Origin of the sequence: Rufibacter immobilis (assembly GCF_003721565.1) — a bacterium.
Lineage (GTDB): Bacteria > Bacteroidota > Bacteroidia > Cytophagales > Hymenobacteraceae > Nibribacter > Nibribacter immobilis.
In genome coordinates, this window is the sequence record NZ_RJJE01000017.1 from 1,011,450 (window position 1) to 1,068,186 (window position 56,737).

A 56,737-nucleotide genomic window follows, 5' to 3' on the forward strand; every position below is an offset into this window, starting at 1 on the left:
CACCCGGTTATTTTCAAGCCGCTCAAGAGCCTTACCGGTAAAACACCCGTTGAAAAAATTATCCTTAAAGCGCTGCAACACCAGATTGCCATTTTTGCCTGCCACACCAACCTGGACCACGTGCACAACGGCGTCAACAAGAAACTCTGCGAAAAACTGGGTTTGGTCAACACTAAAATCCTGTCTCCTAAAACGCAGATCCTGACCAAGCTGGAGACGTATGTGCCGGTGGAAGACACAGAGAAAGTACTGGCGGCACTGCACAAGGCGGGGGCCGGACAGATTGGGGAATACTCAGACTGCAGCTTTAGAATTACCGGCACCGGCAGGTTCACCCCTTCGGCGCAGGCCAACCCGCATATTGGGGAGCCTTGCCAGACCGAGGAGACCATTGAGAACAAGATTGAGGTAATTTTCCCGTCATTCAAACAGGCGCAGGTCATGCGGGCGCTGCTACAGGCGCACCCTTATGAAGAGGTGGCGCATTACCTGGTGGCGCTGCAGAACGAAAACCAGGAAGTGGGCGCCGGCATGGTGGGCGATCTGGTACAGGAACTTACCGCCGAGGAATTTGTGCAGCACGTGAAAGAAAGTTTGCAGATCAGCACCTTCCGCCATACCGCCTGGCCGCAGAAACCTATCAAGCGGGTGGCGGTGTGCGGGGGCACCGGCAGTTTTCTCACCCGGCAGGCCAAAGCCGCCGGGGCCCATGTCTTCCTCACCGCCGACCTTAAATACCATGAGTTTTTTGAGGCCACCCCTGCCTTCGCGCTCGTTGACGTAGGACACTATGAAAGCGAAGTTTACACGAAGGATCTTTTTTATGATATACTTACAAAATCTTTTGCTAATTTTGCGGTTGATTTGTCCTATACCCATACAAATCCCGTTAGACACAGCTAAATATACATGGAAAGTACTGTAGCAAGTAAGTTAGATGCACTTCTAAGACTTCAGAGCTTAGATTCTCAATTGGACAAAATTCTACAAATTAGAGGCGATCTTCCCGAAGAGGTTCGTGACCTGGAAGATGAGATTGCCGGCTACCAAGTACGTGTTAGCAAATTTGATGAGGAAATCGCTGAACTGCAGCAGTCTATCGCCAGCCGCAAGCAAGGCATCAAGGACGCCGAGAAGCTCATCAAAAAATACGAAGAGCAACAGGAGAACGTCCGCAACAACCGCGAGTTTGACGCCATCACCAAAGAAATAGAGCTTCAGAAGCTGGAAATCCAGATCAACGAGAAGAAAATCCGCGAGGCCAATTTCCAGATTGAGCAGAAGAACATTGAAATCCAGGAGACCAAAAACCGCCTGGAAGAGCGCCAGAAAGACCTCAACACCAAAAACGGCGAACTGCAGGTAATGGTGAACGAGAGCGAGGAAGATGAGCGCAAGCTGAACGAGGAGAAAGAAGAGGCCGTGAAACACATTGAGGAGCGCCTCCTGTTCGCCTACAACAGAATCCGCAAGAACGTGCGCAACGGCCTGGCCGTGGTAACCGTGAAGCGTGACGCCTGCGGCGGATGCTTCAACACCGTGCCACCGCAACGCCAGTCAGACATCGCCGCGAAAAAGAAAATCACCGTGTGTGAGCACTGCGGACGTATTCTAGCCGATGTGGAGCAAAAAGTAATCGCGTAGAAAAACAGACAAATACGTTTATACAGAGTACGAAAAGGATGGTTGACTGCCATCCTTTTTTTATTGTCCGGCAGCCGCTTCTCCTTAGAGCACACCTGAAGCTAGCATTGCGTTTAGCGGCCCTTTTTCTGAAAACAGCGCCAAAACAACGTCTTTACTACCTGCCAATTAGATCTGTAACACAGAATCATTACCATTTTCATGCGACAGCTTACTTTGCCCTTCTCTGAGCTCCAAGTTCCGGTTTCCCAGTGGAAGCAACAGGCGTTGGCTTGGGCAGCCCAGCACCATGAGGTAGTGGCCTATTATGAGCCAAATGATATTCCTTACCGTCACGGGGCTTTCCAGAACCAGCTGGGCGTTTGCAGAAAGGCTACTACTTCCTCCATCAGTTCCTGGCAAGAACTGGAGCTGGCCCTAAATCAGAAAAGGGAAGCCCCCCTGCTGGGCTTTCTGGGCTATGACCTCAAAAACAGCCTGGAAAAACTGAGCAGCGGGCAACCAGACCACATTGGGTTTCCCGATCTCTACTTTTTCCAGCCCGAGATTTGGCTCCGCTGGGAAGAAGACGCTGTCCTGATCTTTTCTGAGACGGAAGCGCCGGAGACAGTGGCGCAGGCAATACAGGGCATGACGTTTAGCGGCTCTTTTTCAAAAAACAGCGTTAAAACAACCCCGCGGGTTTCTAAGGAGGAATACCTGCAAACCGTGGAATACCTAAGACAGTGCATTCTGGAGGGCGAGGTCTACGAGGTGAATTACTGTCAGGAGTTTTACACCGAACGGACGGAGCTGGAACCGCTTTCGCTCTTCTGGAAACTCAACCGCGCCTCCCCTACTCCATTTGCAGGTTTACTTAAACTGAAGGATCGTTACTTGCTCTGTGCCAGCCCAGAAAGGTTTTTAAAAAGAGAAGAAAATCTCCTTATCACTCAGCCCATTAAAGGAACCATCCGGCGGGGAAGCACTCCCGAGGAAGACCAAAAGCAGCGCCAGGCATTAGCCTCCAGTGAGAAGGAACAGGCCGAGAACATGATGATTGTGGACTTGGTGCGCAATGACCTGAACCGCGTGGCCCAAACCGGCACCGTGCAGGTAGAGGAGCTTTTTGGGTTGTACGGGTTTCAGTTTGTCTGGCAGATGATTTCCACGGTGACCGGCCGGGTACTGAGCCAAACCAGCAACGTAGACATCTTGAAAGCCGCCTTCCCCATGGGTAGCATGACTGGGGCCCCTAAAATAAGGGCATTGCAGCTGATTGAGCAGGTGGAGAAAACCAAACGCGGGCTCTACTCCGGCGCCTTCGGGTATTTCCTCCCTTCCGGCGACTTTGATTTTAACGTGGTCATCCGCAGCCTGCAATATAACGCTGCTACCGGTTATCTCACTTTTGAGGTAGGCAGTGCCATCACCTATGACTCTGATCCGGAGCAGGAATACCAGGAGTGTCTTTTGAAGGCGGCGGCCATCAGAAACGTGCTTGAAAAATGACCTCAATGCTGCAAGTCGGGTATAATCATTATTCTCAATGTGAACGCTTTAAAGGCTTTATCTTCCTTTATCTTTTTAGAGGCTGTTTCTACCTAAGCAAGCTCAAAACATGAAACAGAACTTGATAAAACTCCAACCGTTTAGCAGGTCTTTTTGCACGCGTCAGATTATAAGCTTTGCCATAGAGCATATTCCATAACAATTATAAATCATTGCTTTATCTTAAAGAATATAGCAATACCTTGTAGGATAATCCCAATCTATATAACCCTTTTACATTTTATTAGCTATTTTATGAAGAAAACCTCTACTCTGTTAGGTACCAGCCTCGCTTTGGTCATGTTTTTGGGAAGCTGCGCCTCTTCTTATCGCCCCATTCGGCCGCAAACCGTGCATTATGACTATAATGAGATTTCGTCTACTGGTGCGCTATCTACTTCTTTCGCGTATGATGTCATGACCTTACGCGATAACAAGAAATATGCAAAGAAGGAGTCGAAGAACAACCTCAAGGTAGTGTCCATGAAGGTGGTGAATAATTCCAATACCCCTATTCATGTAGGGCGCGATTGCCGATTGTTCATGGGGGGGCGGGAAATCATCCCGATGGATCCCACCGTGGCCGCCAATAAAATAAAGCAGGGTGTGCCCATTTATCTTCTATACGCACTTCTTTTCTTGAATATTACCCAAGAAAGCACAAATGGATCCTATGTGACCGAAAGCTCCTCTACATCCCTTCCTATCGGTTTGCCTATTGCCGCTGGTAATATGTTAGTCGCGGGAAATGCCAACAAGAGAATGAAAGAGGAAATTATCGGGAATAACATCCTCAACAAAACCATCAACCCCGGCGAAACCGCTTACGGTGTCATCTGCTTGAATGAATCTACCACCGGACGTTTAAAGTTTGAGTTGAACCCAGCTTAATAAATCGCTTTATGCTCCTGTTTGAAAGCGCCTGCAAGCTATTTTGCGGGCGCTTTTGTTTAAAATATCATCTGCCATTCTGTCATAAGCATGCTAAATATGCTTATCTTTGTGTTTTTACTTGCCAGTCATGCACGCACCCATCCTTGATTTAGACTTCATAGACAACCGCACGCCCGAACAAGCCGCTGCGTGTGATACCAAAGTGACCGTTGACACCAACACGGGGCGTCAGCGCAAACTATACATTGAAAGCTATGGCTGTCAGATGAATTTCTCTGACAGTGAGATTGTTTCGTCCATTCTCTTTGACGCAGGCTTTGACACCACCTCAGAGGTTAACAACGCTGATCTGGTGCTGTTGAACACCTGCTCTATTAGGGAGAAGGCCGAGCAGACCGTGCGCCACCGCCTCACCCAACTACAGCACCTCAAAAAGAAAAGACCTGGCCTAGTGGTGGGGGTATTAGGCTGCATGGCCGAGCGTCTGAAGAAAAACCTGCTGGAAGAAGAGAAAATGGTGGACCTGGTGGTAGGCCCGGATGCTTACCGCGACCTTCCCTCCCTCATAAGCAACGTAGACGAAGGCCAGAAAGCGGTGAACGTGCTGCTTTCCCGCGAGGAAACCTACGCCGACATCAACCCCATCAGATTAAACAGCAACGGCGTGAGCGCGTTTGTCTCCATCATGCGCGGCTGCGACAACATGTGCTCTTTCTGCGTTGTGCCGTTTACCCGCGGCCGTGAGCGTAGCCGTGACGCGCACTCCATTGTGCGGGAAACCCAGGAGCTGGTGAACCAAGGCTATAAAGAAGTGACCTTGTTAGGTCAGAACGTGGACTCCTACAAATGGGCCTCTGAAGACGGAATGGAGCGCGTGAACTTTGCGCAACTGCTGGAGATGGTGGCCCTGGTGAGCCCAGACCTGCGGGTACGTTTCTCCACCTCGCACCCCAAAGACATCACAGATGAAGTGCTGTACACCATGAAAAAGTACGACAACATCTGCAAATACATCCACCTGCCGGCCCAAAGCGGAAACTCCCGCGTGCTGGAGCTCATGAACCGTACCTATGATCGGGCCTGGTACATAGACCGCGTAGACGCCATCAGAAGGATATTAGGCAATGACTGCGGCATCTCTACCGATATGATTGCCGGTTTCTGCTCTGAGACCGAGGAAGAACACCAGGACACGCTCTCACTTATAGATTACGTGCAGTATGACTACGCCTACATGTTCTTCTACTCTGAGCGCCCCGGCACCCTGGCCGCCCGCAAACTGCAAGATGACATTCCGCTGGAAACGAAGAAGCGCCGTCTGCAGGAGATCATAGATAAACAGCGCCATTACTCGTTGGAGCGGAATAAACTTGATGTAGGTAAAGTGTCCAGGGTGTTGGTGGAAAGCTTCTCCAAGCGCTCAGACGAAATGCTCAGCGGCCGCAACGACCAGAACAAAGTAGTGATCTTCCCTAAGATGCACTTCAAGAAAGGCGACTACGTGGATGTGCTCATCAACGACTGCTCGGTAGGCACCCTATTTGGCGAGCCGGTTCTTTAATTTGGGAATTTGGAGAGGAGGAAATTTTAAAATGAGTTTCCTTTCTGGTGAAAACCTGCCATTTCCAAATCTTCACATTTTCAAATCTTCAAATCTGAAGTATGCGTGACATAGAGATACAGTCGGTGAAACAGCGGTTTGGCATCATCGGGAACTCTCCTTTGCTCAATTACGCCATTCAGGTGGCGGTACAGGTGGCTCCTACTGACATGACCGTGCTCATTACCGGCGAAAGCGGGAGCGGGAAGGAATCTTTTTCCAAGATCATCCATCACCTGAGCCCCCGCAAACACGGTCAGTTCATTGCCATCAACTGCGGCGCCATTCCCGAAGGGACCATTGACTCAGAGCTGTTCGGGCACGAGAAAGGTTCTTTCACCGGCGCGCAGGAAGCGCGCAAAGGTTATTTTGAGGTCACCAATGGCGGTACCATTTTCCTGGATGAGATTGGCGAGATGCCGCTGGGTACCCAGGCCCGCCTGCTGCGCGTGCTGGAGAACGGCGAGTTCATCAAGGTAGGCTCCTCCAAAGTGCAGAAAACCGATGTGCGCGTGGTGGCGGCTACCAACGTGAATCTGCTGCAGGCCGTGGAGCGCGGACAGTTCCGGGAGGACCTCTATTACCGCCTGAACACGGTTCCTATTTCTGTGCCCCCACTGCGGGAGCGCGGCGAAGACACGCACCTGCTGTTCCGGAAGTTCGCCAGCGATTTCTCTGAGCGGTACCACGTAAAACCCATCACCCTGCAGCCAGATGCGGTACAGGAGCTGCTGCGTTACCGCTTTCCGGGCAACATTCGGCAGCTCAAGAATATTGTGGAGCAGATATCGGTGTTGGAGTATGAACGCGAGATCAATGCCGCCACGCTCCGTAAATACCTGCCCCAGGAACAGCTGAACCAATTGCCGGCGCTTTTCTATCCGGCGGCTGGGGCCGAAAGTGCCAGCGGCATCTCTGAGCGTGATCTGCTGTACAAAGTCTTGTTTGACATGCGCAAAGACATGAACGACCTCAAGCAGGTGGTTTTTGATTTGTTATCGCACCAGCAGGAAGACGCGGAACTTCTGAAGAACAACCGGCATTTGTTTGAGGAGATGCGCCCGTTTGAGCAATCAGCCTACCGCGCCCCGGAACGTCGCTCCGATGGGTATGTGCTCTCTGTTGATGAACCGGAAGAGTACGAGGAAAAGGTGGAGGACATTTCGCACGAAACTGAGGAAGAAAGCCTTTCTTTGGAGCACAAGGAAAAGGAAATGATCCTGAAGGCGTTAAAGAAGCACGGGAACAAGCGGAAGTACGCCGCCAAAGACCTGGGCATCTCTGAACGCACCCTTTACCGCAAATTAAAACAATACGACCTTGAAGACCTGTAAACCCTTTTCTTTCCTTTTTTTGCTCTGCCTCACGTTCCTGTTGGGCGGGTGCTACTCCTTCTCTGGGATCAATTATGATGCCTCCAAATACAACAGCATATCCATCTCCAACTTTAACAATGCCTCCGGACAGGGTCCTGCTAATTTACAGCAATTTATCACTGAGGATTTCAAGGATTACTTCCAGCGGAACACCAACCTGAGAATCTTACCGCAGGCCGGCGATTTCCAGATTGAGGGGCAGATCATGAGCTACACGTTTAGCCCGGCGGCCATCCAGCGCAGTGACATCCCCACGGGCAGCAACATCGGGCTGGACCAGGCGGGCGCCAACCGCTTAACCATTGTCATCCAGATCAACTTCACAGACACTAAGAACCCGGCCAATAACTTTGACCAAAGTTTTTCTGGCTTCGCCGATTTCCCTCCTACCCTGGATATCAACCAGATAAACCAAACGCAGATCAGGCAAATCACAGAACGCATTATTTATAGCGTTTTTACCAAAACGGTTGCGAATTGGTAAGTATCTTTGCAAAACCAAACGGGCACTGAAAACTCATTTTTCAGTGCCTTTATCATCTATATCCATAATTTGTAGTAATTTGTCTTTGCTCTACTAGGGCAAGGAGAAAAGAAGTTCCATGAACAAAGCGGCTTTTCTAAATATTGTGCGGCAGGTAGCCCCCATCCAAGACCAGGAGGTAGACGACCTGGAGAGATTGGTGGTGTCGTTCCCGTACTGCCAGACGGCCCATGTTCTGTTAGCCAAGGCTGCCCATGACCGGGGCAGTATGCTGTCTACCCAAAAATTGAGGAGAGCAGCCGCCCACGTTTCTAACCGCCAGCTGCTCAAACAACTGGTGTATGCTACCCCCATGGTGGAAGAAACCGTGGTGCCGGTATTTGAAGAAGAACAGGATCCTGAAGCGTACGTGGCTCCTGGTTTGGAGCCGTTTTCGGAAAAAGAGGCGCTAAACGCACCTGAACCTGAAACGGGAACAGCAGAAGAACCAGAAACTGAGCCCTTCTTAGCTGAAGAAACATCTGCTCTTGAGGTTCTTCCAGAAGTTCCCGCAGAGGAAGAAGTTCAGGAGGAAGAGGCTTACACTGCTGAAAATCACCCAGAAGCTATTCCCGAAGCGGAAGCCACTGCCATTGCCCCAGAGGTAACCCATTTGCCAGAAGAGCAGCCAGAGACAATTGCCTTAGGCACTATTCCAGAAAGTGCAGCAATAGAAGAAACGGCACCACTGGCCTTGCCAGAACTTGCCGCCACTGTTGCCCAAGATACTCTTGAAGCTCCCGAAGAAGAAGCGGTCATTATAAATGAAGCTGCCGCCGCAGAGGAGGAAGCCCTGGATATTGACATTGATGTCTCGCTTTCTGAAGAGGAAGATACTTTAGATGAGCTGTTGGAGCTGATCCAGATCAGCAGCCTCACCTCTTTCAGTGCTCCCATTCCATCGGTTAACCTTACCCATGAGGAAATTGTCTCTGAGATCATCTCTGGCCATACCCCATTAGAGGAAGAAATGGAGGTCTCGGCAGCGCCAGAAATTATACCCGCTGCACAGGAGAAAGCCGCCCAGGAAGAAGCTGATTTAAGCGCCTACCTGCAGATTGCGGAGCTGGATTCCCTCTATGACACATCTGGCTACGAGTTCCCGACGCTGAAACTCCCGGATTACCAGCAGAGCCATGTGGCGGAGGAGCCAACTGATCCGTATCTGTCTATCTTCACGCAGAACAACCTCGCCTATTGGATGGGCTCCAGCCGCTTGGGCGAGAGCATTCAACTCAAGGATGAGCTTACCTCCGTTACGCCCTTCTATTTCCAGCCTGAATTAATTCTGGAGCACGTGAAGGAGCAGGCCACTCCGGCCCCGGCCCCAGAGCCTACCCCGGCCGCCAAGCTGGATATGCAGTTGGATATTATCAACCAATTCCTCAAGTCGGCGCCTAAGCGCAAGACCATGGCCAATGCCCAATTGAGCAATGAGCCGCAGGAAGATTTATCTGCCAAGAGCTCCAAAATCAAGAAAAATCTGGCTTCTGAAAACCTGGCCCACATCTTTATAAAGCAAGGAAAGGGCAAGAAAGCCATCAAAATTTATGAACAACTTATAGTGAAGTTTCCCGAAAAAAAGAGTTACTTTGCTGAACAAATAGAAAAATTAAGAAACGAATAATCCAATCATGTACATTGCTCTGATCAGCGTTATTATTTTCCTTTGCGTGCTGTTGGTATTGGTGGTATTGTCCCAGAACTCCAAAGGCGGTGGGTTGTCCAGCCAGTTTGGCGGCGGCGGAACCAGCCAATTAATGGGCGTGAAACGTACCGGCGACCTTCTGGAAAAACTCACCTGGGGCTTCGCCATCGGGATCATTGTACTTACGTTGGCTTCCCATACTATTTTCTCTGACGGTGCCGGTGTAGACAACCGTACCATCAATGAGCAACGCGCGGGCCAAGCGGCTCCGGCCCCTGCTCCTGCCGCCCCAGCGCTTCCGCAGCAGAACGCGGCCCCTGGCGCAGCTACTCCGGCTCCGGCCACCGCTCCCGCCGGCGACTCGGCCCAATAATAAAACCGATACTTAAAATACCCTTTATTAGAGTCCGAACCTCACCGGTTCGGACTTTCTTTTTTATACTCCTTTCCGTTTAGGGGCTCTTTTTGAAAAAAGAGCCCCTAAACGGAAAATACAGGTAACCCAGAAACTGACAAAATTATAGTTGCCGCCCCGCACCCTGTCAGGGTTACCTAACAGTTGACAGGCAATTTCTGCCAAAGTGTGCCAACTTTGGCAGACTTCTGTACTTGGCACAGGAATCGCTAGTAGGCTTACCGTCACTGGCAGGTTTGCTGCCGGACATAATCGTTAACTTAATCTAATCTTATAACAAACCTATGGCCTTAGATCTAAAACCATTGGCAGACAGAGTAATTGTGTTACCTGCTGCGGCTGAAGAAAAAACCAAGTCTGGTATCATCATCCCGGATACTGCCAAAGAAAAACCACAACGCGGAGAAGTAGTTGCCGTTGGAGAAGGCAAAATCTCTGATCAAGGTGTTTTAGTAAAGTCACAGTTAAAAGTTGGCGACCAAGTACTGTACGGCAAATACGCCGGTACTGAGATCTCTCTGGATGGCGCTGATTACCTGATCATGCGCGAGGCTGACATCCTGGCGGTTCTTTAATTTTAATCCTATCATCAACCATAATCTACTTTTAAGAAACTATGGCATCTAAAAACATCACTTTCGACGTTGACGCCCGCAACAAGATTAAAAAAGGCGTGGACACCCTGGCAAATGCCGTGAAAGTAACTTTAGGCCCTAAAGGCCGCAACGTAATCATCGACAAAAAATTTGGCGCTCCTAGCATCACCAAAGACGGTGTTACTGTTGCCAAAGAAATTGAACTGAAAGACGCCGTGGAGAACATGGGCGCTCAGTTAGTGAAAGAAGTAGCCTCTAAAACCGCTGACATGGCGGGTGACGGTACTACTACTGCCACTGTATTAGCCCAGGCAATCTACACTGCCGGTTCTAAGAACGTTGCTGCCGGTGCCAACCCAATGGACCTGAAGCGCGGTATTGACAAAGCGGTTTCTAAAGTAGTTGAGAACCTGAAGGCTCAGTCTAAGAAAATTGAGAACTCTTCTGAAATTGCCCAGGTAGGTACTATCTCTGCCAACAACGACACTGAGATTGGCCAAATGATCGCCGATGCCATGGACAAAGTGGGCAAAGACGGTGTGATCACTGTTGAAGAGGCAAAAGGAACTGAGACTGAGGTGAAAACGGTGGAAGGTATGCAGTTTGACCGCGGTTACCTGTCTCCTTACTTCGTGACCAACCCAGAGAAAATGGAAGCGGAGTTTGACAACCCTTACATCCTGATCTACGACAAGAAAGTTTCTACCATGAAAGAATTGCTTCCAGTGTTGGAGCAAGTGGTACAAACTGGCAAGCCGCTGGTGATCATCTCTGAAGACGTAGACGGCGAAGCCCTTGCTACTCTGGTAGTAAACAAACTGCGTGGTTCATTGAAAATCGCGGCGGTGAAAGCCCCAGGTTTCGGTGACCGCAGAAAAGCCATGCTGGAAGACATCGCTATCTTAACAGGTGGTACCGTGATCTCTGAAGAGCGTGGTTACAAATTAGACAACGCTACGCTGGAGTACTTAGGCCAGGCTGAGCGTGTGATCATTGACAAAGACAACACCACTATCGTGAACGGACGTGGTACCAAAGACGGTATCACTGCCCGTGTGAACGAGATCAAAGCTCAGATTGAGAAAACCACTTCTGACTATGACCGTGAGAAACTGCAGGAGCGTCTGGCTAAATTGTCTGGCGGGGTAGCTATCCTTTATATTGGTGCCTCTACCGAGGTAGAAATGAAAGAGAAGAAAGACCGTGTAGATGATGCCTTGCACGCTACAAGAGCGGCCGTTGAGGAAGGTATCGTAGCAGGTGGTGGCGTTGCCCTCATCCGCGCCCTTGATGCCCTTGACAACGTTGAGACCCGCAACGAAGACGAGAAAACCGGTGTGCAGATCATCCGTACTGCCCTGGAAGCTCCTTTGAGAACTATTGTGGCTAACGCTGGTGGTGAAGGATCAGTGATTGTGAACCAAGTACGTGCCGGTCAGGCTGACTTCGGTTACAACGCCCGCGACGACAAGTTTGAGAACATGTTTGCCGCTGGTATCATTGACCCAACCAAAGTAACCCGCCTTGCGCTGGAGAACGCTGCTTCCGTAGCAAGCTTGTTGCTGACTACTGAGTGTGTGATCGCTGACGAGCCAGAAGAAGCTGGTGCTGCCGCTGGTGGCGGAATGCCAGGTGGCATGGGCGGCATGGGTGGCATGATGTAATCTCCCCAGCTCACGCTGAACAAATAATAAAAGCCCCGGCGTTTGCCGGGGCTTTTTCTTTATCTGCATTTCTGTTTAGAGGCTCTTTTTCTAAAAACAGGCGCTAAACGCAATGTCTATTATTCCATTAGACCAAAGTGAACTAGTAGCTAAGGTTCCTCTTCATTACAAAGGTAATTAGCAGACCGGCTTCCTCTTAAGCAAAGAGAAGGGATTTTAGATTGACATTTTTAAGGCAACTGCTATTTTCCTTCCCTTAAGTAAACAGAGTGTTTACAGATTGTTTGGTTCATAGCACATATTGTAGAGGTCTTCCATGGTGCCGTTGAAGACGTTGAGATCTAGATTTCCTTTCACGCCTTCCAGTCTGCCGCGCTCGGTGTGTTGCCAGAAAACCCATTTTTGGTTAGCCAGCAAATGACTCTTCTTAGGGTTGTAATGCGCAATCCAGAGGGGATAATCATCAAAATGACCGGCCAAGTGCTTCTCATAGAAGGCGTAGTTGGTGTAGATGATGGGTTTCAGGTCGTACTCCTCCTCCACCATGTCCAGCCACAGCTGCACCCCTGCGCGTATTTCCTCGTCAGATTGATGGTTAGTGACCTCCACATCCAGAACCGGCGGCAAATCTCCGGCTTCCAGTTTCACTTTGTTCAGGAAATTACGGGCTTGCTCCTCGGCATTACGGGCGGGCAAGAAGAAATGGTAGGCACCCCGCAACAGGTCATGTTTTTTAGCCTGCCGCCAATGCCGGGCAAAGTAGCGGTCTTGGTGTGTGATTCCTTCAGTGGCTTTGATGAAGGTAAACTTGATGTTCTGGGCCTTCACTTTCTTCCAGTCTATCTGGCGCTGGTGGTGCGAGATATCCAAACCGGTCACTTCATACCCTGCGGGGTTAAAGGCAGTAAGGGTGTTGGTTTGCGTGGCCTCCTCTACCGTGTGCCGCAGAAAGGCCAATCTGCCTCCCTCTTTGAAGTATTCAATGGCCAGGCATAACACAAAAAATCCAAGAATACCCAAAGACAGAGGCTTCCACCAGGTACTGGTAGCTTCCTGCTTGCGGGAGACTTTCTTTTGAGGACGTTTGCGAGTGCTGGGGCTAGGCATAAGTAACAGCAAAGATACGAAAACAGCCCCTCAATAAAACAACAAGGACCAGCTGTGAAACAACTGGTCCTTGCGGTAAGGTTATAACAAGGCGAGGATTACCCTCTGCCGTGCATCATGTACATGAGTTTCTTGGCAATGGCAATCAGGATTAAGCCCGCCAGGATCACAAAACCTGCGATAAGCGCGAATACCTGCAAGGCACCCAGTACCTCCACGTAGGCCGCGATAAAGCCCCCGGCAATCTGAGCCACGAACGGCGCCAGGAACCAAACCCCCATGAGCATGGAAGTATAAGCCAAAGGCGAAAGACGCGACACCATAGACAGACCGATAGGTGACAGGCAAAGCTCTCCAATGGTATGGAAGAAATAGGTAGCCAACAGCCAGAAAATACTTGCTTTCACGGCAGTGTCCTGCACATCTCCGCCTCTTTCCAGTACCGCACCCACCATGAACAGGAAGCCAATCCCTAACAGGATCATTCCCAAGCCCATTTTATAAGGAATACCAAGGTCTTTGCCCCGCTTGCTCAGGTACAGCCACACACTGGCTACCAGTGGCGCGAAAATCACGATGAACGCCGGGTTCACCGATTGGAACCAAGCCGTTGGGATCAGGAAGCCAAATACTTCCCGGTCAATGTATTTATCGGTGTACAGAGACAGAGAGCTACCTGCCTGCTCAAAACCAGCCCAGAAGAATACCACAAACAGCGTTACAATAAAGATAACGGCCATTCTATCGGTTTCTTCTTTAGACAAAGGAGCCTTTTGCACGGTGCTGTTTTTGTCAACTTTCCCGTCTGGCTCTACCCCAATGGTTCCTAAATATTTAGGCGCTAATAAATTGAAGGCGAGTTGGCCCAGCAGCATGCCAATACCGGCAGCCAGGAACCCGTATCTGAACCCGTAGGTACTGATCTCGGTTACCCCGTTTACCACCGTTTTAGTCGCGAAGATGTCCTCCGCCAGGATACCGCATACCAGAGGCGCAAAGAACGCCCCCACGTTGATCCCCATGTAGAAAATGGTGAAAGCGGCATCGCGTCTTGGGTCACCTTGCTCATAGAGCTTGCCTACCAGCGCAGAAATGTTGGGCTTGAAAAAGCCGTTCCCAATGATCAAGAGGAGAAGCCCTAGAACCGTCAGGATAGGCATACCAATTACCTGGGTATCGGCGGCGAAGCTGGGCGAGGCGAAGAGCGAGAACTGCCCCAGGGCCATGAGCATCCCGCCAATGAAGATAGACCTGCGCTGGCCAATGTAGCGTTCGGCTAACCAACCTCCTATAATGGGAGTAAAATAAACGAAGCCAGTAAAGAAACCGTAGATCTGGCTTCCAGTGGTTTCGGCAATCCCCAATCCCCCGGCTACGGCGGCTTTTGTGAGGTAAAGGATCAGAAGACCCCGCATACCATAATAGCTAAACCGTTCCCACATCTCTGTGAAGAACAGGAGGTACAGCCCAGGCGGGTGTCCTTTTTTGATGGTTGTTTCCTGCATGGAAGAAATAAGAATTAGATAAGGAGTTGTTTGTTTTAGCTGATTGGTTTTGGACCAATAAAAGGTAAATATATCATAATCGTGTTAGATGGGCAAACTCGCCCCCTCTTCAGGTGCGTTTGAGAAGAATCTTTGCACAAGAACGTAACATACGTTAGTTTTTTATAAATTTGCAAAAAGCTAGAGTTTACAAGCGCATCATTTTGAAATTTTAAAAAATAAAGTTTCCTTTATGAAAGAATTTGGCAAAAAGTCAATGACCATGGATTTATCTAGTGTAGGAATTGCTCAGGCACAGGAGGTTCTCTGGAATCTTAGCCCCGCAGAGTTAGTGGAAGAAGCCCTCAGAAACGGGGAAGGCTATCTCACTGACACCGGTGCCCTGATGTGCGATACCGGCACTTTTACCGGGCGTTCCCCCAAAGACCGCTATGTGGTACGTGACGCCGAGACAGAGAATTCTGTATGGTGGGGCGATGTGAACATTGCCTATGACCCTGCCAAATTTGAGGCTTTGCACCAGAAGATGGTAGCGCACCTGGCCAACTGTAAGCTTTACGTCCGCGATGCCTACGCCGGCGCCCATCCAGATTACCGCCTAAACCTACGTATCATCAACACGCAGGCCTGGCATAACCTATTCTGCCATAACATGTTCCTTCGTTTAACCGAAGAAGAACTTGCACACCATATTCCGGAGTTCACCATCATTAATGCCCCGGAATTTGTAGCCGATCCGGCCGTAGACGGTACCCGCCAGCCTAACTTCGCCATCATCAATTTCTCCCGTAAAATGATTTTAATTGGCGGTACAGGCTATGCAGGTGAGATGAAAAAAGGCATCTTCTCGGTGCTCAACTACCTGTTGCCGCACAAGCACAATACCTTGTCCATGCACTGCTCCGCAAATGTGGGCAAAGACGGCGACACAGCTATTTTCTTCGGGTTGTCAGGAACGGGCAAAACCACCCTTTCCGCTGATCCTAACCGCGGCCTGATTGGAGACGACGAGCATGGCTGGACCGAAGACAGCGTTTTCAACTTTGAAGGCGGCTGCTATGCCAAAGTGATTGACCTCACCCGGGAGAAAGAGCCCCAGATCTGGGATGCCATCCGGTTCGGGGCCATTGTAGAGAACACCCGTTTCCTGCCCGGAACCCGCAGCGTAGACTATACAAACAAATCCGTTACTGAGAATACCCGTACGGCCTATCCTATCCATCATATTGACAATGCGGTAGAACCGTCCAGAGCAGATATTCCTAAAAACATCTTCTTCCTGACCGCCGATGCCTTTGGCGTGTTGCCTCCCATCTCGCGCCTGAACAAGTGCCAGGCCATGTACCACTTTATCTCCGGCTATACCGCCAAAGTAGCCGGTACCGAAGTTGGCGTAACCGAGCCTCAGACGACATTCTCGGCTTGTTTTGGGGCGGCGTTCCTGCCCTTGCACCCCACTACCTATGCGGAGATGCTGGGCCAGAAGATGACCGAGAACAATGTGAATGTGTGGCTGGTAAATACCGGCTGGACCGGCGGAGTTTATGGTGTAGGTTCCCGCATGAAACTCGGTTATACCCGGGCCATGATCACCGCCGCCCTCAACGGTGAATTAAATGAGGTCGCCTTCTCTAAACATCCTGTTTTTGGGGTGGAGATGCCCACCTCCTGCCCTAATGTACCCGCTGACATTCTGAACCCGCGCAACACCTGGGCCGACAAAGAAGCTTATGACCATAAGGCAAATGACCTGGCCAAGGCATTCATCAAGAACTTCAGCAAATACGCAGATTATGCGAACGAAGAAATATTAGCGGGTGCCCCAGAGGTAGCCGTTGAAGCCTAACACTCTTAATTATTTCCTTCAACTGATTAAAGCCTCCCATTTTATGGGAGGCTTTTCTTCTATATTGGCACCATGGCTGTTTTTGCCTTAATTTTGGAAAAACGGCCGCTAAACAGAAAAACGATGCACCTCTTCTTCACCCCTGACCTCCAACCCACAGATTCATGTTACACTTTGTCTGAAGAAGAGTCTAAACACTGCGTGCGGGTGCTGCGGTTGGGCAAAGGTGACACCGTTACCTTAATAGATGGCCGTGGCGGCCTGTTTGAAGCAGAGATTGCAGAAGACAATCCTAAGAAAGCTAAGCTGAGCATCTTACGCTACCAGCCTGAGTACGGGAAACGACCTTATAAGATCCATGTGGCGGTGGCACCCACCAAAAACATGGACCGCATGGAATGGTTTGTGGAGAAGGCCGTGGAGATGGGGATTGACGAGATCACCTTCCTGCAATGCGCCCGCTCCGAACGCAAGAACCTGAACCTGGACCGGCTGGAGAAAATTGCCGTAAGCGCCATGAAACAGTCTCTGAAGGCGTACCTGCCCGTGCTGCACCCCTTCACCCGCTATGCAGATTTTTTGCAGCAGTCACAGACGGGCCAACGGTTCATCGCCCACTTGGTAGAAGGGCAGGAACGGCAATCATTAGCTAAAAGCGTTTCAGGAGAAGATACGTATACCATCCTGATCGGCCCGGAAGGTGATTTTAGTCCAGAGGAAGTAGCGCAGGCCTTGCAGGCGGGCTACAAACCCGTTACCTTAGGCCAAAGCCGCCTGCGCACCGAAACCGCCGCCCTGGCTGCCTGCCATACCATCCATGTGGTATTAGACGTTTAACGGAAAGCACCTATTACTGAACAACCATGCAAAAAAGGCTCCTGCTCTGGTGTTTACTGTTCTTATTGGCCAGCGGCTCCCTGTGGGCCCAGCGTCCCAGTTTCAGGATTGCGCGGCTCAAATACGGCGGCGGCGGAGACTGGTACGCCAATAAAACCTCGTTGCCCAACCTTATCTCCTTCTGCAACCGCGAACTCAAAACGAATATAGCCCCCCGCGAGGAGGAAGTGGAACCTGGCAGCCCGGAGCTGATGGATTATCCCTTCGTGCACATGACAGGCCACGGCAACGTGATTTTCACCGAAGCCGAGGCCCAGAACCTGCGCAAATACCTCATGGGCGGCGGCTTCCTGCATATTGATGACAACTACGGGCTGGACAAATTCGCGCGGCGCGAGATGAAGAAAGTGTTCCCAGAGCTGGACTTTATTGAGTTGCCCTTCAACCACCCGGTTTACCATCAGAAATTTGATTTTCCGCGCGGCTTGCCCAAAATCCACGAGCACGACAATAAGCCTCCCCAGGGCTTTGGGATTATCTATCAGGGCCGGTTGGTATGCTATTACTCCTATGAATGTGATTTGGGCAATGGTTGGGAAGACCAATCGGTGCACAATGACCCGGTAGAGAAGCACCAGGCCGCTTTACGCATGGGAGCAAATCTGATCTCCTATGCGTTAACCAACTTCTAGTCAGTCTGCTTTGTTCATGAGAACTCTCCTGCTGTTAGTGCTGCTCTTTTGGGGAAGCAGCTTGTACGCCCAGAGCTTCACTCCTCCCATGTTCCCTGCCTCAGGTAAAAGTCTCTCCGCTTTTGTGCCGCCCAATTGGTTTGTCAAAGACAGCGCCCAGGGAGACTTAAACGGAGACAAAATCCCAGATGTAGCCTTGGTGGTGGAATTGAAAGACACCATCCAGGAGCTCCGGCCCGACAGTTCCACTAACCTTGGCAGCCCTCGCATCCTGCTGATTTTGTTCAAAGACCAAACCACTGGCACCTATCAAGTAGTGCAGCAGCACAATACTTTTCTCCTGCGCTACGGCGAGGGAGGCATGGCTCCGGAGCCGTACGGAAAGATCAGTATTAAAAATAGAGTGCTGGAGGTTTCGTTCGAATTTGTCAGGAGTACGGCCAGTTACAAATTCAGGTACCAGCAGAATGCCTTTATGTTGATTGGCGCCACTAACAGCGGCGTTTCCGGCGGTCAGTTTGAGAAATGGGACATCAATTTCTCCACCAGAAAAGCCTTGCATGAGTGGGGCGATGCCTCAGGTGACAAAACGCAATCTGAATGGAAAACCGTACCCGTTACCAAGCTCCGTAGCCTGAAAGAGATGCAGATGCCTTTCCAATGGGAAGTGTGGCCAAATGTGTATATATGAGATCTTTTCTTTTTTGCGTTTAGCGGCTCTTTTTCCAAAAAGAGCCGCTAAACGCAAAACCGTTCAATTCCTGCCATCTTTCTGCAAATCCTACTCCTTTTCCGCCACCGGAAGCAGATAAAGTAAAAACACTTTTTGTATTTTTGAAGTTGGGGCCAGGCTTTCTGGCCGATGCGTATGGAATTAGCAAGATTAGAGATCAAAGGCTTCAAAAGTTTCGGGGACAAAGTCACCATTAACTTTGACAGCGGCATTACCGGAATTGTGGGCCCCAACGGCTGCGGCAAGTCCAACATCGTGGACGCCATCCGGTGGGTGTTGGGCGAGCAGAAAACCCGCAACCTTCGCTCCGACAAAATGGAGAGCGTCATCTTCAACGGGACCAAAAACCGGAAGCCCCAGCAAATGGCCGAGGTGTCGCTCACGTTCAACAACAACAAGGGCATCCTCCCCACGGAGTATTCGCAGGTGACCATCACGCGCCGCTACTACCGTTCCGGCGAGAGCGAATACCTGCTCAACAACGTGACCTGCCGCCTCAAAGACATCAACGATCTGTTCCTGGACACCGGCATTGGCTCAGACTCCTACGCCATCATTGAATTAAAGATGGTGGATGATATTCTGACGGACAAAGACAACTCGCGCCGGAACCTGTTTGAGGAAGCCGCCGGAATCTCTAAGTTCAAAGTCCGGAAAAAGCAGACTCTCAAGAAACTGGAGGAAACCGATGCCGACCTGGAGCGCGTGGAAGACGTGCTGTTTGAAATAGGCAAAAACCTTAAAAGCCTGGAGCGCCAAGCGAAAACCGCCGAGCGTTACCTCAACCTCAAAGAAGAATACCGGAAACTGAGTCTGGAGTACGCCCGCCGCAACATTGGCCATCACCAGGAGGCGCTGGAGCGGCTGGAGAACGAGCTGAAGAAAGAAACCGATCGCAAAGGCTCCTATTCAGAAGAACTCGCCCAACTGGAAGATGCGCTGCAGGAACAGAAAACCCTGCTGGACCGCACGCAGCACGAGCTCCAGAACAAGCAAAAAGACGTGCATGAACATACCAGCCAGCTGCGGCAGCTGGAAAACGATATTAAGCTGAAAAGCGAGCGCAACCTGTACTTGCAGGAACGCGTGAAAACCCTGCACACCCAGATCAACCAGGACACCAGCAACATCAGCCAAACCGAGTTTAGCCTGGGCCAGCTGCAGAATGACCTGGAGCAGGTGCAGGAAGAACTGCTTATCTCTGAGGAGCAGCTGGGCATGACCAAAAAGGAGATGGAGCACGTGAACCAGCAGAAAGCGGCCCTTCAGAAAGAACTACAGGATAAAACCGTAGCCCAGCGCCAGCTCCAGAACGAAGCCTTCACCCTTAACAAGAGCATTGAGATCACGCAGGTGCAGATGCAGAGCCACCGCCTGGAGCTGGAGCGCATGCAGGAAATGGAGGGGCACGAGAGCGAAATAGCCCAGCAGCATGAAACCGCCTTAGCGGAAACAAAACAGTTTCTGGAGGAAGCCCAGGCCCAGCTGGCTACTTTGCAGGAGCAGGAAGAGCAGCTTCGGGCGGAGATGGTCAAGACGGAGGACACGCTAGAGGAGTACCGCCAGCAGCTCATGGACATAAACCGGGAGCTGGACGCGAAGAAAAACCAGTACAGCCTCATGAAGGCGCTGGTAGATAACCTGGAGGGTTTCCCGGAGGCCATTAAGTTCCTGTACAAATCAGATCACTGGGAGAAACCGGCCCCGCTCCTCTCAGACATCATCACGCCAGACCCCGCGTACAAGAACATTATTGAAACCTACCTGGAGCCGTACATGAACTTCTTTGTGGTAGACACCGCCTCTGAGGCCGTGGAAGCCATTGAGCTCCTGAAGGAACAGAACAAAGGCCGGGCCAACTTCATCATTCTCTCTGAGGTAGAGGACATGGAGATTCCCGCCACCCTCAGCACACCCAAATACAAAGCCGCCCTGGAGGTGGTGCAGGCCGAGGAGAAATACCACCCGCTCCTGCGCTACATGCTTAATGAAGTGTACCTCACCACCAGCGCCGAGACCGAACTTTTCCTTAGCGATGGACGCACGTACATTGTCACCGATGGATCTGCTATTAAGAAACCGCTGAGCCTTTCGGGTGGTTCTTTAGGCTTATTTGACGGCAACCGCCTGGGCCGTAAGCAGAACTTGGAAAAGCTGGCCGAGGAATTGGAAACCCTCAAGCAGGACCAGGAACGCATGAAACTCAAGCTCAACACCCTGCAGCAGGTGTTGCAGAACCAGAAGGAATCTACCCAGCAAGAGCAGATCAGGCGGCAGGAACAGGACATCAACGCGCTGCAGCAGGAATTGGTGAGCCACAAGGTACGCTACGAGCAGTTCCTGCTCAACCAGCAGAACCAGGCCAGCAAGAAAGACGAGCTCTTCGATAAAATGCAGGAGCTGGGCGACAAACTAGCCGATCTGCTGCCAGACGCTGAAAGCAAGAACCTGAGCCTCAAGAGCTATGAACAGGAACTGCAGGGCCTCACCCAAGTTCTTGACAAACAAAACGAAATCATCTCTGAGGTAAGCGGCATCTTTAACCAGGAGAACATCAAATTCCACCAGCTCAAGAACCGCCTGCAGAGCATTCAGCAGGAGTTGGCCTACAAGCAGAAAACCGTCATGAACCACCAGGAACGTCTGGTGCAGTTGCAGGACGAACTTAGCCGCGCCGAGGATGAGACCGTGGCCCTGGATCAGTTTGTGGAAGACCAGAACCAATTGCTGGAAGAAGGCATGGTGGCCCGTAAAGAGATGGCCAAAGAGCTGGACGAAGTAGAGAAAGCCTATTTCTCGCTCCGCGGCGAAATTGACGAGAAAGAGAAAACCATCCGGGAGCTGCAACGCAAGAAGCAGAACACAGACGAGGTGTTCCAATCCATGCAGCAGGCCATCACGGACACCCGCATCAAGCTGGTAGCCGTGATCGAGCGTCTATCGGCGGAGTTCAACATGAGCCAGGAAGATCTGGCTGAGGCTCCTACCGAGGTTTTGGACATCAGCAACGAGGAACTGAGCCAGCAGGTGAACGCCGTGAAGCAGAAACTGGACAACGTGGGTCCGGTAAACCCTATGGCCGCCGAAGCCTATCAGGAAATTGACACCCGCAACCAGTTCATCCTAACCCAGAAGAATGACCTGTTGGATGCCAAAGCCCAGCTGCTGGAGACCATCTCTGAGATAGACACCGTGGCCAAGGAGAAATACCTTACCGCCTTTGAGCAGATCAAGGAGAACTTCATGCGCGTGTTCCGCTCCCTCTTCACGGAGGAAGACACCTGTGATCTGTACATCGCGGACCCAAGCAACCCGCTGGAGTCCAAGATTGAGATCATGGCCCGGCCAAAAGGCAAGCGGCCGCTCACCATCAACCAGCTTTCGGGCGGGGAGAAAACCTTAACGGCCATCTCGCTGCTGTTCGCGATTTACCTGCTCAAACCGGCACCGTTCTGTATCTTCGATGAGGTGGACGCTCCGCTGGATGATGCCAACATTGACAAGTTCAACAACATCGTGAAGAAATTCTCCCATGACTCCCAGTTCATTGTAGTGACGCACAACAAACGCACCATGGTTTCTACGGATGTGATCTACGGCATCACCATGCTGGAAGTAGGCGTGTCTCGGGTAATCCCGGTTGATCTGCGAGACTTGGCTCCAGAACCAGAAACCCAGGCTGCCTTGTCGGCTTAGCGGTACGTGACCATAAAAACTACGGGTGCGTTTAGGGGCTCTTTTTCGAAAAAGAGCCCCTAAACGCACCCGTTTCTATTACACCCTCTGCTATAAGAAATTCTGGAGAGAGTTACCATTACTCCTACCCAAGACGTTAACTACCAAAAACCCAAGAGCCGTTTAGGGGCCGTTTTTCCAAAAACGGCCCCTAAACGGCTCTTGGGTTGTATAGATTAAAAAATCTACCGAACGCCCTGGCTGGGATATTTAGGGGTAACGGTGCGGTAGAACGCCAAAATTTTCTCCATATCGGCGTTGAAGTCTCCGGTGGGATAAATGGCGGGGCCTACGCCGGCTTCTTTTTTGGCATAATCCAGGTAACCCAACAGAATAGGTACCCCGGCTCCCACGGCGGTATGGTAAAAGCCTTTCTTCCAGCGGGGCTGATACTTGCGGGTTCCCTCAGGGGTAACCAACATCACCATTTCCTCGTGCTGATGGAAAATGTCAATCATGGCCGCTACCAGATTGTTGTTTTTCTTTCGGTCTACCGGTACGGCTCCCATGGCTTTAAGCAGATAGCCCATGGGAAAGAAGAAAGCTTCTTTTTTGATGGTGAGTTTTACGGGAACATCCATCAGGTAGAAGGCGGCGCGGGCGTACACAAAATCCCAGTTACTGGTGTGGGGCGCGGCCACCATAATGGCTTGTTTGATATTAGGTGGCATGCCGCCCTTCAGCTTCCAACCGGCAACTTTAAAAATAACCTTAGCTAATGCTTTCCCGAACATATATGTCTTTTGATACCAAAGACAATATTACAAAAAAAACCAGCTACATGGCTGGTTTTGCTGGAAGGATGGCTTATGGCTGCACAATTTTAAATTTCCGTTCCCTGAAAAGGTACACCTGGAGCCCTAGATTGATGGCTGGCCCCAGCTCCGTGAATTTAGCGTTGCTCTCTGCGGGTCTCTTCTCCTGATAGTAACAGAACATAAGGGCGGGCTCCACAGCTACCTTTGGGTTGATGAAGATGGTGTAGCCCACTCCTCCCCTAAACTCGGCTAAATCGGTTTTGGCGCGGTTGGGCCGGTTGTTCACCCCTACGGCCGCGCTGGCTTCCCCAAAGATGCCGTTGTCCAGATAATATCGGGTGAAAGGCCCCACCAGAATATTGGTGGTGCGGGTTGAGATTTGGCCAGACATGCTCTCTCTGGCATGGCTGATAGTACCCCTCACCCCCAGGGCCAGGTCATGGAAAACAAAGTAGCCTACTTTGGCATCCAGATCAAACCTGAGCCGGTCACCTTTTTCAGTTGCGTTGCTGGTGGAGTTAGAGATTCTCTTGTAGGCGCCCGAGAGGTTGCCGCCTACCATGATAGAGCGCTGGATGATCTTGGCCGGAATGAGCGTGCCTCTGTTTTCCTGAGCCTTTGCCTCTGAAACAATCAGAAACAAAATAATTGCGTAGAGCAATTTCTGCATAATGTCAATATTTGGGTCTCCCCGTGCTATTGACTTATACGGAGGCAATTATGCCAAGAAATTAAATATTCAAATAAATGAATAGGATAAAAAACTTTTCTTACTCCTCTTTGTTTAGCAGCAACTCCTCTAATTGCGGAGCCAAGCCAATGGTGTACTCATAACCAATGGCGTACATTTCTTTGGCCCGTTTCAGGTCGTAGATATGGAAGTCCTTTAATTTGGGAGGCTCCAGAAAAAAGTCACACATGTGGTTGCGGTGCTGCACGTTGGCGTGTAGGGCCAGATGGAAAACGCGTTCGGCCACCTGCCGTACGCCATCAACCTGAAAATCATGGGGGGTGGGATTTACATGCACGCCTATCAGCTTGTCACAATCACCGGTTAGGCATTCCACCGGCAGGTTGTTCACAATGCCTCCGTCTACCAACAGCTTTTTTTCGTGCTGAATGGGCTTAAATAAAACAGGTACCGCCGAGGAAGCCTTGAGTGCCTCCACCAATGAACCTTTGGTGAAGTAGACCGTGCTTCCTTCTACCAAATCTAAGGCCGAGATAGTTAATTTTACCGGAAGCTCCTCAAAGGTGAGATCTTTCAGGTGCTCCTCAAAGATGTTGTGCAGGGCTTGGGTGTGCAGAAGGCCTCGGTTCAAGGCGGGCTTCAAAAGACGCGGCAACGGCAGATCACAGACCAATTGCAGAATCTGTTGCGGCGAAAAACCCGCCGCGAAGAAAGCACCGGCAATAGCCCCCGAACTCACTCCGGAAATAGCATGCAGCTCCACGCCTATTTCCTGCAAGGCCTGCAAAACGCCCAGGTGCGCCACCCCGCGGGCAGCCCCACCCGACAAGCAAATTCCTACCCGTTGTGGCATCTTACAAGTCTGAGAACGGGAAAATCTGATCTACCCGCACCCCTTTGTCGGTTCTTTTCACCGTGCAGCATTCGTTCTGGGCATCATGCTCAAAGAAAAGTACCCACTGTTCATCGGCGGCCCGGTTCAGGATGCTTTCCTTTTCCTGCATGGTGAGCAAAGGCCGGGTGTCATAGCCCATCACGTAGGGCAAGGGCAAGTGCCCCACAGAGGGTACCAGATCAGCCATATAGCACAGGGTGCGGCCTTTGTAGGGCAGCAGCGGCAGCATCATCTTATCGGTGTGGCCGTCTACGTACAGCACGTTGAAACCGGGTATAAACTCCTCCTGCCCAACGGCCAAAAATTCCAGCTGCCCGCTTTCCTGGATTGGCAGAATATTTTCCTTCAGGAAGCTGGCTTTCTCCCGGGGATTAGGCTGAGTGGCCCACTGCCAATGGTCTGGGTTGCTCCAGTAACGGGCCTTGGAAAACACCGTTTCCAGCGTGGTGCCGTCTTTGCCGTATTTCACAGAGCCGCCGCAGTGGTCAAAGTGCAGGTGCGTCAGGAAAACATCAGTGATGTCTGCATAGCCAAAGCCTGCCCGGCGAAGAGATTTCTCCAAAGAATCATCGCCGTGCAGGTAGTAATGGCTGAAGAACTTGGCGTCTTGCTTGTCACCTATCCCGTTGTCTATTAAGATAAGCCGGTCTTGGGTTTGCACCAGCAGGCAGCGCATGGCCCAGGTGCAGAGGTTATTTTCATCTGCGGGGTTGGTACGCTGCCAGAGTGACTTGGGCACCACTCCAAACATGGCGCCGCCGTCCAGCTTAAAATTTCCGGTATTGATAGGGTACAGAGTCAATGACATGGATTGCTGTTTTTAACCAGATTTCAGAAAAAGGGCCGCTAAACGGAATTACTCCGTCACCACACCCATTTCGCCAAACTTCTCAATGCGCTGCATGATCCGTTCTTCGGGCGAGAGCGCTTCCAATTCCTCCAGGGTGGAAAGAATCTTTTTCTCCAGTGTTCTGATCATTTTCTCTGGGTTCACGTGGGCTCCACCCAGGGGTTCTTTGATGATGCCATCCACCAGCTTGTTGCCCAGCATGTCTTTGGCGGTGAGTTTAAGCGCTTCAGCGGCCTGCTCTTTGTAGTTCCAGCTGCGCCACAGAATGGAGGAACAAGACTCCGGTGAAATCACCGAATACCAGGTGTTCTCCAGCATGTACACGCGGTCTCCAATACCAATACCCAAGGCGCCCCCAGAAGCACCCTCACCAATGATGATGCAGATCACAGGCACTTTGAGCATGAACATCTCTTTGAGGTTACGGGCAATGGCCTCTCCCTGTCCTCGCTCCTCGGCCTCAAGACCTGGGAAAGCACCGGGGGTATCAATAAAGGTAACAATGGGCTTGTTGAACTTCTCGGCCAGTTTCATGAGGCGCAGGGCCTTGCGGTACCCTTCAGGGTTGGCCATCCCGAAGTTGCGGTACTGCCGTTCCTTAGTGTTACGCCCCTTCTGCTGACCAATGAACATCACGGTTTTGCCGTTGATCTCGCCAAAGCCACCTACCATGGCTTTGTCATCGCGCACATTGCGGTCTCCGTGTAACTCTATAAAGGTGGGAGAAAGGCCTTTAATGTAATCTAAAGTATAAGGTCTTTCCACGTGCCGCGAAAGCTGCACCCGCTGCCAACGGGTTAGGTTGGCGTACGTCTCTTTCTTGAGTGACTTAATTTTTTCCTCCAGTGCCAGCACTGCCTCACTCACGTCTACCTGGCTCTCAGCGGCCAGTTTCTTCATTTCGGCTAGTTTGCCTTCCAGCGAAGCAATGGGTTGTTCAAAATCTAACAGCATAGTAATGCCCCTTACGTTTTAGCTATAGTGTGACTACAAAGGTAAACGAAACCTGCAAAGTTTTGTAATGGGAGTTTTTTCAAGTTTTAGCTGAATTTTTTCCTTTTGAAAATGAACCGCTTACCTTTTTACCGCTTCTAAAACGTGTTTTTTTTCAGGTACGGGGTTGGATGGTAAAGATCTGCCCCCCATATTTGCATCATCAAACGGGGACAACAGGTCTCCAGAAGAAATTGGTCCGGTAGTTCAGTTGGTTAGAATGCCGCCCTGTCACGGCGGAGGTCGCGGGTTCGAGTCCCGTCCGGACCGCTAAAGCCCTCTACACATGTAGAGGGCTTTTTTTATGCCCAGTTCGTCGCACCATCGCTCTGCTTCAAGCACCCGTCAATTTCCGCGCCTCTCTCTTCCCCGGGCTTAGTCTATCGCGATTTTCCTATTTTTCTGCTACCAATTGGCGCCTCAAACGTCTGAGGATGAACAGATTTATCTTGCCTTGCACCCTCCTGATTTCTTTTGTCTTGGCTCAAAACATAACCATACCTTCATTATGCCAGTAAAAGTGAAAGAATAGTTGAATTTCACCTGTAAGAGAAATAGTTATATTTGGTATAGATTTACTTGCATGAAGAAGGTTTCCAAAGTACTGCTGGTAGACGATGACCCTACCGCTATCTTCATTTCTCTCAAGCTGCTCAAAAAGATGGGAGTGGCAGAAGAGTTTGAGACCGCCAACAATGGTTTGGCTGCCTTTGACTTCATCCGGACGAACTGCTTACCAGCATCAGGAACACCTACCAATTGCCCGGAGTTAATCCTGCTGGACATCAAAATGCCGGTCATGGATGGGTTTGAATTTTTAGAGGCGTTCAGGCAATTAGATTTAAGCCCGATGCCGCAGGTCATCATGCTCACCTCTTCCATGCACCCAAAGGAGATAGAGCGGGCACAACAATTGAATGTGGCCGGTTTCCTCACCAAACCCCTCACCCAGACAGCTCTCATCAATGTATTAGAAGAGAATTTTAAGGATTGAAAGAGTATCCATTAGGTTTTAAAGCGTTTAGAGGCTCTTTTTCCAAAATCTCACTTAAACCAGGAGTAAGGACAAGAATAAATATTAAGTTTTTTGAGAAGTTGTGTTGCATGGTAAAAATTAAGTCTACATATTTGCAGCATCAAACGGGGACAGCAGGTCTCCAGAAGAAATTGGTCCGGTAGTTCAGTTGGTTAGAATGCCGCCCTGTCACGGCGGAGGTCGCGGGTTCGAGTCCCGTCCGGACCGCTAAAGCCCTCTACACATGTAGAGGGCTTTTTTTATGTCTTCTCTAGCCATCATTTAGCTATAGACATAGCTCCTCGCTTGCACGCATTCCCTCCTTTGCATCTCCCACTTCAGAAGGCAGTACTAATAGTACAATTGATCCTTTCGCATTTCCTCGCCACAATCTATCTCTTGGCCCACCTGGTTTGTCTTCCTGATCCTGAGTTCTATTAAATATACCTATACAACCAAAAGCCTCTAATGAAGTAGCTCTCCAGTAAACACTGCATCAATTGTTTTCTATCTAACCTATCCCTTGTAGGGAAGCATTGAAAGTTGCAGCAACAAGACAAATTGCTATTTAAGATGGATTATAGCTCTCATACTTACCATCTGAGTAAAGCAGGATCACCTTGACTAAATGCCTTTGTGGTTCCTGAACCAGTGTAGATGGTGTTGCCTTAGGCGATTCTACTTTTTGTATATTATCCACTTCCTGAGCCACCTCTAGAGCTCCGCCAACTGGAGATACATGGTCATACTCCTGCTTTATCTGCAGTGAGTCTCTGTCTAATTCTTTTAGCATTTCCCCCTGCCCCAACAGTAACCATTGCGGAGAGACTTCTGTAAATCTGCTCAAAATTTTCTGCACCACTTCCAGACTTGCTTTGTTTCTGGCAGATAAAATATGGCTGATCACCGCTCGTGCCACTCCAATTTCATCGGCGAAGGCGGCGGGGCCTAATTGGCTCCAACGTAAGATTTCAGTTATTCTGGGTAAAACTTCGGTCACAGTTAAGGGTGTTTTATAAGCTCCTCATACTTGATTAATCTTTTGATGCAATAGAAACACCTGGCCTAGCTTGTAGAAAGCTCCACTGCTAATATCTAAGCTTCACTTCAACTATCAACTTCATTATAATGAAATACAATCACTTATGATTGACTCACAAAGTTTCTATCTATTAGAACAAGTTCTTATCATTACAAAGTTAAACTTAATTTACATTTGTATTACAAATGTAAATTAAGTTTAACTTTGTAATGAGCCGTACAAGTTTGGTTACTTATATAAGTATGAATTTGTTTTAGCACCAGAAGATACCCCAAGGCGATGACTTCAACTTCTTCTGCCAATAAGCCACTCGTATTATGGGCAACCGCTTAACTTAATTCTACTATTGGTTCCTCTTAATGGTTCATACATTTTGTAGCTCCATAAGAGTTAAGAAATAGATATTCAAATTTCACTTGATCTTTGGGGAATCAACAGTCGGCCTTTTCTGCATATTAAACTTTTACCAGACCAACCCTTTAATAGCTCACACAAAAAAGAGCCCTGCAACATGCTCATTTATTTAGCATGCCACAGGGCTCAGTATTGATCAAAGAATCTAAACTTTAAAGCAACTTCATTTTATCTAAAATATGCCATCTCAAGATCGCGGTCGTGCTTGTAGATATCATCACGGAAATGTACTGCTCCGTTATCATCTACCCAAGCAGTGAAATACACGATATAAACCGGCACCTTAGCCGACAGGTTCACGTACTTCTCGGCTCCTCCGTGCATGGCCGCGTTGATGGCTGAAGGAGACCACTGCTTCTGGTCTTTCAACAGGTATTGTGCAAATTCAAACGGTTTCTCTATCCTGATACAACCATGGCTGAAACCACGCTCTGTCTGGTTAAACAAGTGGTCTGAAGGTGTGTCATGGAGGTACACATTGTGCTCGTTAGGGAAAATAAATTTCACGAAGCCCAATGGGTTCTGCTTACCAGGCCGCTGCCGAACACGCATCTTAAAGTTTCTGTCCACGGTATTCCAGTCAACCGAAGAAGGCGAGAGTACCTCTACTTGATTGTTCCCTATGTCTTTCACCAACTCCATGTCATGGGAGGCTAGATAGTTAGGGTTACGAGCCTGGGCGGGGGCAATCTCCTCTTCCAGGATCTGCGGCGTAATGTTCCAGTAGGGATAGAATACAATGTACTCCAACTTATCACTGAAAACCGGGGTGGCGTGCATCTCCTTCCCTACCACTACCTTCATGTTGAGCATTTCCTTCCCTTTTTCATACACATGCAACATGTACTCCGGGATGTTGATCAGGACATACTTGTCTTCAAAGCGCTTGGGTACCCAGCGCCAGCGCTCCATATTGATGATAATTTGGTCAATGCGTTCCTCCACCGGAATGTTCATGACCTTCAGCGTCTCACCGCCAACCACTCCGTCTGGTTTCAGACCATGCCTGATCTGGAAGTTCTTCACCGCATCGGCAAGAGGTTTGTCATAGATTCTGTTCTGCGGTGTATTATCAGCGAGCTTGCCCAAGATTCTATGTCTCAGGGAAAGTACCGCCTGCGCTGAGTCACCGGGTTTGATCATTTTGGAGGCTAACTGAATCTTAGGCCAGCCACCCTGCTGCTTGGCTAATCTATATTGCTTCAGGGCTTCCCGCAACCTGATGTAGCCAGGATGCAAGGCCTCAAATTCATAATAGGGATAGCGGCTCTCCCGCTCCTTCAGAATAGTTTGCAAGGCCTTGTGCAGCTTAATTTTATTGCGTTTCACTTCCCATTCAATATTCTCAAGGCTGCGCGGGTTCACGGTGCCTTTGTAGAAGTCGGTGGCGTAGTCAAAATAGGAAGCAGTCAAAGTAACATCCAACTCTTCCTGCAGTTTATGCCGGGTGGAATCATTTTTAGCCTGCTCCAGCGTTTGGAACATGGTCTTGAAGTCGCGCTTGGCATATTTCTTTGGGTCCAGCCCTTCTTCGTGGGCTTTGCCCATCACTTCCACAAATTTATATGCCTGCGGCACCAAGGCACCGTCTTTGAACCAAGCAAACCTATATTGACGCTCCCGGTAAAACAGTTTCATGAGCCCGAGGTGCTCTTTGAAATCAGGGTCGCCGGTGGTGAACTTGACCACGTATACACTGTCTGTTTGCTGCGGGTATTCTTTAGCGGCAGCAAGCGCTACTTTCTTTTTTTGTTTCTCACCAGACTTGGCGCAAGCTGAGAGCAGCAGTACGGTCATCATGAAAAACAGGAAGAAAGAAAAAACGGATTTATTTGATTTCATACTGCTTGTTCCTAACATTGAGGTGTGGTACTTATACTAATGTGGGTAAAAAAAGTTAAGGGATACCTTTGATTAAAAATTGCATAAAACCAACAACAATCCTTTTTACCCATAAAATCTGTGTTTGTACACTAATCTAACAAGAGGAGAAGTTATAAAAGGGAAAAACCGCCTAAAATAAATAATATCAGAAGCCCAGGCTGCCCCCAACTTTTACCTGCAACAAAAGAACATTCATCAAAACCCGATTCTAAAAAAATGGATTATAACGATAGCCCTACCGCAACATTCACCGCAGATCCGCATAGTTTTTCGCAACCTCAGAAAGCCCGTATTACGCATGTAGATTGGCAACTGGAAGTAGACTTCAACACCAAAACCATTCATGGATCTGGTATCTACCACCTGGCGCACAGCGAGACCGACGAGATTGTGCTGGATGTACGGAACCTGCAGATATTGGCCGTTTACCTTGATGACGAGTCGCAGGCAACGGATTTCAGGCTGGGGGAGGAAAAACCGTTCCTGGGCCAGGGCCTGCACATCCCGCTGCTCCCCCAAACCAGGAGCCTTCGTTTAGAATTTAAGACTACGCCCGGTTCTGCGGCCTTGCAGTGGCTGGAGCCAACCCAGACCGCGGGTAAAACACAGCCCTTTCTGTTCACGCAGTCACAGGCCATTCTGGCGCGCACCTGGTTGCCGTGCCAGGACAGCCCCGGAATACGGTTCACGTACACGGCAAAGGTGACAGTGCCCGCTCACCTGTTGCCCCTTATGAGCGCCGATAATCCGCAGCAGAAAAACGAAAACGGCACTTACTTCTTTAAGATGGAGAACCCTATTCCGTCTTATCTGCTGTCCCTGGCGGTGGGCGATTTGGTTTTCTCCCCCATTGGCGACCGGTGCGGTGTTTACGCCGAACCAAGCTCCATAGAGGCCGCCGCCTATGAGTTCGCCGACACTGAGAAGATGCTGCTGGCCGCCGAGGAACTCTACGGGCCTTATCTCTGGGGCCGCTATGATTTACTGGTGTTACCCCCCAGTTTCCCGTTTGGCGGCATGGAAAACCCCAAACTCACCTTCGCCACTCCCACCATTATAGCCGGCGATCGCTCACTCACCAGTCTGGTGGCCCATGAACTGGCCCATTCTTGGTCGGGCAACCTGGTCACCAACGCCACCTGGAATGATTTTTGGCTCAACGAAGGCTTTACCGTTTATTTTGAGCGTCGTATCATGGAAGCACTCTACGGTCCTGAATACGCCGAGATGCTCCACACCCTGGGTTACCAGGACCTCCTGCACACGCTCGATGACCTAAGCTCTTCTCCCCTGGACACCTGCCTGAAACTGAACCTGGAGAACCGCGACCCTGACGAAGGCCTAACCGAGATTGCCTATGAGAAAGGGAACTACTTTCTGCGGCACCTGGAAAGACTGGTGGGGCGGGAACGGTTCGATGGTTTTGTGAAGAAGTACTTCAGCACGTTCAGGTTCCAATCCATGGACACGGCTGGTTTTGAGCAGTTTTTGGAAAAAGAGCTCCTAAACGGAAACGAGGAACTGCGCCGGCAAGTGAATACCCAAGGTTGGATCCATTCTCCCGGTTTACCCGCCGGCACTCCCGCCATGCATGCCGCGCTGTTTGAGAAAGTTTTGCAGGAACTACATAAGTGGCTGGCGGGCACTCCGGCCCAAGAGCTGGTTACCCAGGGCTGGAGCACGCATGAATGGTTGTTCTTCCTCACGAACTTGCCAGACACTCTGGGCATGGCGCAGCTGGAAGAGCTGGACCATGCTTTTGGATTTACCCTGTCCCACAACGCAGAGATTCAGGCAGAGTGGTACCGGCACGCCATCCGGCACGGCTATACCGCCGCCTACGCAGCACTGGAGGAGTTTCTGGTGCGGGTGGGCCGACGGAAATTCCTGCTCCCGCTCTACAAAGCGCTGCTGCAAACCCCGGAGGGCAAATCTCTGGCCCAGCAGATCTACCAGAAGGCCCGGCCCAATTACCACGCCGTCTCCACCAGTTCATTAGATGCCCTGCTGCGGGTCTAACCAAGGGCTTTGAGCATTGCATTTAGGGGCTCTTTTTGGAAAAAGAGCCCCTAAACGCAATGCCTCCAATTCGGCTGCGCCGGAAGAAGAATTTCCTATGTATGCAGAAACAGCAGAGCCCGCTGACATCATCAGCGGGCTCTGCTGTTTCTGAAAGCGGTACTCTTAGTGATTCTCCGCTCTGCTGTTAACGGCGGTTTCGGCAATTGTGGTCAGCTTTTCGTCGGTCATTTTCTCCTCGTTCAGGATTTCCTTCAGCAAGTCCAGCACCTCCTGGTGGCCCAGGAACTTGGCGTAGGTACAGGCCGTGCCGTAACCGGCAATTTCATAGTGCTCCACCCGCTGCGCGCAGGCAATGATGCCGGCATCCATCACCTCGGGGTCTGCGTCATGGCCCATGAATTCCTTCGCTTCTTTGATTATTCCCTCCATGGCCATGCATTTCTCCCCGTTGCCGTTCATGCCCAGCAGCTGGAAGCATTGCTCCAGGCGCTGTATCTGCCCCTGCGTTTCCTGCAGGTGGGTTTCCAAAGCAGATCTGAGCTGTTGGCTAGACACCATGTTGATCATTTCGGGCAGGGCCTTCATGATCTGCTGCTCCGCGTTGTACAAATCTTTCATCTGGTGGATGAACAGGTCATTTAAGGATGTTAATCTCATATCAATCAGCTTTTTAGGTGGAAGAAATCAATTCAGCTATGATTTCTATACGATGCCTTACCGGGGTAGTTCAAAAAGAATAAAAGAACTTCTGCCCTCTAAACAGAGTAATATTAGGCAAGACTTTTGCGGGGGAAACCGCCGTATAAGACCTAGAGACCAACCCAGATTTTTCTTACATGACCATATTTGAGCAGGCTCCCAAGGGCATTCTCATCGCCGTAGGCGGAAATGAAGACAAAGGCACCTTTCCCAGAGCGAAAAAGCAGTTTCACTTGAATTTCTTTGAGCTGGGCATTCTCAAGCGCATCATTGACACCATGGGCGGCAAAGAAGCCTTGATTGAAGTGATCACCACGGCCTCCATGATTCCGGAGGAAGTGGGGGCCATGTACCTGCACGCCTTTGGGATGTTGGGTTGCCAGCAGGTGCAGGTGATGGACATTAGGGAAGAGGCCGATGCCCTGAAACCGGAGTTTCTGGCCCGCCTACGGAAAGCCAGCGGGGTCATGTTCACGGGCGGCGACCAGTCTCGGCTGTTCAGGATCTTCTCGGGTACCGCCTTCCACCAGATTCTGCTGGACCGCTACCACCGCGAACCTGGTTTTGTCATTGCGGGTACCAGCGCCGGGGCCATGGCCATGTCTGACGTCATGATCAAGGGCGGAAGCAGCTCCCGCTCCTTGTTGAAAGGCTCTGTGAAGCTGGACCGCGGGCTGGCGTTTCAGGAAAACGTCATTTTTGACTCGCACTTTGTCAAGCGAGGGAGGTTTGGCCGCCTGATGGAAGCCGTGGCCACCCATCCGTATAAAATAGGCATTGGCTTGGGGGAAGACACGGGTGTGCTCATCAGCCAGGGGAACTTCATTGAGACCATTGGCTCTAACCTGGTCATAGTGGTAGACGGGCACCACATCAAGCACAACAATGCTTCCTACGCCGCCCCGGGCACGCCCCTTTCCATTGAAAACCTGCGGGTGCACGTCATGGCGCTGGGCAATTACTATGACATAAGGGAGCGGAAATTTTGTGTTGGCAATAAAATAGAAGTGCCGCAACAGTAATCTGTCTCCCTTCTGAAAATGCGTTTAGGGGCTCTTTTTCCAACAAGAGCCCCTAAACGCATTTTTTGCGCGGCCTTGATAGTGCCCACCATTTCCCCGCACCCGGTCAAACAACTCTATTCCTGGTAAATGGCCACCACCGCTTCCTGGCCTTCTGCCCTACTGGCGCGGTACATGCCCTCTGAGTTGAAAGGCAGCGCCACGGCTCCGGTAGCGTCTACGGCCACCAGTCCGCCTTCACCACCCTGGGATTTCAGTTTCTGCTGCACCACCAGCTCAGAGGCTTCGGCCAGAGTCATTCCTTTGTACTCCATGAGGCAGGAAATGTCATAGGCTACCACGTTCCGCATGAAGTATTCACCGTGGCCGGTGCAGGAAATGGCGCAGGTGCGGTTGTTGGCATAGGTGCCGGCCCCAATGATAGGTGTATCGCCAATGCGGTTGAAGTTCTTGTTGGTCATGCCGCCGGTAGAGGTGGCCGCGGCCAGATTACCGTGCACATCCAGCGCCACGGCTCCCACCGTGCCATACTTTTTCTCCCGGGCTTGCGAGTGATCCAGCATGTAGATGTCAGAATCCCGCAGGGCCTGCCACTGTTCATACCGTTGCTGGGTGAAGAAATAATCGTCGGGTTCAAAGGCTAAGCCGTGGTTGCGGGCAAATTCCTCGGCCCCGGCCTGGCAAAGGAACACGTGGTCTGAGTGGTGCAGAATCTGGTGGGCCAACTGAATGGGGTTGCGCACGTTCCGCACGCCCGTCACCGCCCCGGCACCCAGGGTTTTGCCGCACATAATGGCAGCGTCCATCTCGTGCCGCCCCTGCTTGTTGAAGACAGAGCCGCGACCGGCGTTGAACAGCGGGCAATCTTCCAGCGCCACCACCGTGGCCTCCACCGCGGCCAGCGCGGAGCTGCCCTTTTGCAACATCTGGTACCCAATGTTTAGGGCCTGGTGCAGGGCCTGGCGGTAGGCTAGGTCCATTTCTGGGGTAAGTGAGGCTCTGGTAATGGTGCCGGCCCCACCGTGCAAGGCAAGGGCAAATTGATGCTTTTTCTCCATAGTGTAGGGAATCACAAAGCGGCCGTTCTCTGCTTTTGCCACCGGCGCAAAAGGCGGCGCGGTGGATAAATTTAAGTCTGGCCAAGGGAATCTAAACCCTCTAATCTTTGTATCTTTGTGTAGTTACTTTACTAATCTATTAAAAATTATCACCTATGTCTTTTGATGTACAGGGAAGATTGCACGAAATCTTTGACGAAACCCAAGTGAGCGAAAAATTCCGGAAACGTGAGTTCGTTCTGGAGATCCCAGACGGGTCTTATACGCAGTATGCCAAGTTTCAGCTTACCCAAGACAAGTGCGGTATTCTTGACAACTATAAAACAGGCGATGAAGTAAAGGTAGCCTTTAACCTGAGCGGGAAACCTTTCACTAAAAACGGCACCACCATGTACTTCACCAACCTGCAGGCTTGGAGAATTGAGCATGCCGGCAACGCCGCGCAACCACAGGCATCAGGCAACCCATATGCCCAGCAGCCCGTGAAATCCAGCTCCTTCATCAGCGACGACATGGACAACGATCTTCCTTTCTAAGGAACGTTTTTTCATAAGAACACAGAATGCGGCTCCCTTGGGGCCGCATTTTTTTGTGCTACTTACGCACCGCTTTACCAGGAAGGCAGCTTTGGGCATTAAAATTGCGTAGTCCCTTTATCCGGGAAGCTGGAGCAGGAGAAAATATGACAACACACAGACACAAGCCGGTAATGGTAGTGACGGGCGCAAGCTCCGGTATTGGGAAAGCCACCGCCCAGGCCCTGGCCAATGAAGACGCCCAAGTGGTGCTGGTTTGCCGAAGCGCCCAGAAAGGACAGCAAGCCCTTGAGGACATTCAGAAAAACGTACCCCAGGCGAATCTCAAATTACACCTGGCCGATTTATCATCCATGCAGGAAGTGAAGCGGCTGGCCGAGGAACTGAAAACCAAATATCCGGTTATTGATGTGCTCATTAATAACGCTGGCTTAATTCCCGGCGCCCTGCAAACTACCCCCGACGGTTGGGAAGTAGCCTGGGCCACCAATCACCTGGCTCCTTTCCTGCTCACCAACCTGCTCATGGACCCGTTGCTGGCTGCGGAGCAGGGTCGGGTGGTGAACGTGACCTCAGAGGCGCACCGTCTGGGCCAGATTGACTTCGCCCATGCCGGAACCCCGCAGAAGTACAGCGCCATCACCGCTTACGCAGATTCCAAACTGGCCAATATCCTGTTCACCTATGAGCTGGCCCGTCGTACTGAGTTCACTAACGTCACGGTCAACTGCCTGCACCCCGGGGTGGTAGCCACCAACTTTGGGAACAACAGCAACTTCTTCATAAAATCAGCCATGCAGCTAGGCCGAATCTTCCTTAAATCGCCGGCGAAGGGAGCGCAGACCTCCGTTTTTCTGGCCACCTCGCCTTACCTGAAGAAAACCAGCGGCAAATACTACAAGAACAAAATGCCCACCACTTCCTCCGCCGACTCCATGAATGCCCATGTGGCCCGTCGGCTATGGGACCTGAGCGCGGAGCAGACTGGATTTTAAGCTGATTTTCAGAAAAAGGCCCTCTATTCGGCTAAACTAAACACACATGCAGGAACTGTACCTCCTCATACTCCAGGGTGAAAGTGACACATTGGAATTTAAGAAGACCATTACTCATCCAGACCGCATCGCCCGCACCATGGTTTCCTTCGCCAATACCCGCGGTGGGCAGATTCTGGTGGGCGTGCAGGACGATGGCACCATTTGCGGCGTAGACCCCGACGAGGAAATGTACTCCCTAGACAAAGCCATCCAGCTTTTCTGCGACCCACCGGTACGCGTTTTTTATAAAGAAGTGGAAATGGAGGAAGGCACCGTACTGAAAGTAATCATTCCGGAGAGCGCCACTAAACCGCACTTAGCCAGAGTGAAAGAGAACGACTGGCGGGGTTACGTACGCGTGAAAGACGAGAGCGTGCAGACCAGTAAACTGGTGGAGAAATCACTCACCCTGGAGCCCGCCTCTGAAAGTCTGGAAGAGAAACTGGACCACCAACAGGAACGTATCCTGGAGCTCCTGAAGAAGTACCGCAAACTTACCCTCAAAGATTTCATGCACCTGGCCAACCTCTCCAGACAGCGGGCCAAACGCTTACTGGTGTACCTGGTGCTACAGGGCCACGTACGCCTGCATGACAAAGAAAAAGAACCCTTCTATACCCTCAGCTAATCTCAGGCAGCTAATCTCAGGGCCACACGTAGAAGTAGGATTTGCCCCTGGTACTTTCCACCGTCTTCACTTTTGCCTGATAAAAGCTGTTTACCTCCCGCTGATGCCGCTCCAGCGCCAATTGCCCCTCATGATCAAGCAAGCCAAAGCACCAGCTGCACACTATACCTACCGCTACCGCAAATAAAAATTTCATCACGTTCCGTTTAGGGGCTCCTTTTCTGAAATCAGGGCAAAACTACTGTACCTGCTTTTTAACCGAATGGCAGATGGCCAGCACCAACAGCGCTATGCTGCTTCCCAGGCTGTACCACATCTGCGGCACAAACACGGCAGAAGCCTTCATATAGAAAGCACTTGCAGAGAAATAGGGCCAGCTGTACGGATAGTAGCCAATGTACTCCCACCTTGAGCCAATGAGGAAGGCCATGATGAACAGAATCCCTAACCCAATGCTGAGCCCAATACTCTTGAACCGGTAGCTGATGCAAAACTGAAGGGTAAAAATGAACAGGGAGCCAATAAAGACCCGGAATCCTCCCAGGCTGATGCTCTGCACATGATCATAATATTGAAACCCCAGCGCTGGCTTTAACCAACCCAACAGGTACCCAGCCGCAAACAATCCCAAACAGAAGGTGCAAAATGTGAGCAACACGAGCCCCAGTACCAGCAGGTACTTGTTCAGGAAAACCATCCACCTGGGCATTGGAGCCGCGTACAGTTGCTTCCATCCGTTGGCATGATGCTCAATGCCATTCACCAGAGCCGTAATGAGCGCCAGAAACATGGGCGCTAACAATTGGGCAGTGGCCGTGAAATTATTGCCCGCAAAAGTGAACCATGGGTCCACACCCGGTTTCAGAATCCTGTCGCCTTTGAAGTAGAAGACCAAAAAATTCATACTAACAATGGAGAGTGGGGCTAACAAGGAGAGCCAAAAGGCCCAGGAATTCTTGATTTTTAGGGCCTCGGCAGACACTCCGCACCGCAGAAAGGTATAAGTTGCTTCCATACGTTTAAGACAAAGTCAAAAGGGTTCGAACCATTGTTTCAGTGGCCACAGGTTCAGGTTGAGTAGTAATGGACAGAAACATCTCCTCCAGACTTTGCTGGCCATAAAGTAATCCAGTGACTTGTATCCCGTGCTGCACCAGCAGTTGGTTTACCAGGGCCACAGCCTCCTTGTTTCTCACTTTTACTCGCACCTTCTGTGCATCAACCAGCTCTACGGCACATCCATTCACCGACAATATCTCTTTAGCTGACAGCACATTACTCACCTCCACTTCCAGTAAATGGCCATGTTTTTCCAACTGATGCAGCTCCTGCACCGTTCCTTCAAACCGAAGCGTTCCCTGGTGTAGAATGGAAAGATGGGTCACGGTTTTTTCAATCTCACTTAGCAGATGGCTGGATAGGAAAATGGTTTTCCCGTGCTCCTGGTTGAGGCTAATCAGCAATTCCCGCATTTCCCTAATGCCGCTAGGGTCTAAACCATTGGTAGGTTCGTCCAGAATGAGCAGCTCCGGGTCAGACAACAGCGCTAGAGCGATGCCCAGGCGTTGGCACATGCCCAGGGAGTAGTGCTTGACCGGGCGGTGCGCATCTTGCTGTAACCGTACAATCTCCAGTACTTCATCAATCCGGTGCTTGCCTACCCCCAGCAGGCGGCGCATCACCTCCAGATTGTCTTGGCCCGTGAGGTGGTTGTACAGGCTGGGTGTCTCAATGAGGGTTCCTATCCGTTGCAGTCCTCCCACCCGGTGGAGCTCCAACTCTTTTCCAAATAAATGGATGGAGCCTCTGGTGGGTTGGAGCAAGCCTAGCAGTAACCGGATGGTGGTGGTCTTACCGGCCCCATTAGGGCCCAGAAAGCCGTAGATGCTTCCTTTGGGGATGTGCAGGTGCAGGCCTTGCAAAATTTTCTGTCTACCGTATTGGTAATGTAGATCTTGGGTTTGAATCAGTAGTTCATTCATAGCGGCAAAGGGAATCGATACTCCAAATGAAACGGACTACCCCACCCTCTGCAACTAAACTAGACCAACCACAGGTATGTCTAGACCAACCCGGTGCTCTACCCCCTGAACCCGTTCATCCAGACAAAAAGGGCGTTGGTCTATTTCCTGCTGCTGTATTCTTTAAAGCAAAGGCGTTTGCGTAGTTTTGGCCTGATTAAAGAAAAACGATGAAGAAACGCCTCCCGCTCCTGCTGCATCTGCTGCTCTGGATTGTGCTGCTGGTTTTCAACAGCTTCTATTCCAACGCAAGGGTTTCCACGATTCCTTTGACCTGGAAAGTGGCAGATTTGGCCCAAACGTTTCTCTTCCATATAGCCCTCTTTTACTTCAACTGGCTGGTGCTGGTGCCTAAGATATTGGCTAAGAACAAGGTGCTGCTGTACGCCGTTGCGGTTATTCTCACGCTGGCGCTGTTTGTGGTGATCAGGACTCCCATAGAAATCTTCGAGATGAAAAAGAGTGCCCAACTTGATCCTGCCATGGCCGAACAAATACGTAAATATCCATCTATCTACTCGTTGAAAGGTGTCATGGTGCCCATAGCCATTATGGGCGTGCTGAATATCTTCCTGAGCTCCTCCCTTAAAGTCACCGGCGATTACCTGCGCAATGAGCGCCGTCGCAGGGAACTGGAGCTCCGGCAGGCCACTACTGAGCTGGAGCTCCTGAAGGCCCAAGTGAACCCGCACTTCCTGTTCAACACGCTCAACAATATCTACTCACTGGCCTACCAGAACTCCCCCAGCACCCCAGACGCTATCCTGAAGCTCTCTCTACTGCTGCGGTACCAATTGTATGAAACCGATGTTCCGCTGGTACCCCTGGAGAAAGAGATAGAGCACCTTCAACACCTGCTGGACCTGCACCGGCTCCGGCTCCCAAACCCCGGGCTGTTGACCTTGCAGATAGACGGAGACACTTCCCGCTTCCAGCTGCCGCCCATGCTCCTGATGCCCCTGGTGGAAAATCTGTTCAAGCACGGCCTCACCACGGCCCCCATGCAACTACACCTGCTGGTGGAAGATGATCACCTAACCTTTATCACCCACAATACCGTGAAACCCACGCCCACCCAGGAGGCCTACGGAGGGATTGGGTTACAAAACCTGAGGCGGAGGCTGGAGCTTTTGTTCCCCAATGCTTACACCTTAGAAACCCACAGTCAGGGACCGGAATTTGATGCGCGGCTGGAATTGCGTAAACTTACCTAACCTCCCACATGAGCTATGCCACTGACCTGCCTTGCCATTGACGATGAACCGCTCGCGCTGGACCTCATGCGCTCCTACATCAGCAAGATCCCGTTCCTAAAGTTGGTCCAGACCTGCTCCAGCGCCCTCCAGGCCATGGAGGTGCTGCAACGCCAGCCCATTGACCTGCTCTTCCTGGACATTGAGATGCCTGAAATCACCGGGGTGCAATTTGTGCAGTCGCTCTCCCACCGTCCGGCCGTTATCTTCACCACCGCTTACCCGCAGTACGCCTTAGATGGCTTTACTCTGGATGCCGTAGATTACCTGCTCAAGCCCATTCCCTTTGACCGCTTCTTCAAGGCCGTGAACAAAGTCTACGAGCGGGTGCAGCGGCCGCAGGCGCCAACTCCGCTCACGGTTTCTGCCCCCGTTCCGCAGGAGAACGAAGACTTCATCTTTGTGAAAGCAGATTACAAAACCCTGCGCGTGAACCTGAAAGACCTCCTCTTCATTGAAGGACTCAAGGATTACGTGATCCTGCATACCACCACAAGAAAGATCATCACGCTGTTGTCTATGAGCAAGATCACGGAGAAGCTGCCTGAACAGGAGTTTGCCCGCGTGCACCGCTCCTTCATTGTGTCGCTCCACCACATAGACAGCATTGAGAAAGGCCGCATCAGAATCAAGGAGCAGGAAATCCCCATCGGGGACAGCTACCGCGAAGGCTTTATGCGGTGGGTGGAAAGCAAGAACCTATAAGTTCAGGTTTCCGTTTAGGGCCTCTTTTCCAGAAAACAGCCCCTAAACGGAAAGACAATCTATTCAAAACGGCTTTCCAATGAGGCTGGCGTTTCTCCTGCGGCTGCCCCAAGACATTCCTTCCTGATTTAAGTGTAGTACAGAAAAACAAACGTTCGTCACCTAAGGCAACTGTGGCCCCAAATCTGTACCTTTGGCCCGAAACTTTATTTCAAACCTACAGACATGCAAGCATTAAGAGGAACCGGTGTGGCCTTGGTAACTCCGTTCAAAGCCGATCTTTCCGTGGACTTGGAAGCCTTTGGCCGCCTGATCGACTTTAACCTGAACAATGGGATAGATTACCTGGTGGTGAACGGCACCACCGGAGAGTCAGTGACCACTACTGCTGAAGAGAAAACCCAGCTTTTGGCCTTCGCCAAGGAACGCATAGCCGGCCGAAAACCGCTGGTGTACGGCCTGGGCAGCAATGATACCCGCACCGTACTGGAGCAACTGAAACAGATAGATTTCACCGGCATTGATGCCATCCTCTCGGTGTGCCCTTACTACAACAAGCCCTCACAGGAAGGTATTTACCTGCACTACACGGTTATCGCCGATGCTTCTCCGGTGCCGGTGATCCTCTACAACGTGCCGGGCCGCACGGGCATTAACATGACCGCCGCCACCACGCTGCGGCTGGCGCACCACCCCAACATTATAGGCACCAAAGACGCCAGCGCCAATCTGGAGCAGTACATGGCCATTCTGGAGGAGCGTCCCCAAGGCTTCCTGGTCATCAGCGGCGACGACATGGTGACGGTTCCTTTGATCTCCGTGGGCGGTGACGGCATTATCTCAGTGTTGGGCAATGCTTTCCCGGCCAAGTTCAGCCGCATGACGCGTCTCGCGCTGGAAGGCGATTTCACTCAAGCAGGCAAGCTGCAACGTTCCTTCGGGAAGATAAACCCCTTGATGTACGAAGAAGCCAACCCTGTGGGCATTAAACTGGCGCTGCAGGAAGCGGGCATCTGTGAACCGTTCGTGCGTCTGCCGCTGGCTCCGGCCTCAGAAGGCCTGGTGCAGCGCATCAAAGCCGCGGCGGCTCCATTGCTGTCCTAGCGGCGTTTAGCGGCTCTTTTTCCAAAAAAAGATGAAAACCAGAATCCTTTTCTTGCTACTAGCCTGCCTTGCTCTGAAACTCCAGGCGCTGGCGCAAACGCCTGCCCCGGCCGGTGAGCCCATAGAGCTGCAAACCCAGAAAGGCACCCTCAAAGGGACGCTGCTGGCACCCGCCAACGGCAAACGGGTACCTATGGTGCTCATCCTCTCGGGCTCCGGCCCCACCGACCGTGACGGGAATAACCCCGCCATGAAGAACAACAGCCTGAAACTGGTGGCCGAGGAACTGCTGGCCCAGGAAATCGCGTCGGTGCGGTTTGACAAGCGCGGGATTGCCGAAAGCACCTCGGCGGCCGTCTCTGAGTTCGACCTGCGTTTTGACCATTACGTACAGGATGCCGCTGACTGGATCAAAAAACTGAAGCAGGATAAGCGGTTTACCAAAGTGGTGGTGCTGGGACACAGCGAAGGTTCTTTGATTGGCATGATGGCCGCCCGCCAAGCCCAGGCCGATGGTTTCATCTCCGTGGCCGGGGCCGGGCAATCGGCGGACAAGATCATTAGGGAACAGTTACAGGCCCAGCCGCCCATGGTGAAAGACGCCGCATTCCCTATTCTGGACCAACTGGCGCAGGGCAAAGCCGTGACGGACGTGAACCCCATGCTGGCGGCTCTCTTCAGGCCCAGCGTGCAACCTTACCTGATTTCCTGGTTTAAGTATGATCCGCAAACCGAGATCAAGAAGCTGAACGTACCTATTCTGCTGGTACAGGGTACCCAGGATTTGCAGGTAAGTACCCATGAGGCGCAGCTTCTGGCCGCCGCCGCGCCTAAAAGCAAACTTGTGGAGATTGAGCACATGAACCACGTTCTCAAAGAGACCACGGCAGACAGAGCCACCAACTTCGGGACGTACGCTAACCCCTCGCTCCCGCTGGCTACTCCATTGATGCCGGCCATTGTCACCTTTGTTAAAACAATTAAATAACAGCCTCTTACCGCCCAAAAGATAAATCTCCCGTTTAGGGGCTGTTTTTAGAAAAACGGCCCCTAAACGGGAGATTTATCTTTTCATCATTTAAAGTGCTACCAGCCGCTGGTGAGCACATCGGCGATGTGCATGACTTTGATGGGCTTGTTCTGTTTTTTGCTGTAGGCGTCCAGGTGCATGAGGCAGCTGGTGTCGGTGGAGACAATGTACTCGGCGCCGGTGCTCAGGGCATTTTCCACTTTCTGTTCGGCCATGGCCACGGAGATAGCCTCAAACTTAGCCGCAAACGTACCGCCAAAGCCGCAACAGGTTTCAGATTCACGCATCTCCGTTAGTTGCAATCCTTCCACCATCTCCAGCAGACGGCGGGGGCCTTCCTTGATGCCGCATTCGCGCAGGGCGCTGCAGGAGTCATGGTAGGTTACTTTGGCGTTGAGCCGCGCACCTGGAATATGGGTCACCTGCAGCACATCGGTCAGAAACTCGGTCAACTCCAGCACCTTACGCTCCATCGCGCGGTAGCGCACAAAGTTAGACGAGGTCACGAAGATGTTGGAGTAAGCGTTCCGGATCATGCCCACGCAGGACGCCGAGGGCGCCACAATGTAATCGCTGTCTTCAGAGGAGAAATCCTCCAGAAACTTATCGGCTACCTGGCGGCACTCGTTCTGGAAACCGGCGTTGTAGGCCGGTTGCCCGCAGCAGGTCTGGTTGGTGTTGTAGCGCACGGTGCAGCCCAATGCTTCCAGGAGCTTCACCATGTTCCAGCCCGTTTGCGGAAACAGTTGGTCTATAAAACAGGGAATGAAAATATCTACTACCGGCTGAGCCATCTTCTTTTTAGTGCGAATTGAAAACGTGGGAAGCAAGCGCCAACGCATGGGCGAGCGCCTCCTGGTGCAGGCCCAAAGGTACGCCTTTCTGCTGTAAATAAGCGAGCATTTTCTCGGTGGGCATGTTGCCTACCAGATCGTCTTTGGCCATGGGGCAACCGCCGTACCCCAGCAGAGCGCCGTCCATGCGGCGGCAACCGCTGGCGTACACCGCCTCCACTTTCTCCTGCCAGGTGGCGGGGCTGGTGTGCAGGTGCGCCCCAAATTCCATCTGCTGGAAAGCCGGGATAAGCGTGCCGAAAAGCGCGGAAATGGTGGCCGGGGTGGAAACCCCGATGGTATCTGAGAGCGAGACAATCTTAATATCCAGCGCCTGGAGCTTTTGGGTCATCTCCCCTACCAGGGCCGGTTCCCAGGGCTCCCCATAAGGATTCCCGAAGCCCATGGAAAGGTACAGTACCAACTCTTTACCATGCTTGATGCACAGCTCCTGCATCTGGGCTACCTCAAGTAAAGCTTCAGCTATGGACTTATTGGTATTGCGCTGCTGAAACTGCTCAGACAAAGACAAGGGGAAACCAATATACCTGATCTGCTCATGGGCTACGGCCTGTTCAGCGCCCCGTAAGTTGGCTACAATGGCGAGCAGTTTGGTTGTGGAGGCAGAAGTGTCTAATTGGGCCAGCACCTCCTGGGTATCGCGCATTTGCGGAATGGCTTTGGGCGAGACAAACGACCCAAAATCAAGGGTATCGAACCCTACTTCCAGCAAGGCCTGCAGGTAACGCACTTTCAGATCTGTGGGCACAAAGTCAGTGAGGCCTTGCATGGCATCGCGCGGGCATTCTATTATCTTCATGGTTTGGAGTAAGGGTTGGGTTGCCTCAATTGCGGCAGTTCTTCCTAAAAATAAGAGGTAATACGGGAAATTTAGCAAAGGCGTGTATTTTGCCGCCAATTCACCTTTTCTAGCGTTATAACCTGTATGCAGCACCCCCACGCCCACCTGTTTAGCCAAGATCCGCTTCTGTACCAGATGATCTTGCAAGCGAAGCCTGTAACGGAAGCAACGGCATACCGCCCAATTTATGAGGCGCTGCTCAGTTCGGTGATTTCGCAGCAACTATCGGTGAAGGCGGCAGCCACCATCAAGGCCCGTTTCCTGGCGCTGTTCCCAGACAACTACCCAGACCCCGCGTTCCTGCTCTCAACCCCACCCGAGATGCTACGGGCGGCAGGTTTATCCAGGCAGAAAATAACGTACCTGCAGCATCTGGCCCAACAGAAACAAGACGGAAAACTGGAAGATGCCCAACTGGCTCCCCTCCCCGACGAGGAACTGATTCAGCGGCTGGTGCAGATTAAAGGTATTGGCCGCTGGACCGCCGAAATGATCCTGATGTTCGCCCTGCACCGCCCCGATGTGATGCCGCTGGATGATCTGGGCATCTACAACGCCATGAAACGCCTCTACGCGCTGGAGGAAACAGGCAAGGCCGCCAAAGCCCGCATGAAAAATATTTCTGAAGCCTGGCGCCCGCACCGCACCCTCGCCTGCCGTTACCTGTGGCAATCTCTGGACAATGCACCGGTGAGTAGTTCTGAGTCCTAACTATAGTCCTGAGTTCAGAGTCTTGAGTTCTGAGTTTAAGGAGGTCCCGATTTACCTTATATACTATTGTCTTCCTGGAAGGACCTTGGGGACGAACGGCAGTAGCGTTCCAGTAAAGCTATTCTAGTTCGCCCACAAGATCCTTTCAGGAGGACAGCAAGAAGTAGGCAAAACAAAGTCAGATACTAATCTCTCATCCTTTACTTCAGACATCAATCTTATATCTTTTATTCACGTGTTTCAGGCCTGATTTTCAAAAAACGGCCCCGAAACGCTAGCGCACTTTCTGCCGCTTCACCAGATAGGCCTGCAGGACTTTGTCAATGGGTTCGCGCAGATCTACGGAGACCAGGTCTATGCGGTACTGGCCGCAGCGCAACTTCAGTTCGTTCTTGAACTGCCGCATGGCCTTTACATACTCTTCCCGTATCTCTGAGGGCTGCACTTTGATCTTCTCACCCGTTTCCAGGCCCTGGAACAGGAAGGGCTTGTCTGGGAAATCAAATTCCTCCTCGGTTTGGGCGTGAGTGAGGTGGAAAAGCAGGACCTCATGCTGTTGGTGCCGCAAGTGTTGCAGGGCCAGAAAGATCTCGTCTAACTGCTCGTACTGGCTCAACAGATCACTGAACAGAATCACGAGCGAACGCTTAGGCAACTGCTGGGCCACATGGTGCAGCATAGTAGCCACCCGGGTCTCTTTCTGGGGCGGAGCCGGTTTCTGCAATTGCTGTTGCAGGGCCAGCAGCAGCGTGTGTAAATGCGCCCCGGTAGATTTGATGGGCGTTTGCAGTTCAATCTGGTCTGCGAAGGTGGTGAGGCCCACGGCATCGCGCTGTTTCTGGAGCAAGGTGGCCAACGCGGCTGCACTCAGTACCGCATACGAAAGCTTGCCGTAGTTATGCGTAGGATAATACATGGAGCCAGACACATCCAGCAGGAGCTGGCAGCGCAGATTGGTTTCCTCTTCATAGCGCTTCACGAAGAGTTTCTCGGTGCGGGCGAAGACTTTCCAGTCCATATGGCGGGTGCTCTCGCCGGTGTTGTAGAGCCGGTGCTCCGAGAATTCCACTGAAAAACCGTGGTACGGCGACTTGTGCAAGCCCGTAATAAACCCCTCTACCAGCTTCTTGGCCAGGAACTCCAGGTTCTGGATGTTCCGTACGGTGTCTAAATCCACGGTTAATCTGTTCATGTCTCTTTGTTTGCGGTGGTTATTTCATGAGCGCAAGGGCGGCTTCCTTTTCCAGGGGCACCAGTCTCACCTTGCCCATGCCCGCTCCAATAATGCCAAGCTGCTGCGCGGCTTTTCTGGAGAGGTCAATGATGTAACGAGATTTACGGCTCATGCGGTCATTGATCCTGACCACCACGCTGCGTCCGTTTTCCAGATGGTGCACCTGCACGTAAGACTGGAGGGGCAACGTGGCGTGGGCGGCAGTCATTTCTTTGGGGTTGTAGCGCTCGCCGCTGGTGGTTCTGTGACCGGAGTGTGCGTTGGCGTAGAAGGTGGCTTTTCCTTGCTGCGGAGTAGTCTGGGAGGAGACAAAGAAAGGCAGAAGGCAGAGGAAAAGACAGAATAGCTTTATTCTCATGTAAGTTTGTTCATTACAAACATTAGTACATTCGAATTTAACTATTAAAATTAATCTTAAAAATTTTTAGATATGGATCAGTTGCTTTAAATTGGCTACTTCAAATAAATAAGGAACCTTCAAGTTATGGTGGAAGAGAACAACGACAAAGCAGAAATCTACTCGCAAAGAGTACGGGCAGGAAAGCGCACCTATTTCTTTGATGTGAAGTCAACCCGCTCCAATGATTACTACCTCACAATCACGGAGAGCAAACGCAAGTTCAAGGATGACAACTATTCGTATGAGAAGCACAAGATTTTCCTGTACAAAGAAGACTTTGCCAAGTTCATGGAAGCGCTGCAGGACACCGTTAACCATGTAAAAGGGGAGTTATTGTCTGAAGAGGCATTGGCAGAACTGGAGCGACTGGAACACGCAGAATCTGAAGCTGCTGTGGATGAAGAATTGAAGTGGGAATAGTCCCGCCCCCATTCTCCTCAAGCTCATGCCTCGCGTGAGCTTTTTTTATGCCCATTCTGCTGGCTGTTGTAGCCCCTACTCCGGTTAAAAACCTTCCCCACTCCTAGAAAACAGTTGGTTTTACTTTTTCCCGCTTCCTTTCTGCAGCGGCTTTTTAGTAAGAAACTATCCCGGATTCATTTGGCTACTCACCGATACAAAGTTCTTGTTTGGGTATGAATGCCACAGAACACTCTGTTTTGGAAAAACCTTCTTCTCAGGCACTTTATAGGAGATTTCTCTCTAGAAGTAGAAAAGCTTCTATGGTTACCTGATTATTCAAATACTTTACCCTGTGCAGCCTTATGAAACAGATTGTATTTTCTTCCTGTATACCACCAGTTTTAGCCTGATATATTGCTGCAATAAGTTGGGGTAAACATTGTAAATAAGATTGGTCACAAGGATAATGAACGCCCAGCCAAATTGCTGATGCACCAAAGCATAGACCATTGCTAGGCTATAGAAAACAAACAGGGCTAAATGGAATTTCTCCAATGCATAGGTTTGCCCTATGAGTTTATGGATGGAAGACGGCCGAAAAGCAACTGATTTGTAAGCAGGAAATCTCTTTTTGATTAATTTATTGATAATGCCCCCATTCTGAGTCACCTGGTTCACAAGATGCACGCCTAGCTTCCTATAGATCACTACGCTATCACCAATCTGAAGCGTATCTATCATTGATTTCGGGAAAAACAAGTGCAATAAGCCTATTGCCCCAAAGATATACAACACCATCCTATCCATTTGATTATAGCAATAAATGGAAATGGGTACCAGGTTCAAAACAGACCAGAACAAGTTAGGCACCATGTTATACAAACCTAGCCGCCTTCTAATGGCAGACAAGTCTTTTTTACTCACTGGATCCATAGTTGGGCTGGTATACATGCTAAAGAATAGCTGTTAATTAATTGGAGTAAAGGTCGCCTTAACCTCTTGAATATCATGAAACCATCTGCGTGCTTACTGCCCAATAATTCCCGGCAAGGTCATAGAATGCTCCCCTTATATCTGGGTCACCGGGTTTGTTGATGGGCCTTTCAATAATCTCGTCACCATTTTCAATGGCTTTTCAAAGGTTTTGAAAACGTCAGGAACGTATACATGTAGCAAAGACTTGATGGCTTCATAAGCCTCAGTACTATCACTGATCATGACAATGGTGTCGTCAATTTTTAACTCAAGATGAGCAATTTTCCCATTCTCATGCTTGAAGCACTTTTGAGTCGTCACATCGAAAATAGCCGTCAGGGAATCAACTAGTACTTGCGCATCATCCACAATCAAGTATGGCGACAATGAATTGTAATTTCTTGGTTTATAGAGTATCATAACCATCTTTGTTTTAGCTAGACTCGGCAAAAATCCTTATTAAAGCACCATCTATTTGTCCTTTATTAATTTAGATATGAACGGCTTGTCTAAACGACGGCGACAGCCGTCGGCTGGAGATGACGTTTAGCTCTTGTTAGCCCTAGTTTTTCTTTTGTGGTAAACGCACGGCCTTTTTCTGTTTTTGGCCTGATTTCAGAAAACGAGGCCGAAAACAGCTTGCCGAGCGCAATTCTATTCTTTTGGTGTCCCTACGTTTTTAGCTCCATTTCCAGAAACGAGGCTAAAAACACATTCCTGAAGTCGGTTTGCGAACATTGCCGATAAATTCTTTTGCTCAAACGCAACGTCAATTCCTCTTTCTCACTTCTGCTGGTCAAAGTCGGGCGGCGCTCTCAACTTCTGCTCAGCTAACTTAAACTTTTGTGGTGCTTTTTACTTCTGCTACTCTTGCCGATGCTTTTTCTGCAAAGCGAGAACAGTTCTTCATGTTTAAAATTAGGGCTAACGTACTTGTGTAAGCGACGGCGAGGCCGTCGGCCGATGCTGACGTTTACACGTTGTTGGCGGGAGTTATTTTTACTTTTTGCTTATTGATTCTAATAAGCTGTCGGTTAGTTGCCGTTCTTTTACTTTTGCCCAGGAACCGTTTTCTGGAAATCCTGTTCTGCAATAACCTGCTTTGCTCTTAAAGTCGAAGAGAGCATGATAGTAGTCATTGATAGAAAGCAATGCAATTGATTCATCTTCACTCCACAATATCTTTAAGGTCGAGGGCTTGTCTTTGTCAACAATGTTTTTGACATTATAGATATGAAGCGCATCTAATATTTTGAGTCCATCACTTCTTTCTACAGCATAGAAGTATCCAGTTTCTTCATTATCCTCAAAAACAACAGCGTTTTCTTTATCAGCGGTACTATCGATGAAGGTGTCTTTTCCTGGATAGAAGATTTCTTCTTCGTATATGTACATCTTCATTTTGTTCTTTTTATAATTACCGCCAACGGTCTCGTGCAAACAGTGTGCAAGGCCGTCGGCCGAAGCATGGTGTTTGCACAATGTTGTGCTTAGTTATTCTTTTCCTTTGGTGAGGTTGGCTACTATTAAGTAAGTCTCCAATTCTCCGTTCAAATAATCAATTAGGTGTAATTCCAAATCACATCGAATATCTATCAAGTTGCTTTCGATTGTTTTATCAGAAGGATGATAAACCTTATGGGAAGATGTCGCTGATTTAAACTTAATTATACTACTCAAACTTGTAGAATAATATTCTTCAGTCCATAAACGTGTTTGGATTCCAATATCGGAATCCTGAGGCAACATATTTAATGATATAAAAATATACTGATTATTTTTCTTGAATTTAAAATGACTTGAGCCAAAATCTTCATTCTTAAAATTGTGCTCGTTAAGGTTAAAACCATATTTTTCTAGAAAAGGAGAAATAATCATTTGAATCTGCATTTCAAATTCGAATAAAATATCTAATGAATTCACTGAGTTTTATGTTTTTAATTAAGCACAACGGTTAGTATAAACGACGGCGAAGGCCGTCGGCCGAGGTGACGTTTATACCTTGTTGGGTGACGTTTTTATTTCCACTCCAGCCTTTTTTTCATTGGCTCAAGATGCTCTACTATTGATTGTCTATCTCTTATAAAAAGAGTCAAATCCGCTATAGTCTCAGAAACGCCAACTAAAAATTGTTTTTCGTCTTGCTGAGTGAAAAGTAATGATGAATCGTATTTTACAGTAATCAATTCTCTTCCCTCGCTATTCCACTCTTCTTCGTCTTTATCCTCAAAGAGTTCAACTTTAACTATAGCACTTGAAGGTGTAATATTTATTGTAGAAAAAGGAAGCATGAAACCTCCTTCGCTTTTCTTTATTCCTTTCGGATTGTCGGTTTGTTCTATATGCAATTGATAATATTCATAATCATCAAAGTCAATCCAAGAGGTTTGAAAATTAAAAAAGCCTTTTTTAGATGACAGAGAGAAGCATGAAGATTCAAATAGGTTAAGATTTATATTTACTCTAAATCTTTCGCTATAAACCATATAAACATGTTCGCCTAATAATTGGTGAATTGGCTCCAGTTCTTTATTAGACAAATACTTCTTTATTATTTTCATCTTTTAAAATGACACCCAACACTTAGATAACATCACTGGTGATGTTATTTTCAATATATCTAGTATAAAACGTCCATTTATCCCTTGAAAACAGCAGATAACAGGAATCGTTCTACCAAATATACTATATAGCTATCACTTAATAGATAATTTCCTGTTTAGGTACTTTTAAAAAAAAGAGCCCCTAAACAGGAAATTATCTAAATGTTTCCTGTTACAAGCATAACCAGCCACTGTTTTCAGTATAAACAAAGCCCCGCTTGTAAAACACAAACGGGGCTTTGTTGGCAAAGGCATTTTATGATCAAACAGCCAATTCTTCTTTCTGATAGGCATCGGCGTGCACGTTGGCCACGGCGCGGCCCGAGGGGTCATTGAGGTTCTTGAACGAAGCATCCCACTCCAGCGCGATAGGAGTGCTGCACGCCACCGACGGCACCGACGGTACCGAAAGCGCGGCGGCATCGTTTGGGAAATGCTGCGCGAAGATGGAACGGTAGTAGTACTCCTCTTTGGAGGCGGGAGGCTGGATGGGGAAACGCTCAGCGGCATTGGCCAGTTGCTCATCGCTGACCTTCCGGTTCACCATTTCCTTGAGCGTGTCTATCCAGTTGTAGCCTACTCCGTCAGAGAACTGCTCTTTCTGGCGCCATGCCACGCTGGCGGGCAGGTACTCTTCAAAGGCTTTGCGCAGTACCCATTTCTCCATCCGTTCGCCGTTGATCATTTTGTCCTGCGGGTTAATGCGCATGGCCACGTCCATAAACTCCTTGTCCAGGAAAGGCACGCGTCCTTCAATGCCCCAAGCCGCCAATGACTTGTTGGCGCGCAGGCAGTCATACATGTGCAGTTTGTCTAGCTTGCGTACGGTCTCTTCGTGGAATTCCTTCGCGTTGGGGGCTTTGTGGAAGTACAGATATCCGCCGAAGATCTCATCAGAACCCTCGCCGGACAGCACCATTTTGATACCCATAGCTTTAATGGCCCGCGCCATTAAATACATTGGCGTTGAGGCCCGCACGGTGGTTACATCATAGGTTTCCAGGTGGTAGATCACGTCCCTGATAGCGTCAATGCCCTCCTGAATGGTGAATTTGATTTCGTGGTGGATGGTGCCTAAGTGGTCGGCTACTTTTTGGGCGGCGGCCAGGTCTGGGGAGCCTTCCAGCCCAATGGCGAAGGAATGCAATTGCGGCCACCAGGCTGTCTCCTCGTCGTTGCTCTCAATGCGACGCTCGGCGTATTTCTTGGCAATAGCCGAGGTGATGGAGGAATCCAGTCCGCCGGAGAGCAGCACGCCGTAAGGTACGTCGCTCATGAGCTGACGGTGCACCGCCGCCTCCAGCGCCTCCTTCAGCTCCTGGATGCTGGTCTCATTCCCGGCCACGTTCTTGAATTCAGTCCAGTCGCGCTGGTACCATTTCTGAAAACCTTCTTCTTTGCTGGAGAGGTAATGCCCCGGCGGGAACAGTTCTATGCGGGAGCACTGCCCTTCCAGGGCCTTCAGCTCAGAAGCCACGAAGAAGGTGCCGCGCTGGTTCCAGCCAATGTACAGCGGAATAATGCCCATGTGGTCGCGGGCAATCAGGTATTCGTCGTTCTCAAGATCATAGAGGGCAAACCCGAAGATCCCGTTCAGATCATCCAGGAAACCGGCTCCTTTTTCTTTGTAGAGCGCCAGAATAACCTCACAGTCAGACTTGGTCTGGAAATTATAGTCTTGCGTGAGCTGCTCCCGCAACGCCATGTGGTTGTATATCTCCCCATTGGCCGCCAGCACCAGCGTACCGTCTTGGCTGAACAACGGCTGTTTGCCAGAAATGGGGTCTACAATAGCCAGCCGCTCATGGGCCAGAATGGCTTTCTCGTTGCTGAAAATCCCGCTCCAGTCTGGTCCCCGGTGCCGGATACATTTTGCCATTTCCAATACCTGAGGCCTCAACGCCTCAGTAGTTTCCTTTAAATCAAAAGCACAGACAATTCCACACACAGCATTAAATGGTTATAAGTGATGAATACAAATGTCGTATAGATATTCTACTGTCGAATAAATATTGATAAGCAAAATTATCATTTGTTATCAATTATACAAAATATATTCATCTTAGTTGTGAGTGATTCAATAATTAAACATAAAACATATGAAAATGAAAGTAGATGCAGGCGAGGGACGCATTTCTCCAAACAAGTAAGACACAGCCTTAGCAAGAAAAAGGCAGCGAAGACAGGTCTAGCCCCTACCTCACTATTTTGGTTTTGGCAAGATTTTGAAAAAATAGCCCCTAAACGCAAAGATGTGCATTGCGGAAGATGAGAGGCCGCAGGATTCCTTTACTTTACCTCCTTCCACGCACAAGCGGTCAGCGGTTAGGATTTTTGTGTAGGCTATACATTAATTTCAATGTCAGCTTCATGATCATTGGCCTGATAAACCTATAGATGAGGAACCCGATGCCAGCTAACAGCAGAATGAAAAGGGTTGGCAATATTACTCCAAACGTAACGGTCATGCCAAGAATAAAGCCTAAGATAAATTCGGCGTAGTAAATGGGGATGAGTAGGCTGAGTGCTACTATGAGGTAAGGCACATTGTCCAGAAAGAGGCTGTACCCATTCGAGAAGGAAACTGCTATTAAAACTCCTAAGACGAGGCCTGTGATAAAAAGCCTCAACACCTGACTTCGCAGACTGCTCCATGGCTTTACCTGTGACGCTTGATGACCTAATCTCTTCTCTGTCCTCCCAACAAGATACCAGGTAAGAACAGGCAGTAATAAGCCGCCCCACCAGTTGGAGATTGCAGGCAAGCTCTGCTGCGCTAGAAGATGATGACTCCCAACCCCACCCTGCCCATGTTCCCAAAAAAGGAAGCAGAAAATAAAAACCGTAACGCTACCAGTGATAAAGGCTTTGGTTTTTGTTCTGTGTTGTCTTTGGGGGGCTACTTGATTCATCATCATTTCTGTTTTTGTATTGTTTATCTGAAGGTGAAGGCTAAATCATGAGCGAGGCCGGCGGCAGTAGCTGCCGTTTATACAAGGTTAGGGCTAATTAGCAAGTAGTCTGGAGAAATCCCGGCTGAAGTTTAGCTGTGGTTATAGCCAGTTATTTCTTCTTCATTAATTTGGATGGCTTTTATCGCTTCATCTTCATTAACCAATCTTTTGCCTCACTTCTCATTATGGACTGCTTAAACCCAGGGAGAAAATACCATTTGTTAGAAAGGTCAACGTCAGGCACTATTTTCTTTCCATATATTCTGCCATTCCGGTCTGTAAAAACAGCAGAGGTCAAAACCAATTGCGCACTATCCACTAAAGTAAAATTTTTGTTCGCAGTAGACAAGCCTGCTGTCGGCTCCCCAAATGACTTGGTGTCTGGCCTACCCATAAAGGAAACCAAGATAGCCTCCCCAGAGCTAGCCGTACGCTCATCCACCAAGAGGGCTATTGGGGCTTGCTTGTCCTTTATCGTGTAAGGATTAGGCACCTTCAAAAGTACCTCCTCGCCAACTCTGACTTCTCCTTCCTCATACATCCATGGGGAACAAGCGCCGTCTACAGTAAGGAAAGCACCCAACACTCCTTCACCTACTAGAGGACCGATACCTGCCAACATAGGCCACAAATTGCCGCCCGGGTTGTGAGAGAGGTTAACAATCCAACCTATTGGATTTTGGGCATCAAGTTCTTTTATTTTTGCCTGTAACCGAGACGCATAATCTAGCATTTGCTCTTGGTCCCCGGAGCTGAATGAACGTACCTCCACGAGGGCGAATCCCCCTTCCAGCATCATTCCTATGGAGGATTCGGCTTTATGTGGTTGTTTCCCTTTCGACTCGTGCCACTTCTTGTGCTGCAAAGGCGTCTTGAAAAAGCTATGATTATCTCCTAATTCTCTCAATGCTTCCTGTATCGCCGGATAGGTTTGTTGGTAAGTAGTTGCGCCTTTGGCTCTATGAAAGGTAGAAGTTCTTAAATGTGTCCAGTCAATATGATTCTTCCGAATAGAATGTTGCTGTATAGAATCCAGAGCAGCGTTAATATAGTTTGCAACGGAATCAGGGATATCGCCAATTTGAATGGATTTTATTTTTGATTCAGGTTTAAGTGCTGCATTATCTGTAGAATCACAAGTGCAACTGTTGGCAAATAGAAAAACACTTAAGCAGAACCCATATATCTTCATCCTTCCATATGTATATAAAGCTTCATTATATATAAATTAACTACAACGGCCTCGTGCATGAGGCGTTCAAGACCGTCGGCCATGGCATGCCTAATGCACCTTGTTATCTCCTGTTGTTTTCTCTTCGTTTATTTCTTTTTCTATGTCTCTGCATCTCTTTCCATTGTCGCCTAAGGTTGAATAGGAAGTTATTTATTTTCTCCATTGACATTACAGTTCTTCCATGATTCCCCTTCTTAAATTCTTCTGGGATTTCCCACTTCGGGTCAGGGTAGTTGTTCTCTATGTCTTGACCGTCCTCTAGCGGAAGGTACTTTATTCTTGCTTCCCTATATTTCTCGTTCCTGTAATTCCCCAGGATTTTTTGTAATAGATTATAAGTGTCTTTTTCATATCCAGCCTCTGCCTCATTGGCGAACTGGGTGTAAAAGTCTGGTTGTGCGCGCCAGAAGATGAGAAGTGCCGTACCGTAGTCGCAGAGAGGGCTGTCTACAATCCATTCCAGTACATTCTTTTCTTCATCCCAATTGAAGAGGTCGGCAAGGTAGTGAAGTTGGGCTGAGGAATTA

General features: G+C 50.0%; 55 protein-coding genes and 2 tRNA genes (2 of these 57 only partly in view). 30 read left to right on the top strand and 27 right to left on the bottom strand.

Going from position 1 to position 56,737, the window contains the following annotated elements:
- The 11 genes from EFA69_RS17145 to groL all read left to right on the top strand — a co-directional run.
- On the top strand, nucleotides 1–903 hold the 3' portion of the coding sequence (locus EFA69_RS17145; protein WP_123134292.1) for a Nif3-like dinuclear metal center hexameric protein. Its footprint begins 195 nt before the window's first position; 903 of the gene's 1,098 nt are visible here — the last part of the coding sequence; its start codon lies off the left edge, out of view; it ends in the stop codon at nucleotides 901–903.
- A gap of 6 nt (nucleotides 904–909) precedes the next feature.
- A complete protein-coding gene (locus tag EFA69_RS17150) occupies nucleotides 910–1,644 on the top strand; it encodes a zinc ribbon domain-containing protein (protein ID WP_123134293.1) in 735 nt (244 codons plus the stop codon).
- A gap of 201 nt (nucleotides 1,645–1,845) precedes the next feature.
- Nucleotides 1,846–3,135 carry an aminodeoxychorismate synthase component I gene (gene pabB, locus EFA69_RS17155; RefSeq protein WP_123134294.1) on the top strand — a complete coding sequence of 430 codons (1,290 nt, stop codon included), beginning with the start codon at nucleotides 1,846–1,848 and terminating at the stop codon, nucleotides 3,133–3,135.
- Nucleotides 3,136–3,429: 294 nt separating this feature from the next.
- Nucleotides 3,430–4,065, top strand: a complete 636-nt coding sequence (locus EFA69_RS17160; RefSeq protein WP_148041400.1) for a hypothetical protein — start codon at nucleotides 3,430–3,432, stop codon at nucleotides 4,063–4,065.
- Nucleotides 4,066–4,195: 130 nt separating this feature from the next.
- On the top strand, nucleotides 4,196–5,629 hold the full coding sequence (miaB, locus tag EFA69_RS17165) for a tRNA (N6-isopentenyl adenosine(37)-C2)-methylthiotransferase MiaB (protein WP_123134296.1): 1,434 nt from the start codon (nucleotides 4,196–4,198) through the stop codon (nucleotides 5,627–5,629).
- Nucleotides 5,630–5,730: 101 nt separating this feature from the next.
- Nucleotides 5,731–7,002, top strand: a complete 1,272-nt coding sequence (locus EFA69_RS17170) for a sigma-54 interaction domain-containing protein (RefSeq protein ID WP_123134297.1) — start codon at nucleotides 5,731–5,733, stop codon at nucleotides 7,000–7,002.
- Nucleotides 6,989–7,528, top strand: coding sequence for an LPS assembly lipoprotein LptE (lptE, locus tag EFA69_RS17175; RefSeq protein ID WP_245964619.1), 540 nt, complete (start codon nucleotides 6,989–6,991; stop codon nucleotides 7,526–7,528). Before EFA69_RS17170 ends, lptE begins: the two co-directional genes overlap by 14 nt.
- 118 nt (nucleotides 7,529–7,646) lie before the next feature.
- Nucleotides 7,647–9,194 (top strand): hypothetical protein, encoded by a 1,548-nt coding sequence (locus tag EFA69_RS17180; protein ID WP_123134298.1) that lies wholly within the window; start codon nucleotides 7,647–7,649, stop codon nucleotides 9,192–9,194.
- A 7-nt stretch (nucleotides 9,195–9,201) separates the two neighbouring features.
- Entirely contained in the window at nucleotides 9,202–9,588 is a 387-nt protein-coding gene (secG, locus tag EFA69_RS17185; protein WP_123134299.1) for a preprotein translocase subunit SecG, read from the top strand.
- Nucleotides 9,589–9,914: 326 nt separating this feature from the next.
- Complete coding sequence (gene groES / locus EFA69_RS17190; RefSeq protein WP_123134300.1) at nucleotides 9,915–10,205, top strand: co-chaperone GroES; 291 nt, start codon at nucleotides 9,915–9,917, stop codon at nucleotides 10,203–10,205.
- Between the two features lie 41 nt (nucleotides 10,206–10,246).
- Nucleotides 10,247–11,890, top strand: coding sequence for a chaperonin GroEL (gene groL, locus EFA69_RS17195; RefSeq protein WP_123134301.1), 1,644 nt, complete (start codon nucleotides 10,247–10,249; stop codon nucleotides 11,888–11,890).
- A 273-nt stretch (nucleotides 11,891–12,163) separates the two neighbouring features.
- Here groL and EFA69_RS17200 read toward each other — a convergent pair whose 3' ends face one another.
- Nucleotides 12,164–12,997: a glycoside hydrolase family 25 protein gene (locus EFA69_RS17200; RefSeq protein WP_123134302.1), complete on the bottom strand. Its 834-nt coding sequence runs from the start codon at nucleotides 12,995–12,997 to the stop codon at nucleotides 12,164–12,166.
- 98 nt (nucleotides 12,998–13,095) lie between these two features.
- Nucleotides 13,096–14,502, bottom strand: a complete 1,407-nt coding sequence (locus EFA69_RS17205) for a peptide MFS transporter (protein WP_123134303.1) — start codon at nucleotides 14,500–14,502, stop codon at nucleotides 13,096–13,098.
- A gap of 232 nt (nucleotides 14,503–14,734) precedes the next feature.
- On the opposite strand from EFA69_RS17205, the gene pckA reads away from it, so the two are divergent.
- From pckA to smc, 5 genes are all read left to right on the top strand, one after another.
- On the top strand, nucleotides 14,735–16,348 hold the full coding sequence (pckA, locus tag EFA69_RS17210; protein ID WP_123134304.1) for a phosphoenolpyruvate carboxykinase (ATP): 1,614 nt from the start codon (nucleotides 14,735–14,737) through the stop codon (nucleotides 16,346–16,348).
- Between the two features lie 123 nt (nucleotides 16,349–16,471).
- Nucleotides 16,472–17,185, top strand: a complete 714-nt coding sequence (locus EFA69_RS17215; protein ID WP_123134305.1) for a 16S rRNA (uracil(1498)-N(3))-methyltransferase — start codon at nucleotides 16,472–16,474, stop codon at nucleotides 17,183–17,185.
- 26 nt (nucleotides 17,186–17,211) lie between these two features.
- Entirely contained in the window at nucleotides 17,212–17,877 is a 666-nt protein-coding gene (locus EFA69_RS17220) for a DUF4159 domain-containing protein (RefSeq protein ID WP_123134306.1), read from the top strand.
- 16 nt (nucleotides 17,878–17,893) lie between these two features.
- A complete protein-coding gene (locus EFA69_RS17225; RefSeq protein WP_123134307.1) occupies nucleotides 17,894–18,568 on the top strand; it encodes a hypothetical protein in 675 nt (224 codons plus the stop codon).
- Nucleotides 18,569–18,745: 177 nt separating this feature from the next.
- Entirely contained in the window at nucleotides 18,746–22,306 is a 3,561-nt protein-coding gene (gene smc / locus EFA69_RS17230; RefSeq protein WP_123134308.1) for a chromosome segregation protein SMC, read from the top strand.
- A 224-nt stretch (nucleotides 22,307–22,530) separates the two neighbouring features.
- Here smc and EFA69_RS17235 read toward each other — a convergent pair whose 3' ends face one another.
- The 5 genes from EFA69_RS17235 to EFA69_RS17255 form a co-directional block, all read right to left on the bottom strand.
- Nucleotides 22,531–23,016, bottom strand: coding sequence for a 1-acyl-sn-glycerol-3-phosphate acyltransferase (locus EFA69_RS17235; protein ID WP_245964620.1), 486 nt, complete (start codon nucleotides 23,014–23,016; stop codon nucleotides 22,531–22,533).
- Nucleotides 23,017–23,152: 136 nt separating this feature from the next.
- Nucleotides 23,153–23,773: a hypothetical protein gene (locus EFA69_RS17240; RefSeq protein ID WP_123134310.1), complete on the bottom strand. Its 621-nt coding sequence runs from the start codon at nucleotides 23,771–23,773 to the stop codon at nucleotides 23,153–23,155.
- A 100-nt stretch (nucleotides 23,774–23,873) separates the two neighbouring features.
- Nucleotides 23,874–24,647 carry a patatin-like phospholipase family protein gene (locus EFA69_RS17245; protein WP_123134311.1) on the bottom strand — a complete coding sequence of 258 codons (774 nt, stop codon included), beginning with the start codon at nucleotides 24,645–24,647 and terminating at the stop codon, nucleotides 23,874–23,876.
- Nucleotide 24,648: 1 nt separating this feature from the next.
- Complete coding sequence (locus EFA69_RS17250) at nucleotides 24,649–25,491, bottom strand: MBL fold metallo-hydrolase (RefSeq protein WP_123134312.1); 843 nt, start codon at nucleotides 25,489–25,491, stop codon at nucleotides 24,649–24,651.
- Between the two features lie 54 nt (nucleotides 25,492–25,545).
- The gene (locus EFA69_RS17255; protein WP_123134313.1) at nucleotides 25,546–26,493 is read right to left on the bottom strand and encodes an acetyl-CoA carboxylase carboxyltransferase subunit alpha; all 948 of its coding nucleotides are present in this window, start codon (nucleotides 26,491–26,493) and stop codon (nucleotides 25,546–25,548) included.
- Nucleotides 26,494–26,728: 235 nt separating this feature from the next.
- Here EFA69_RS17255 and EFA69_RS17260 point away from each other — a divergent pair.
- From EFA69_RS17260 to EFA69_RS17270, 3 genes are all read left to right on the top strand, one after another.
- A tRNA-Asp gene (locus EFA69_RS17260) sits at nucleotides 26,729–26,802 on the top strand.
- Between the two features lie 313 nt (nucleotides 26,803–27,115).
- Nucleotides 27,116–27,526, top strand: coding sequence for a response regulator (locus EFA69_RS17265; RefSeq protein WP_123134314.1), 411 nt, complete (start codon nucleotides 27,116–27,118; stop codon nucleotides 27,524–27,526).
- A gap of 175 nt (nucleotides 27,527–27,701) precedes the next feature.
- Nucleotides 27,702–27,775: transfer RNA gene (locus EFA69_RS17270), tRNA-Asp, on the top strand.
- A 340-nt stretch (nucleotides 27,776–28,115) separates the two neighbouring features.
- On the opposite strand, the gene EFA69_RS17275 is transcribed toward EFA69_RS17270, so the two are convergent.
- Both EFA69_RS17275 and EFA69_RS17280 read right to left on the bottom strand, forming a co-directional pair.
- A complete protein-coding gene (locus EFA69_RS17275) occupies nucleotides 28,116–28,547 on the bottom strand; it encodes a helix-turn-helix domain-containing protein (protein WP_123134315.1) in 432 nt (143 codons plus the stop codon).
- A 624-nt stretch (nucleotides 28,548–29,171) separates the two neighbouring features.
- Nucleotides 29,172–30,845 carry a L,D-transpeptidase family protein gene (locus EFA69_RS17280; RefSeq protein WP_183906844.1) on the bottom strand — a complete coding sequence of 558 codons (1,674 nt, stop codon included), beginning with the start codon at nucleotides 30,843–30,845 and terminating at the stop codon, nucleotides 29,172–29,174.
- 258 nt (nucleotides 30,846–31,103) lie between these two features.
- Here EFA69_RS17280 and EFA69_RS17285 point away from each other — a divergent pair, with 258 nt between their 5' ends.
- Nucleotides 31,104–32,906 (top strand): M1 family metallopeptidase, encoded by a 1,803-nt coding sequence (locus EFA69_RS17285; protein WP_123134317.1) that lies wholly within the window; start codon nucleotides 31,104–31,106, stop codon nucleotides 32,904–32,906.
- 165 nt (nucleotides 32,907–33,071) lie between these two features.
- Here the strand turns inward: EFA69_RS17285 and EFA69_RS17290 are convergent, their stop codons facing one another.
- Nucleotides 33,072–33,566, bottom strand: a complete 495-nt coding sequence (locus tag EFA69_RS17290; protein WP_123134318.1) for a YciE/YciF ferroxidase family protein — start codon at nucleotides 33,564–33,566, stop codon at nucleotides 33,072–33,074.
- Nucleotides 33,567–33,745: 179 nt separating this feature from the next.
- Here EFA69_RS17290 and EFA69_RS17295 point away from each other — a divergent pair, with 179 nt between their 5' ends.
- Nucleotides 33,746–34,630, top strand: a complete 885-nt coding sequence (locus EFA69_RS17295; protein ID WP_123134319.1) for a cyanophycinase — start codon at nucleotides 33,746–33,748, stop codon at nucleotides 34,628–34,630.
- Nucleotides 34,631–34,746: 116 nt separating this feature from the next.
- On the opposite strand, the gene EFA69_RS17300 is transcribed toward EFA69_RS17295, so the two are convergent.
- Complete coding sequence (locus tag EFA69_RS17300) at nucleotides 34,747–35,688, bottom strand: isoaspartyl peptidase/L-asparaginase family protein (RefSeq protein ID WP_123134898.1); 942 nt, start codon at nucleotides 35,686–35,688, stop codon at nucleotides 34,747–34,749.
- A 155-nt stretch (nucleotides 35,689–35,843) separates the two neighbouring features.
- On the opposite strand from EFA69_RS17300, the gene EFA69_RS17305 reads away from it, so the two are divergent.
- The 3 genes from EFA69_RS17305 (at nucleotide 35,844) to EFA69_RS17315 (ending at nucleotide 37,889) form a co-directional block, all read left to right on the top strand.
- A complete protein-coding gene (locus EFA69_RS17305; RefSeq protein ID WP_123134320.1) occupies nucleotides 35,844–36,224 on the top strand; it encodes a DUF3127 domain-containing protein in 381 nt (126 codons plus the stop codon).
- A gap of 146 nt (nucleotides 36,225–36,370) precedes the next feature.
- On the top strand, nucleotides 36,371–37,219 hold the full coding sequence (locus EFA69_RS17310) for an SDR family oxidoreductase (RefSeq protein WP_183906845.1): 849 nt from the start codon (nucleotides 36,371–36,373) through the stop codon (nucleotides 37,217–37,219).
- Between the two features lie 46 nt (nucleotides 37,220–37,265).
- Entirely contained in the window at nucleotides 37,266–37,889 is a 624-nt protein-coding gene (locus tag EFA69_RS17315; protein WP_123134322.1) for an AlbA family DNA-binding domain-containing protein, read from the top strand.
- Between the two features lie 16 nt (nucleotides 37,890–37,905).
- On the opposite strand, the gene EFA69_RS17320 is transcribed toward EFA69_RS17315, so the two are convergent.
- The 3 genes from EFA69_RS17320 to EFA69_RS17330 are packed head-to-tail and all read right to left on the bottom strand — an operon-like array spanning nucleotide 37,906 to nucleotide 39,871.
- Nucleotides 37,906–38,085: a hypothetical protein gene (locus tag EFA69_RS17320; RefSeq protein ID WP_123134323.1), complete on the bottom strand. Its 180-nt coding sequence runs from the start codon at nucleotides 38,083–38,085 to the stop codon at nucleotides 37,906–37,908.
- Nucleotides 38,086–38,127: 42 nt separating this feature from the next.
- Nucleotides 38,128–38,904 (bottom strand): ABC transporter permease, encoded by a 777-nt coding sequence (locus EFA69_RS17325; RefSeq protein ID WP_123134324.1) that lies wholly within the window; start codon nucleotides 38,902–38,904, stop codon nucleotides 38,128–38,130.
- Between the two features lie 4 nt (nucleotides 38,905–38,908).
- Complete coding sequence (locus EFA69_RS17330) at nucleotides 38,909–39,871, bottom strand: ABC transporter ATP-binding protein (RefSeq protein WP_123134325.1); 963 nt, start codon at nucleotides 39,869–39,871, stop codon at nucleotides 38,909–38,911.
- A 209-nt stretch (nucleotides 39,872–40,080) separates the two neighbouring features.
- Between EFA69_RS17330 and EFA69_RS17335 the strand changes: the two genes are divergently transcribed.
- The 4 genes from EFA69_RS17335 to EFA69_RS17350 all read left to right on the top strand — a co-directional run bounded on the left by EFA69_RS17335 (nucleotide 40,081) and on the right by EFA69_RS17350 (nucleotide 43,960).
- Nucleotides 40,081–41,124, top strand: a complete 1,044-nt coding sequence (locus EFA69_RS17335) for a sensor histidine kinase (RefSeq protein WP_123134326.1) — start codon at nucleotides 40,081–40,083, stop codon at nucleotides 41,122–41,124.
- A gap of 15 nt (nucleotides 41,125–41,139) precedes the next feature.
- Nucleotides 41,140–41,868, top strand: a complete 729-nt coding sequence (locus tag EFA69_RS17340; RefSeq protein ID WP_123134327.1) for a LytR/AlgR family response regulator transcription factor — start codon at nucleotides 41,140–41,142, stop codon at nucleotides 41,866–41,868.
- A 225-nt stretch (nucleotides 41,869–42,093) separates the two neighbouring features.
- Entirely contained in the window at nucleotides 42,094–42,972 is an 879-nt protein-coding gene (gene dapA, locus EFA69_RS17345) for a 4-hydroxy-tetrahydrodipicolinate synthase (protein ID WP_123134328.1), read from the top strand.
- Between the two features lie 31 nt (nucleotides 42,973–43,003).
- Entirely contained in the window at nucleotides 43,004–43,960 is a 957-nt protein-coding gene (locus tag EFA69_RS17350) for an alpha/beta hydrolase (protein WP_123134329.1), read from the top strand.
- A 98-nt stretch (nucleotides 43,961–44,058) separates the two neighbouring features.
- Here EFA69_RS17350 and EFA69_RS17355 read toward each other — a convergent pair whose 3' ends face one another.
- Both EFA69_RS17355 and EFA69_RS17360 read right to left on the bottom strand, forming a co-directional pair.
- On the bottom strand, nucleotides 44,059–44,796 hold the full coding sequence (locus EFA69_RS17355) for a (Fe-S)-binding protein (RefSeq protein ID WP_123134330.1): 738 nt from the start codon (nucleotides 44,794–44,796) through the stop codon (nucleotides 44,059–44,061).
- Between the two features lie 7 nt (nucleotides 44,797–44,803).
- Nucleotides 44,804–45,655, bottom strand: coding sequence for a hydroxymethylglutaryl-CoA lyase (locus EFA69_RS17360; RefSeq protein ID WP_123134331.1), 852 nt, complete (start codon nucleotides 45,653–45,655; stop codon nucleotides 44,804–44,806).
- 126 nt (nucleotides 45,656–45,781) lie between these two features.
- Here EFA69_RS17360 and EFA69_RS17365 point away from each other — a divergent pair, with 126 nt between their 5' ends.
- Entirely contained in the window at nucleotides 45,782–46,408 is a 627-nt protein-coding gene (locus EFA69_RS17365; protein ID WP_123134332.1) for a DNA-3-methyladenine glycosylase family protein, read from the top strand.
- Nucleotides 46,409–46,682: 274 nt separating this feature from the next.
- Here the strand turns inward: EFA69_RS17365 and EFA69_RS17370 are convergent, their stop codons facing one another.
- Nucleotides 46,683–47,600, bottom strand: coding sequence for a DUF58 domain-containing protein (locus tag EFA69_RS17370; RefSeq protein WP_123134333.1), 918 nt, complete (start codon nucleotides 47,598–47,600; stop codon nucleotides 46,683–46,685).
- Between the two features lie 19 nt (nucleotides 47,601–47,619).
- Nucleotides 47,620–48,000, bottom strand: coding sequence for a septal ring lytic transglycosylase RlpA family protein (locus tag EFA69_RS17375; RefSeq protein WP_123134334.1), 381 nt, complete (start codon nucleotides 47,998–48,000; stop codon nucleotides 47,620–47,622).
- Nucleotides 48,001–48,129: 129 nt separating this feature from the next.
- Between EFA69_RS17375 and EFA69_RS17380 the strand changes: the two genes are divergently transcribed.
- Nucleotides 48,130–48,462: a DUF3276 family protein gene (locus tag EFA69_RS17380; RefSeq protein WP_123134899.1), complete on the top strand. Its 333-nt coding sequence runs from the start codon at nucleotides 48,130–48,132 to the stop codon at nucleotides 48,460–48,462.
- Between the two features lie 342 nt (nucleotides 48,463–48,804).
- Here the strand turns inward: EFA69_RS17380 and EFA69_RS17385 are convergent, their stop codons facing one another.
- The 9 genes from EFA69_RS17385 to EFA69_RS17425 all read right to left on the bottom strand — a co-directional run.
- Complete coding sequence (locus EFA69_RS17385) at nucleotides 48,805–49,377, bottom strand: glycosyl-4,4'-diaponeurosporenoate acyltransferase CrtO family protein (RefSeq protein WP_123134335.1); 573 nt, start codon at nucleotides 49,375–49,377, stop codon at nucleotides 48,805–48,807.
- 135 nt (nucleotides 49,378–49,512) lie between these two features.
- Complete coding sequence (locus EFA69_RS17390; RefSeq protein ID WP_221175765.1) at nucleotides 49,513–49,839, bottom strand: VOC family protein; 327 nt, start codon at nucleotides 49,837–49,839, stop codon at nucleotides 49,513–49,515.
- 579 nt (nucleotides 49,840–50,418) lie between these two features.
- Nucleotides 50,419–50,820: a DUF2251 domain-containing protein gene (locus EFA69_RS17395; RefSeq protein ID WP_123134900.1), complete on the bottom strand. Its 402-nt coding sequence runs from the start codon at nucleotides 50,818–50,820 to the stop codon at nucleotides 50,419–50,421.
- Between the two features lie 93 nt (nucleotides 50,821–50,913).
- Nucleotides 50,914–51,342, bottom strand: a complete 429-nt coding sequence (locus EFA69_RS17400; protein ID WP_123134336.1) for a hypothetical protein — start codon at nucleotides 51,340–51,342, stop codon at nucleotides 50,914–50,916.
- Between the two features lie 95 nt (nucleotides 51,343–51,437).
- A complete protein-coding gene (locus tag EFA69_RS17405) occupies nucleotides 51,438–51,980 on the bottom strand; it encodes a hypothetical protein (RefSeq protein WP_123134337.1) in 543 nt (180 codons plus the stop codon).
- A 304-nt stretch (nucleotides 51,981–52,284) separates the two neighbouring features.
- A complete protein-coding gene (asnB, locus tag EFA69_RS17410; RefSeq protein WP_123134338.1) occupies nucleotides 52,285–53,970 on the bottom strand; it encodes an asparagine synthase B in 1,686 nt (561 codons plus the stop codon).
- A gap of 370 nt (nucleotides 53,971–54,340) precedes the next feature.
- A complete protein-coding gene (locus EFA69_RS17415; RefSeq protein WP_123134339.1) occupies nucleotides 54,341–54,940 on the bottom strand; it encodes a hypothetical protein in 600 nt (199 codons plus the stop codon).
- A 175-nt stretch (nucleotides 54,941–55,115) separates the two neighbouring features.
- Nucleotides 55,116–56,168, bottom strand: coding sequence for a S41 family peptidase (locus tag EFA69_RS17420; RefSeq protein ID WP_123134340.1), 1,053 nt, complete (start codon nucleotides 56,166–56,168; stop codon nucleotides 55,116–55,118).
- 103 nt (nucleotides 56,169–56,271) lie between these two features.
- Nucleotides 56,272–56,737 carry the 3' portion of a DUF4274 domain-containing protein gene (locus EFA69_RS17425; RefSeq protein WP_123134341.1) on the bottom strand. Its footprint extends 101 nt past the window's final position, so only the last 466 of its 567 coding nucleotides appear in the window; the start codon falls outside the window, past its right edge — the gene reads right to left on this strand; the stop codon is at nucleotides 56,272–56,274.

What these genes read in the sequence shown, in the direction of transcription:
- EFA69_RS17390 (WP_221175765.1), bottom strand. Translation starts at nt 49,839, where the DNA reads ATGATACTCTATAAACCAAGAAATTACAATTCATTGTCGCCATACTTG.
- EFA69_RS17340 (WP_123134327.1), top strand. Translation starts at nt 41,140, where the DNA reads ATGCCACTGACCTGCCTTGCCATTGACGATGAACCGCTCGCGCTGGAC.
- EFA69_RS17180 (WP_123134298.1), top strand. Translation starts at nt 7,647, where the DNA reads ATGAACAAAGCGGCTTTTCTAAATATTGTGCGGCAGGTAGCCCCCATC.
- EFA69_RS17385 (WP_123134335.1), bottom strand. Translation starts at nt 49,377, where the DNA reads ATGGATCCAGTGAGTAAAAAAGACTTGTCTGCCATTAGAAGGCGGCTA.
- EFA69_RS17420 (WP_123134340.1), bottom strand. Translation starts at nt 56,168, where the DNA reads ATGAAGATATATGGGTTCTGCTTAAGTGTTTTTCTATTTGCCAACAGT.
- EFA69_RS17265 (WP_123134314.1), top strand. Translation starts at nt 27,116, where the DNA reads ATGAAGAAGGTTTCCAAAGTACTGCTGGTAGACGATGACCCTACCGCT.
- EFA69_RS17405 (WP_123134337.1), bottom strand. Translation starts at nt 51,980, where the DNA reads ATGAAAATAATAAAGAAGTATTTGTCTAATAAAGAACTGGAGCCAATT.
- EFA69_RS17255 (WP_123134313.1), bottom strand. Translation starts at nt 26,493, where the DNA reads ATGCTGTTAGATTTTGAACAACCCATTGCTTCGCTGGAAGGCAAACTA.
- EFA69_RS17205 (WP_123134303.1), bottom strand. Translation starts at nt 14,502, where the DNA reads ATGCAGGAAACAACCATCAAAAAAGGACACCCGCCTGGGCTGTACCTC.
- EFA69_RS17350 (WP_123134329.1), top strand. Translation starts at nt 43,004, where the DNA reads ATGAAAACCAGAATCCTTTTCTTGCTACTAGCCTGCCTTGCTCTGAAA.
- groES (WP_123134300.1), top strand. Translation starts at nt 9,915, where the DNA reads ATGGCCTTAGATCTAAAACCATTGGCAGACAGAGTAATTGTGTTACCT.
- EFA69_RS17330 (WP_123134325.1), bottom strand. Translation starts at nt 39,871, where the DNA reads ATGAATGAACTACTGATTCAAACCCAAGATCTACATTACCAATACGGT.
- EFA69_RS17220 (WP_123134306.1), top strand. Translation starts at nt 17,212, where the DNA reads ATGCAAAAAAGGCTCCTGCTCTGGTGTTTACTGTTCTTATTGGCCAGC.
- EFA69_RS17310 (WP_183906845.1), top strand. Translation starts at nt 36,371, where the DNA reads ATGACAACACACAGACACAAGCCGGTAATGGTAGTGACGGGCGCAAGC.
- EFA69_RS17160 (WP_148041400.1), top strand. Translation starts at nt 3,430, where the DNA reads ATGAAGAAAACCTCTACTCTGTTAGGTACCAGCCTCGCTTTGGTCATG.
- EFA69_RS17335 (WP_123134326.1), top strand. Translation starts at nt 40,081, where the DNA reads ATGAAGAAACGCCTCCCGCTCCTGCTGCATCTGCTGCTCTGGATTGTG.
- EFA69_RS17290 (WP_123134318.1), bottom strand. Translation starts at nt 33,566, where the DNA reads ATGAGATTAACATCCTTAAATGACCTGTTCATCCACCAGATGAAAGAT.
- EFA69_RS17225 (WP_123134307.1), top strand. Translation starts at nt 17,894, where the DNA reads ATGAGAACTCTCCTGCTGTTAGTGCTGCTCTTTTGGGGAAGCAGCTTG.
- EFA69_RS17280 (WP_183906844.1), bottom strand. Translation starts at nt 30,845, where the DNA reads ATGAAATCAAATAAATCCGTTTTTTCTTTCTTCCTGTTTTTCATGATG.
- EFA69_RS17370 (WP_123134333.1), bottom strand. Translation starts at nt 47,600, where the DNA reads ATGAACAGATTAACCGTGGATTTAGACACCGTACGGAACATCCAGAAC.
- dapA (WP_123134328.1), top strand. Translation starts at nt 42,094, where the DNA reads ATGCAAGCATTAAGAGGAACCGGTGTGGCCTTGGTAACTCCGTTCAAA.
- EFA69_RS17170 (WP_123134297.1), top strand. Translation starts at nt 5,731, where the DNA reads ATGCGTGACATAGAGATACAGTCGGTGAAACAGCGGTTTGGCATCATC.
- EFA69_RS17415 (WP_123134339.1), bottom strand. Translation starts at nt 54,940, where the DNA reads ATGATGATGAATCAAGTAGCCCCCCAAAGACAACACAGAACAAAAACC.
- EFA69_RS17300 (WP_123134898.1), bottom strand. Translation starts at nt 35,688, where the DNA reads ATGGAGAAAAAGCATCAATTTGCCCTTGCCTTGCACGGTGGGGCCGGC.
- EFA69_RS17235 (WP_245964620.1), bottom strand. Translation starts at nt 23,016, where the DNA reads ATGCCACCTAATATCAAACAAGCCATTATGGTGGCCGCGCCCCACACC.
- EFA69_RS17355 (WP_123134330.1), bottom strand. Translation starts at nt 44,796, where the DNA reads ATGGCTCAGCCGGTAGTAGATATTTTCATTCCCTGTTTTATAGACCAA.
- EFA69_RS17320 (WP_123134323.1), bottom strand. Translation starts at nt 38,085, where the DNA reads ATGAAATTTTTATTTGCGGTAGCGGTAGGTATAGTGTGCAGCTGGTGC.
- pabB (WP_123134294.1), top strand. Translation starts at nt 1,846, where the DNA reads ATGCGACAGCTTACTTTGCCCTTCTCTGAGCTCCAAGTTCCGGTTTCC.
- smc (WP_123134308.1), top strand. Translation starts at nt 18,746, where the DNA reads ATGGAATTAGCAAGATTAGAGATCAAAGGCTTCAAAAGTTTCGGGGAC.
- EFA69_RS17315 (WP_123134322.1), top strand. Translation starts at nt 37,266, where the DNA reads ATGCAGGAACTGTACCTCCTCATACTCCAGGGTGAAAGTGACACATTG.
- EFA69_RS17295 (WP_123134319.1), top strand. Translation starts at nt 33,746, where the DNA reads ATGACCATATTTGAGCAGGCTCCCAAGGGCATTCTCATCGCCGTAGGC.
- EFA69_RS17240 (WP_123134310.1), bottom strand. Translation starts at nt 23,773, where the DNA reads ATGCAGAAATTGCTCTACGCAATTATTTTGTTTCTGATTGTTTCAGAG.
- pckA (WP_123134304.1), top strand. Translation starts at nt 14,735, where the DNA reads ATGAAAGAATTTGGCAAAAAGTCAATGACCATGGATTTATCTAGTGTA.
- EFA69_RS17245 (WP_123134311.1), bottom strand. Translation starts at nt 24,647, where the DNA reads ATGCCACAACGGGTAGGAATTTGCTTGTCGGGTGGGGCTGCCCGCGGG.
- EFA69_RS17365 (WP_123134332.1), top strand. Translation starts at nt 45,782, where the DNA reads ATGCAGCACCCCCACGCCCACCTGTTTAGCCAAGATCCGCTTCTGTAC.
- EFA69_RS17375 (WP_123134334.1), bottom strand. Translation starts at nt 48,000, where the DNA reads ATGAGAATAAAGCTATTCTGTCTTTTCCTCTGCCTTCTGCCTTTCTTT.
- EFA69_RS17285 (WP_123134317.1), top strand. Translation starts at nt 31,104, where the DNA reads ATGGATTATAACGATAGCCCTACCGCAACATTCACCGCAGATCCGCAT.
- EFA69_RS17395 (WP_123134900.1), bottom strand. Translation starts at nt 50,820, where the DNA reads ATGAAGATGTACATATACGAAGAAGAAATCTTCTATCCAGGAAAAGAC.
- EFA69_RS17200 (WP_123134302.1), bottom strand. Translation starts at nt 12,997, where the DNA reads ATGCCTAGCCCCAGCACTCGCAAACGTCCTCAAAAGAAAGTCTCCCGC.
- groL (WP_123134301.1), top strand. Translation starts at nt 10,247, where the DNA reads ATGGCATCTAAAAACATCACTTTCGACGTTGACGCCCGCAACAAGATT.
- EFA69_RS17325 (WP_123134324.1), bottom strand. Translation starts at nt 38,904, where the DNA reads ATGGAAGCAACTTATACCTTTCTGCGGTGCGGAGTGTCTGCCGAGGCC.
- EFA69_RS17150 (WP_123134293.1), top strand. Translation starts at nt 910, where the DNA reads ATGGAAAGTACTGTAGCAAGTAAGTTAGATGCACTTCTAAGACTTCAG.
- EFA69_RS17215 (WP_123134305.1), top strand. Translation starts at nt 16,472, where the DNA reads ATGCACCTCTTCTTCACCCCTGACCTCCAACCCACAGATTCATGTTAC.
- miaB (WP_123134296.1), top strand. Translation starts at nt 4,196, where the DNA reads ATGCACGCACCCATCCTTGATTTAGACTTCATAGACAACCGCACGCCC.
- EFA69_RS17305 (WP_123134320.1), top strand. Translation starts at nt 35,844, where the DNA reads ATGTCTTTTGATGTACAGGGAAGATTGCACGAAATCTTTGACGAAACC.
- secG (WP_123134299.1), top strand. Translation starts at nt 9,202, where the DNA reads ATGTACATTGCTCTGATCAGCGTTATTATTTTCCTTTGCGTGCTGTTG.
- EFA69_RS17360 (WP_123134331.1), bottom strand. Translation starts at nt 45,655, where the DNA reads ATGAAGATAATAGAATGCCCGCGCGATGCCATGCAAGGCCTCACTGAC.